At 43.7% G+C, this 57,671-nt stretch carries 54 protein-coding genes and 2 tRNA genes (2 of these 56 running past the window's edge); 8 read left to right on the plus strand and 48 right to left on the minus strand.

All coding sequences use genetic code 11. From position 1 onward, the window contains the following. On the minus strand, nt 1–1,400 hold the 5' portion of the coding sequence (rpoB, locus tag WC773_01450) for a DNA-directed RNA polymerase subunit beta (GenBank protein MFA6082067.1). It extends 1,993 nt beyond the left edge of the window; 1,400 of the gene's 3,393 nt are visible here — the first part of the coding sequence; its start codon is at nt 1,398–1,400; its stop codon lies off the left edge, out of view. Between the two features lie 611 nt (nt 1,401–2,011). On the opposite strand from rpoB, the gene WC773_01455 reads away from it, so the two are divergent. After that, nucleotides 2,012–2,302, plus strand: coding sequence for a hypothetical protein (locus WC773_01455; GenBank protein MFA6082068.1), 291 nt, complete (start codon nt 2,012–2,014; stop codon nt 2,300–2,302). A gap of 277 nt (nt 2,303–2,579) precedes the next feature. Next, nucleotides 2,580–2,768: a hypothetical protein gene (locus WC773_01460; GenBank protein MFA6082069.1), complete on the plus strand. Its 189-nt coding sequence runs from the start codon at nt 2,580–2,582 to the stop codon at nt 2,766–2,768. A gap of 391 nt (nt 2,769–3,159) precedes the next feature. Here WC773_01460 and WC773_01465 read toward each other — a convergent pair whose 3' ends face one another. The 39 genes from WC773_01465 to WC773_01655 form a co-directional block, all read right to left on the minus strand. Next, nucleotides 3,160–3,915, minus strand: coding sequence for a PD-(D/E)XK nuclease family protein (locus WC773_01465; protein ID MFA6082070.1), 756 nt, complete (start codon nt 3,913–3,915; stop codon nt 3,160–3,162). Between the two features lie 3 nt (nt 3,916–3,918). Continuing rightward, nucleotides 3,919–6,735, minus strand: a complete 2,817-nt coding sequence (locus WC773_01470) for a hypothetical protein (protein MFA6082071.1) — start codon at nt 6,733–6,735, stop codon at nt 3,919–3,921. Continuing rightward, nucleotides 6,728–9,571, minus strand: a complete 2,844-nt coding sequence (locus WC773_01475) for a DEAD/DEAH box helicase family protein (GenBank protein ID MFA6082072.1) — start codon at nt 9,569–9,571, stop codon at nt 6,728–6,730. The genes WC773_01470 and WC773_01475 overlap by 8 nt, the downstream gene beginning before the upstream one ends. Nucleotides 9,572–9,574: 3 nt before the next feature. Further along, nucleotides 9,575–11,347, minus strand: coding sequence for a site-specific DNA-methyltransferase (locus WC773_01480; protein ID MFA6082073.1), 1,773 nt, complete (start codon nt 11,345–11,347; stop codon nt 9,575–9,577). 4 nt (nt 11,348–11,351) lie between these two features. After that, nucleotides 11,352–14,291 (minus strand): SNF2-related protein, encoded by a 2,940-nt coding sequence (locus WC773_01485; protein MFA6082074.1) that lies wholly within the window; start codon nt 14,289–14,291, stop codon nt 11,352–11,354. Between the two features lie 53 nt (nt 14,292–14,344). Beyond that, nucleotides 14,345–14,602 (minus strand): hypothetical protein, encoded by a 258-nt coding sequence (locus WC773_01490; protein ID MFA6082075.1) that lies wholly within the window; start codon nt 14,600–14,602, stop codon nt 14,345–14,347. Nucleotides 14,603–14,874: 272 nt separating this feature from the next. Then, nucleotides 14,875–15,543, minus strand: coding sequence for a Fic family protein (locus WC773_01495; GenBank protein MFA6082076.1), 669 nt, complete (start codon nt 15,541–15,543; stop codon nt 14,875–14,877). Between the two features lie 8 nt (nt 15,544–15,551). Further along, the gene (locus WC773_01500; protein ID MFA6082077.1) at nt 15,552–15,746 is read right to left on the minus strand and encodes a hypothetical protein; all 195 of its coding nucleotides are present in this window, start codon (nt 15,744–15,746) and stop codon (nt 15,552–15,554) included. A 132-nt stretch (nt 15,747–15,878) separates the two neighbouring features. After that, entirely contained in the window at nt 15,879–16,475 is a 597-nt protein-coding gene (locus WC773_01505) for an alpha/beta hydrolase (protein MFA6082078.1), read from the minus strand. A gap of 1 nt (nt 16,476) precedes the next feature. Then, a complete protein-coding gene (locus tag WC773_01510) occupies nt 16,477–17,001 on the minus strand; it encodes a GNAT family protein (GenBank protein MFA6082079.1) in 525 nt (174 codons plus the stop codon). Nucleotides 17,002–17,003: 2 nt separating this feature from the next. Further along, entirely contained in the window at nt 17,004–17,837 is an 834-nt protein-coding gene (locus tag WC773_01515) for a Bro-N domain-containing protein (protein ID MFA6082080.1), read from the minus strand. A 326-nt stretch (nt 17,838–18,163) separates the two neighbouring features. Continuing rightward, on the minus strand, nt 18,164–18,646 hold the full coding sequence (locus tag WC773_01520) for a hypothetical protein (GenBank protein ID MFA6082081.1): 483 nt from the start codon (nt 18,644–18,646) through the stop codon (nt 18,164–18,166). 362 nt (nt 18,647–19,008) lie between these two features. Beyond that, complete coding sequence (locus tag WC773_01525; protein ID MFA6082082.1) at nt 19,009–19,521, minus strand: hypothetical protein; 513 nt, start codon at nt 19,519–19,521, stop codon at nt 19,009–19,011. 133 nt (nt 19,522–19,654) lie between these two features. Then, the gene (locus tag WC773_01530) at nt 19,655–20,011 is read right to left on the minus strand and encodes a hypothetical protein (GenBank protein ID MFA6082083.1); all 357 of its coding nucleotides are present in this window, start codon (nt 20,009–20,011) and stop codon (nt 19,655–19,657) included. Between the two features lie 745 nt (nt 20,012–20,756). Then, a complete protein-coding gene (locus tag WC773_01535) occupies nt 20,757–21,281 on the minus strand; it encodes an NYN domain-containing protein (GenBank protein MFA6082084.1) in 525 nt (174 codons plus the stop codon). Further along, nucleotides 21,278–22,324, minus strand: a complete 1,047-nt coding sequence (gene obgE / locus WC773_01540; protein ID MFA6082085.1) for a GTPase ObgE — start codon at nt 22,322–22,324, stop codon at nt 21,278–21,280. Before obgE ends, WC773_01535 begins: the two co-directional genes overlap by 4 nt. Beyond that, nucleotides 22,324–23,418, minus strand: a complete 1,095-nt coding sequence (locus tag WC773_01545; protein MFA6082086.1) for a CHAP domain-containing protein — start codon at nt 23,416–23,418, stop codon at nt 22,324–22,326. Before WC773_01545 ends, obgE begins: the two co-directional genes overlap by 1 nt. 142 nt (nt 23,419–23,560) lie before the next feature. Next, a complete protein-coding gene (locus tag WC773_01550) occupies nt 23,561–23,926 on the minus strand; it encodes a type II toxin-antitoxin system death-on-curing family toxin (protein ID MFA6082087.1) in 366 nt (121 codons plus the stop codon). A 61-nt stretch (nt 23,927–23,987) separates the two neighbouring features. Beyond that, nucleotides 23,988–24,128 (minus strand): hypothetical protein, encoded by a 141-nt coding sequence (locus WC773_01555; protein ID MFA6082088.1) that lies wholly within the window; start codon nt 24,126–24,128, stop codon nt 23,988–23,990. 255 nt (nt 24,129–24,383) lie between these two features. Beyond that, complete coding sequence (infB, locus tag WC773_01560) at nt 24,384–26,129, minus strand: translation initiation factor IF-2 (protein ID MFA6082089.1); 1,746 nt, start codon at nt 26,127–26,129, stop codon at nt 24,384–24,386. Between the two features lie 42 nt (nt 26,130–26,171). After that, complete coding sequence (gyrA, locus tag WC773_01565) at nt 26,172–28,970, minus strand: DNA gyrase subunit A (protein MFA6082090.1); 2,799 nt, start codon at nt 28,968–28,970, stop codon at nt 26,172–26,174. Between the two features lie 10 nt (nt 28,971–28,980). After that, nucleotides 28,981–30,960, minus strand: a complete 1,980-nt coding sequence (gyrB, locus tag WC773_01570) for a DNA topoisomerase (ATP-hydrolyzing) subunit B (protein MFA6082091.1) — start codon at nt 30,958–30,960, stop codon at nt 28,981–28,983. Between the two features lie 1,146 nt (nt 30,961–32,106). Then, nucleotides 32,107–34,260: a DUF4012 domain-containing protein gene (locus WC773_01575; GenBank protein MFA6082092.1), complete on the minus strand. Its 2,154-nt coding sequence runs from the start codon at nt 34,258–34,260 to the stop codon at nt 32,107–32,109. A 45-nt stretch (nt 34,261–34,305) separates the two neighbouring features. Then, nucleotides 34,306–34,932, minus strand: coding sequence for a hypothetical protein (locus WC773_01580; protein MFA6082093.1), 627 nt, complete (start codon nt 34,930–34,932; stop codon nt 34,306–34,308). A 572-nt stretch (nt 34,933–35,504) separates the two neighbouring features. Further along, a complete protein-coding gene (locus WC773_01585; GenBank protein ID MFA6082094.1) occupies nt 35,505–35,828 on the minus strand; it encodes a hypothetical protein in 324 nt (107 codons plus the stop codon). 244 nt (nt 35,829–36,072) lie between these two features. After that, nucleotides 36,073–37,167 carry a glycosyltransferase gene (locus WC773_01590; protein ID MFA6082095.1) on the minus strand — a complete coding sequence of 365 codons (1,095 nt, stop codon included), beginning with the start codon at nt 37,165–37,167 and terminating at the stop codon, nt 36,073–36,075. A 172-nt stretch (nt 37,168–37,339) separates the two neighbouring features. Continuing rightward, a complete protein-coding gene (locus WC773_01595) occupies nt 37,340–38,797 on the minus strand; it encodes a sugar transferase (protein MFA6082096.1) in 1,458 nt (485 codons plus the stop codon). Between the two features lie 244 nt (nt 38,798–39,041). Further along, nucleotides 39,042–39,182, minus strand: coding sequence for a DUF5679 domain-containing protein (locus tag WC773_01600; protein MFA6082097.1), 141 nt, complete (start codon nt 39,180–39,182; stop codon nt 39,042–39,044). A 223-nt stretch (nt 39,183–39,405) separates the two neighbouring features. Then, nucleotides 39,406–39,654 carry a ferredoxin gene (locus WC773_01605; protein MFA6082098.1) on the minus strand — a complete coding sequence of 83 codons (249 nt, stop codon included), beginning with the start codon at nt 39,652–39,654 and terminating at the stop codon, nt 39,406–39,408. A 33-nt stretch (nt 39,655–39,687) separates the two neighbouring features. Further along, a complete protein-coding gene (locus WC773_01610) occupies nt 39,688–40,821 on the minus strand; it encodes a cysteine desulfurase family protein (GenBank protein MFA6082099.1) in 1,134 nt (377 codons plus the stop codon). Nucleotides 40,822–40,947: 126 nt separating this feature from the next. Beyond that, the gene (locus WC773_01615; GenBank protein MFA6082100.1) at nt 40,948–41,385 is read right to left on the minus strand and encodes a hypothetical protein; all 438 of its coding nucleotides are present in this window, start codon (nt 41,383–41,385) and stop codon (nt 40,948–40,950) included. Between the two features lie 131 nt (nt 41,386–41,516). After that, complete coding sequence (locus tag WC773_01620) at nt 41,517–43,571, minus strand: Ig and FN3 domain-containing protein (protein MFA6082101.1); 2,055 nt, start codon at nt 43,569–43,571, stop codon at nt 41,517–41,519. 43 nt (nt 43,572–43,614) lie between these two features. Continuing rightward, nucleotides 43,615–43,887, minus strand: coding sequence for a metal-sulfur cluster assembly factor (locus tag WC773_01625; protein MFA6082102.1), 273 nt, complete (start codon nt 43,885–43,887; stop codon nt 43,615–43,617). Nucleotides 43,888–43,932: 45 nt separating this feature from the next. After that, a complete protein-coding gene (locus WC773_01630; GenBank protein MFA6082103.1) occupies nt 43,933–44,346 on the minus strand; it encodes an iron-sulfur cluster assembly scaffold protein in 414 nt (137 codons plus the stop codon). Beyond that, entirely contained in the window at nt 44,336–45,526 is a 1,191-nt protein-coding gene (locus WC773_01635) for a cysteine desulfurase (GenBank protein MFA6082104.1), read from the minus strand. Before WC773_01635 ends, WC773_01630 begins: the two co-directional genes overlap by 11 nt. 67 nt (nt 45,527–45,593) lie before the next feature. Then, nucleotides 45,594–46,295, minus strand: coding sequence for a SufD family Fe-S cluster assembly protein (locus tag WC773_01640; protein ID MFA6082105.1), 702 nt, complete (start codon nt 46,293–46,295; stop codon nt 45,594–45,596). Next, the gene (sufB, locus tag WC773_01645) at nt 46,288–47,643 is read right to left on the minus strand and encodes a Fe-S cluster assembly protein SufB (GenBank protein MFA6082106.1); all 1,356 of its coding nucleotides are present in this window, start codon (nt 47,641–47,643) and stop codon (nt 46,288–46,290) included. Before sufB ends, WC773_01640 begins: the two co-directional genes overlap by 8 nt. A gap of 65 nt (nt 47,644–47,708) precedes the next feature. Beyond that, complete coding sequence (sufC, locus tag WC773_01650; GenBank protein ID MFA6082107.1) at nt 47,709–48,437, minus strand: Fe-S cluster assembly ATPase SufC; 729 nt, start codon at nt 48,435–48,437, stop codon at nt 47,709–47,711. A gap of 24 nt (nt 48,438–48,461) precedes the next feature. Beyond that, entirely contained in the window at nt 48,462–48,839 is a 378-nt protein-coding gene (locus tag WC773_01655) for an Rrf2 family transcriptional regulator (GenBank protein MFA6082108.1), read from the minus strand. Between the two features lie 176 nt (nt 48,840–49,015). Here WC773_01655 and WC773_01660 point away from each other — a divergent pair, with 176 nt between their 5' ends. The 5 genes from WC773_01660 (at nt 49,016) to WC773_01680 (ending at nt 51,699) form a co-directional block, all read left to right on the plus strand. After that, the gene (locus WC773_01660; GenBank protein ID MFA6082109.1) at nt 49,016–49,438 is read left to right on the plus strand and encodes a DUF5655 domain-containing protein; all 423 of its coding nucleotides are present in this window, start codon (nt 49,016–49,018) and stop codon (nt 49,436–49,438) included. Beyond that, nucleotides 49,431–50,402, plus strand: coding sequence for a hypothetical protein (locus WC773_01665; protein ID MFA6082110.1), 972 nt, complete (start codon nt 49,431–49,433; stop codon nt 50,400–50,402). The genes WC773_01660 and WC773_01665 overlap by 8 nt, the downstream gene beginning before the upstream one ends. Then, nucleotides 50,399–50,743, plus strand: a complete 345-nt coding sequence (locus WC773_01670; protein ID MFA6082111.1) for a hypothetical protein — start codon at nt 50,399–50,401, stop codon at nt 50,741–50,743. Before WC773_01665 ends, WC773_01670 begins: the two co-directional genes overlap by 4 nt. Beyond that, a complete protein-coding gene (locus tag WC773_01675) occupies nt 50,740–50,982 on the plus strand; it encodes a hypothetical protein (GenBank protein MFA6082112.1) in 243 nt (80 codons plus the stop codon). The genes WC773_01670 and WC773_01675 overlap by 4 nt, the downstream gene beginning before the upstream one ends. A gap of 81 nt (nt 50,983–51,063) precedes the next feature. Further along, entirely contained in the window at nt 51,064–51,699 is a 636-nt protein-coding gene (locus tag WC773_01680; GenBank protein MFA6082113.1) for a thioredoxin domain-containing protein, read from the plus strand. Between the two features lie 31 nt (nt 51,700–51,730). On the opposite strand, the gene tsaB is transcribed toward WC773_01680, so the two are convergent. The 7 genes from tsaB to WC773_01715 form a co-directional block, all read right to left on the minus strand. Then, nucleotides 51,731–52,105: a tRNA (adenosine(37)-N6)-threonylcarbamoyltransferase complex dimerization subunit type 1 TsaB gene (gene tsaB / locus WC773_01685; protein ID MFA6082114.1), complete on the minus strand. Its 375-nt coding sequence runs from the start codon at nt 52,103–52,105 to the stop codon at nt 51,731–51,733. 55 nt (nt 52,106–52,160) lie between these two features. Then, entirely contained in the window at nt 52,161–52,670 is a 510-nt protein-coding gene (gene tsaE / locus WC773_01690; protein ID MFA6082115.1) for a tRNA (adenosine(37)-N6)-threonylcarbamoyltransferase complex ATPase subunit type 1 TsaE, read from the minus strand. Continuing rightward, nucleotides 52,639–54,303: a hypothetical protein gene (locus WC773_01695; protein ID MFA6082116.1), complete on the minus strand. Its 1,665-nt coding sequence runs from the start codon at nt 54,301–54,303 to the stop codon at nt 52,639–52,641. The genes tsaE and WC773_01695 overlap by 32 nt, the downstream gene beginning before the upstream one ends. Before the next feature lie 180 nt (nt 54,304–54,483). Further along, nucleotides 54,484–55,506, minus strand: coding sequence for a tRNA preQ1(34) S-adenosylmethionine ribosyltransferase-isomerase QueA (queA, locus tag WC773_01700; protein MFA6082117.1), 1,023 nt, complete (start codon nt 55,504–55,506; stop codon nt 54,484–54,486). Further along, nucleotides 55,503–56,216 (minus strand): hypothetical protein, encoded by a 714-nt coding sequence (locus WC773_01705; protein ID MFA6082118.1) that lies wholly within the window; start codon nt 56,214–56,216, stop codon nt 55,503–55,505. Before WC773_01705 ends, queA begins: the two co-directional genes overlap by 4 nt. 91 nt (nt 56,217–56,307) lie before the next feature. Beyond that, nucleotides 56,308–56,383, minus strand: a tRNA-Met gene (locus tag WC773_01710). Nucleotides 56,384–56,397: 14 nt separating this feature from the next. Continuing rightward, nucleotides 56,398–56,472, minus strand: a tRNA-Met gene (locus WC773_01715). Between the two features lie 273 nt (nt 56,473–56,745). Between WC773_01715 and WC773_01720 the strand changes: the two genes are divergently transcribed. Beyond that, nucleotides 56,746–57,042 (plus strand): hypothetical protein, encoded by a 297-nt coding sequence (locus tag WC773_01720; GenBank protein MFA6082119.1) that lies wholly within the window; start codon nt 56,746–56,748, stop codon nt 57,040–57,042. 577 nt (nt 57,043–57,619) lie between these two features. On the opposite strand, the gene lepA is transcribed toward WC773_01720, so the two are convergent. After that, on the minus strand, nt 57,620–57,671 hold the final stretch of the coding sequence (gene lepA / locus WC773_01725) for a translation elongation factor 4 (protein MFA6082120.1). The gene runs 1,748 nt beyond the window's last position; 52 of the gene's 1,800 nt are visible here — the last part of the coding sequence; its start codon lies off the right edge, out of view; the stop codon is at nt 57,620–57,622.

The raw sequence follows: 57,671 nt of genomic DNA on the forward strand, positions 1-57,671 counted from the left end.
TAAGGTGATTCGATAAAACCGTAATCATTCACCCGTCCGTAAGAAGCCAAATAGCCCACCAACCCAATGTTCGGGCCTTCTGGGGTTTCAATTGGGCAAATGCGGCCGTAATGAGTAGGATGAACGTCTCGAACTTCGAAACCGGCGCGCTCACGAGAAAGTCCACCCGGACCGGTAGCGGAAAGCGTGCGCTTGTTACCAAGCTCGGCTAGCGGGTTAGTCTGGCTCATAAACTGTGATAACTGAGATGAGGCAAAGAACTCTTGCAACACCGCCATAATTGGGCGCGAGTTAACCAACTGCGCCGGCGTAACGGTGGCAATGTCTGAGACGCTCATGCGATCTTTAACAATACGTTCCATACGCAACAAACCAACGCGAATTTTAGCCTGCACCAATTCACCCACGGCGCGAACGCGGCGGTTGGCTAAGTGATCGATATCATCTTTCTTAGCAGTTGGATCGTTATTTAATCTAATTACTTCTTTAACGATGGCGATAAAATCATCCATCCGCAAAATTCGATTCTCAACTACGTCTTTAACCTGCAAATTCAAACGAATGTTCATGCGATAACGGCCAACGCGCCCAAGATCGTAGCGTTTGTTATTAAAGAACAACATATTCAAGAACGAACGTGCGCCTTCTGGGTTAGCCAAGTCTCCCGGGCGAATCTTTTTATAAACTTCTACCACGGCCTGATCTTCGCTTTTAGTCACGTCTTTTTCAAGTGTGGCGTTAATGTACTGGTGATCTGGATTAGTATCTACATCTTTAAACAAATCACGAATAGCATCGTCGTTAGCGTAACCAAAAGCACGCAAGAACGTAGTGACATTAATGCGGCGTTTGCGATCAATTTTAACCGTAATCACGTCTTTAGCGTTAGTTTCAACTTCTAACCATGCGCCGCGGTTAGGAATAATTTTAGCGCCAAATAAGTTGCGGCCGGGCACTTCATCGTTAGCAAAAAGTACGCCATATGAGCGTACAATCTGGGTAACAACCACACGCTCAATACCGTTAATAATAAAGGTGCCGCGTTTGGTCATCAACGGGAAATCACCCAAAAAGACATCGCTCTCTTTAATTTCACCGGTTTCTTTGTTCAACAAGCTAGCGCGAGCCTTAAATGGGGCTTTGTAAGTTAAGTTTTTGTCGCGCGCCATTTCTTCGGTAATGCGCGATTTGTCTAGGGTTGGAGAGCTAAAAGTAAGCGACAAGCTTTTGCCGGTAAAATCTTCTATTGGATTAATCTCGTCTAAAAGCTCTTGAACACCTTGCTCAAACAACCATTTATATGAGTTCGTCTGAATTTCGATAAGGTTTGGTAACTTGGTGGGGTTTGGATTACCGGATAAATAGATTCTTTCTGGCTTAGTGCTTGCACTTTTACTCATCACATTTCTCCCTTTGTTATCGAAACTATATTATTTATATATATTAGATTTGGGTGATAATACGCATCACAGTTTGTCATTTCGACTCCCTCCGGGCGTAGTCTACGGGCAGAGCCTCGAGCGTTGTCTCGAGGGTGGAGAAATCTTCATAAAGAGTTCTCCTCGGTTCCGTTCTCTGTCCTCTGTCATCTGTTTTCCGAATTTACACAAAACGGCCGGTTCTGCTTGGATAGCAGAAACAGCCTGCTTAATGTCAGGACTTAAGCCGAAATTATTACCATGAGGCTCCGACGTTTGGCTAATCTATATTTAGGCTATCAAAAGTTTGATAGCTTGTCAACCCCCTGGCAACGAGGGGTTGCCAAAATTTTAAATTTTAAATTTTAAATTTGAAATTGGTCGAATTTTTGTTTTTAGATAGTCTTTCACCCGGATTGTCATTCCGGGCTCGACCCGGAATCTATATAAATAGAACATCCATACGCAGTTCAAATTATAAATTTCAAAATGTAAATTCACCCACCCGCCTTGCTCTTTACTCTTATATATGTTATTATATTGGCATACTGAGCGCCATTGCTCAGAATTCGGTTCACAATAAGGAGTCCGTGATGCGACACGCTCAAGGCGGGAAAATCCGAGGCAAGCACACGAGCATCATCGACGAGGCCGAGTCGCTGATTAAGGCGGTGGACGGCCTGGCGTGCGTTACTGGAGTGAGTCTTGGATTCATCCAGCACACCAAAGGGCGCCCAGTCCCGAAGAACCTCAAGTTCCTTGACGTGGATGCCGGGCTGCAACTCACCGTTCGCGCCCCAAAGACGGTTCAGACGCTGATTGTCTATACCAGCGACCGAACCGGCACGGCAAAAGCGCTTTGCGAGGCCTTCTACAAGAAGTGACCTCGCGCCCATCACCATCCACCAGGCCGGCAGTCCACCACGGACTCCCGGCCTAATTCTTTGCTTATTTATCTTGTCATTCCGGTCCGCCGGCTGGCGGATAATCCGGAATCTACATAAAAAGAATCATTCCAAATGTTTTAAAATTAAAAATTAAAAATTTAAAATTTTGCTTATGTCTATCCCCCATCACAATATCGAGTCCAACATTCGTCTTGACATGATTATATTATTGTAGTATATCTAAATTATCCTGCAAGTCGAAAGGGTTAGTCCGATGCCAGAGAGAGACACGCAGTCCCGCAGTGGCAGTATCGAAGTGACAGTGGGCTCCGGCCGCGATGGCGGCACCGGCCAGTCGACGACCGACATGCTGATCATCGATCACGACAGCCGCGACGGTAGCCACGACCACGTGGTCATCAGCGAGTCCGGCGAGACGCTGCACGACACCACCCGCAAGTAGGAAGTGCACGGAGGGCTAACGCTCACACCGACACTTCCTGGGCAGATACCTCTATCGGAGGCGTCTGCCTGTAATCATAGAACAGGGCCTCACCAAAGGCCGGCAGTCCACCACGGACTCCCGGCCTAATTCTTTGCCAATTTTTGTTTTCCCCTGTCATTCCGGATTTAATCCGGAATCTATTCCTATGGTGTCATTCCCGCGAAGGTGGGAATCCAGCCTATAAAAAACCGTCTTTCTTCTGGATCCCCGAATAAAATGTCGGGGATGACAATTTAGTCAAAACCGTGCTCAAAAGAGAACCGTCCCCTATCCTTTGTCATTCCGGGCTCGACCTGGAATCTATATAGATAAAACTTCCATACACAGTAAAAATTAAAAAATTTAAAATTTAAAATTCCACGGTCTTAACCGCCTCGGTGTAACCACAATAATCACAACTTGGATTGGCTTCTGGAATACTATCACTATTCAAACACTCATGTGCTTTAAGCAACGTGCCATCTATCCAACTGTCACTGCCCTTATACGCAATTAGCGTAATATCAAACTCTAACTTGGCGTCAAACGCGCTTTTGTCTGTGCGCCCGTTGCAATACACAAAATAGCCGGTATCAGAAACCTTGTAACCATTTTGCCTCAAGAGCCACTGATACACCTCCATCTGCCGCTTATACCCGTCTTGCCACTCTTTATTAAGCTCGGTTATTTCCTCGGCTTTAGAGGTAGATTTATAATCCACCACAATATATTCACCTTGTGAGTTCTGCCACAAATCGTCAATTGCACCAAAGACTAAAAAGTTGGTTTTGGGATGCAAAAACTGCACGCCGGTAAAGTTATGCCGCCATTTTTCTAAATCTTCATGCGCCACCGGCACCGCATCTACTCCGTATTTCTGAATCAGCGGATGTTTGCTACCTTTAGCACGGTAGATATCGAATTCGAGTTTTAACAGGTGGTCAACGGCGGAGTTTAGGGCAAATGGGAATCCGGGTGGTCTGCCAACCCCTAGCCGGCGGTCTAGGTAGAAACACCGCGGGCATTCGGTAAATAGGTCAATTTTGCTGCGGGATAACTTAAACGGCTCTGACGAATTAGGATCGTACAAGCCTTTTACTCGTTGTGGGGTGTAATATTCGTACATGATTTATAATTCTTTCTTAAAATCTAATTTCCTGGCTCTCTGCCGCAACGCCTCTTTACCACCCTCGAGCACATCAATTATCCTGTCTCTGATTTCTATATTTTCAATAGAACCGGTTAGGTAATCAAAGTTATATTTTCCCGCGCTATGTCTTGAATTACTTGATACCAACACCTCTTCTGAATCAGCACAAACAACCAAACTTCCGTTATGAGAAACAATAATAATTTGCCTATCCTCCTTTTCGGACTTTATAAAGTTGACAAGGTCAGTCGCTACGCCACCAACGTCTAAGTCATCTTCAGGCTGATCTATTAATATAGGATACTTTTCGTCATCAAATCTAAATACCAACTCGAGCAAGGCAATTGCTTTTTGCCCTCCTGTCATATCCTTAAAAGCCGTGTCATTCTCCTTGGTTTTTACCGAGTTAAGATAATCAATCTCGTATCGGTTCTTTATTAATTGGGAAATTACCTGTGAAACATCAGATGCGTCAACCTTGATTTTAATCTTGTTATTCACGAGATTAACTATTACTTTCCTAAGAGTATCATTACTTAACTGAGCAGTACTCTCACCAAAGAATTGAGTAATATCTGGTTCCTGCTTTAAGCTTGCGTCTGTGTCACGGGTGTTAATGTTTCGCTCCACGAACCTCTTTAGATCTTCGCTATTATATTCTGTGACAATATCAATATTCAGGAATGTAAATAGGTCATCAAACCGCACGGTTTCAAATACTGTTTTACGCTGATAATCATACTCTTTGTATATGTTGATTAAGGAATCGATTGCCTCTTTTTGCTGTACGTCTGATTGTTGAAGAATCTTTGTAAGTTCATCAATTTTTTTAATCGTATCCTGAAGTCCTGCTAGCTCCTTAGTCAATGTCTCGAGGGCCGTATTTAGTTTGATTTTCTCATTGAGTGTACTAACGATCGCGCTATTCTCCTTGATAACTGTTTCGCAACTGTTAATTTCAGTTTTAATACTATCAATCTCTGCTTTTATTAGAACACTCAAACTTTCTTTTCCTTTTCTGACCAATTCATCGCGAATTAATTTCTGTCTCTCGAGTGAGAGTCTGCTAAATTCCTGGTTTGATACATAGACTCCTGCGCCCGTCTTATCAAGAGTCTCAAGGATTGTTTTGTCCTGAGACAGCAGCAGAAGGAATTTCTGATTATCAGCAATGAGGCTCTTAGCATCCGAGTATTCTTTAATTTCCTCATCAGATATAGATGTGCTACCTGAGACCTTATATTTTTTAATTTCAACATTTTTATTTGCAATTTCTTTTTCAATCTCAATTTTCGATCCTTGTTTTCTTATAAGAAGTGCGGTTTCGTTATTAGTAGATTTGGCTGATAGCAAGCTTTCAATTAATGCCTCTGCTTTAACTTTGTTATTTGAAGTTAACTCTTCGTAAACTTGAATCGCATTCGCAAACAATGAATGCTTTTTAAGTAATCGGGTTAAGAACTGATCCCTTTCTGCCGCTTTATCCCCATCGTCATACGCTAAGGAACTCAAATAATTTTGGGGTATATAAAAAACGCTTTTTGGGCTGTCATTGCTACCATGATCTTCCTGCCCATCAACCCATATAACTTTCACCGAATCTAATGGATACAGATTGGCGGGCTTATCTTTTTCAGTAAATTGTGCTGGATCGACATTATGCGCGATATTTCTTAGCAACGTAGACTTCCCGCTACCGCGAACACCGATGATTGAGTTAAGATCCTGGTTAAACACAACAGTTTTGTCCTGTTGATCAGCGTTCTTGTATGTAGCTCTATCAATTATTATCCGCCCTGACTTACTATCGCCAGGATTTCTTTCCTGGATTCGTACTCTATCCTTTGGTTCCCATAAAACCTGTTTTAAACCTTCAAAACTTGTATCCGCTTTTATCCAGCAAAATAGATTATTATCTGGATTAAATAATTTTGCTTCCGTATGGGCATCGCATCCGTGAACGCAAGGTTTTAATGATCCGCATTTACTAATAACTGTTTCCCTGTCATCGGTTTTTTCTCCCAGAAAGTATCGTCTATCTTCAGGATTGCCGGAAAAGATTGCATTAGAAATAGTATAAATAGATTTTCTTACAGCATCGAGTTGGCTTGCAGCATCATTTTCAAATAGATCGTAATGTTTTTGTAAACCCGAAGCACCATCTACACAGGAATTACTAACTACAATAATTACCTTCTCGCGGAAGTTGGCGTTAGCTTCATAAAGGGCATGTAATTGGCTGTGATCGACGACAAACGAATCTATCCCTTTTTTGTAAGCGGCTACATCACTTAAGTTTGAATCGATAAATTTTCCCAACCCTATAAACCCAGCTTGATTCATTTTGAACTTTCGGCCAGGCTCAGCAGCATACTCTATAGAATTAAATAGATCGTTGTCTATATTTGCAACAAAATCAGGATTAAGTATACAGTGTATATTCACGAGCCGCCCATGATCTGTAGAGGGCATCATTCGCAACTCGATGTTTGGTATAATAAATATTTCTTTGATCTTCACTTTTTCCTCTGGTAAGAATACAGGCTCGCCAGATTCGTTTGTTTCATGGAAACTGTCAATATTATCGACGAACTCTTTAACCTTTTTGTAGTTATCAATATTAAAATAGTCAGTAATTCCAATTACGACGATTTCTTTTGATAACGCTTCCCTTAATAGAGTCGTGCAAAACTGGCCGAAGGATTGACTTGTAAACCTATCATTTTTAGCAGTATCTTTTGTATGAACATGTAGATCCCACCTTGCCCATATTGAACCGCGAGGATTGTTACGCATTAGTAATCCTTAATAGTCCGGGCACTGTTGAGTGAACCGTTATCCTATCAGTCGGGACAATAATGTATCTCCATGGTTTTATAATGCCATTAGATCCAATATTTCTCGAAACCAGATCACAATACTTCTCAGCTGTCTTCTTTTTCTCTTGAACATTATGGGCCAGTATTTCACTTTCTGGTTTCACTTCAACCATTACAATTTCATGCTCCAATTCGACTACAAAATCTGGTTCATATCTATGTTGCGATTCACCGTTTTCGTCACGCCAGTATAAGCCTTCAAACTGATTGGGTGCCGGTCGAAGCCAATCTATGACAGATCCATCCCTTTCTAGAAGATACGCTAAGCGAACTTCGTCCGAGGAATCAAATCGATATTTAGAATGACAGGCTTTTTGAAACTTGCCATAAAGCAGTTTGGCGTTAAATGTATCCACCTGCGAATCAAGAAAAACAACCTTTTCATCAAAAGATTCGGAAATATTGTACTGTTCCAGATATGGTTTTGGTTCTCGTATATCCGATTCAAGATATCCTTCAGACTTTAGCTCCTTATGTTCTAAAATCTGCTTATAGATATCCTCGGCGATTGAACGTGCGTTACTTTCAATTATTAAGGCCAAATTATCCTCGTCGATTGCCTTTTTACGGTAATATACCACTGCTTGTTCCGCCAACTTGAGAAGTAATGGTTTTTGAGCTGGGTCATCATAATCAACCAACGGAAAGTCCAATAGTGCAGCGATTATCGTGCTTTGTGGGGATTGCCTATAATGCGCTCCAAAACTACTGATTCTCGTCACCTCGCTCACCCTGCGACCAGGGACTTCTTCTCCGAATAGGTTTTCCTCATGCTCATTCTGTAGTTGCTCTTCAAGAATAGCCCGTTCGTTGGTATAGGTACGCAACATTCCAAAACTTGTATCTAAGTCAAAATGTTCAATGGATAGCTCTCCAAAATGTGGAGTGAGAATTAGGCGCGGAATGGGTATATTTCTTTTTTCCATTGTTGCGGCAGATTCTTTTGCAATCTTAGAAAGTTCATCTTTTACCTCATCGCTGAAAGAACCAAACAGAGTATCGGGGCCAAATGAGATCTCTGTGGGCGCACCAGATTCCTGACCGTAATAATTAGAAAATGTGAGGCTCTTGATCGTCTCTCTAGTCAACCCGCCAACAATTTCATCTTTCTTAGCCTCGGCGAATCTTTCTCTGACAGATTCATCCATACTTTCACTTTGAGGGAAGCTAGCAACAATCGCTTCAACCTTCTCGTCTACTGCCCGCATCACCAAATTATTTTGGGTTATCTCCCTCATTAGAACATCAAGAATCACCGGTTGGACTTCGGCTAATACTTTAACCTCTTTTGCCTCGCGTTCAGATATCTGCTCTACCTGTCCTTGAATAAGTGGTGAATCTTTAGCAAGCGCAACTACTTTAGAATACTGTTCATGGGCAACAAGCACTAATCTATCCACCAAAGGAACGCCGGTTCGTTCTCCGTAAGGCAATCGCAAACCGCGCCCAATGGTTTGCTCAGTTAGAATTGCAGCGGCTGATTCACGTAGGGGCGCGATGGTATAGACGTTTGTAACATCCCAGCCCTCTTTAAGCATGTTGACATGAATCACAATCTCAATCGGATTGTCGGGATGCTCAAGAGAGATTAGTTTCTCAATATTTTCATCAGCCTCATCCCCGCGAAGTCTTGTATGTATTTCAATTACTTTTCCGGCAAACTCTCCGGCACGGAAGTTCTCACTTTCAATCAGGTTTCTTAGCTCTCCTGCATGCGTTGTGTCTTTAGCCACAACCAGCATAACTGGCTTTACAACCGATCTATTGTTTTCTAGCGCATATTCTTTTAAGGCATTCTTAGCTCGTTCGTGAAAAAAGGCGGCTAGTTGTAATTTACGGGCATCAGTATCAATCGAATCCGGATCAAATTGGCTGAAATCCACATCAGCTTCAGTACCGATCCACGGATCCTTAACTAGTTTACCTCGAATGGCATCACCAAGATTATATGAATACAAAACATTTTTCATTCTGGTCTGAGTTGCATTTCTGCCTGTGCCTTGAGTGCCCAAATAAGGCGTTGCAGTCATCTCCAAGCCAAATAGAGGATCGAGTATATCAAGTGCCCCAAGCGCGGCATCAGCGTGGTAATGATGGGCTTCATCAAGCATGACCACTAAATCGTCGTGTTCCTTAAGGTAATCAAAATACGACTCGCCAGCTGTTTCCCAAGCTTTCGTTATACCTCGTTCATTGGTCATGTCTCTCTGGGCAAACTGCTGAACATTAAAGATATTTATCTCAATCTGGTTGCCAAAAAGAGTGTACCCGCGCTGTTTTGTATAGTTATCAACTGTAATTACCTTGGCTGTGTTGATATTTATCTCTTGGATACCTTTGAAAACATACTTTGGGTTATTTGCTTTACTAAAATCATCAAATAGCTTTCGGTAGATAGTTAGGTTGGGGGCAACTATCAAAAAGTGCTGGATGTTATAAACCAAGTATAAATACGCTACAAAAGCACCCATTAATCTGGTTTTACCCACTCCAGTGGCCAGAGCGAAAGTGTAAGCGGGGAATTTTCGCTCAAATTCCTCAAACCCGCGCGCTTCAGGGACAGTGCTAAAATATTCTCTGCTTGTTTCCAATATTTCAGCAGTATCGCCTCGATTCGTTTTCTTCATGCGGGCTAACACCCTTTGCCCAGCTTCTGATTGTAAGTAATTAGCAAATATCTCTAAACTTTTGAGCTGCGGATCGCGCAGGCTCATTGCATTGTTGATATATACAAGTGCTTCTTGTGGAGTCATGGCCTAGTCGCTTTCCTCATCATTTTCTAATTCTTCCATAGCTGTTTCCTTAATTGGCAGTAAGTATTCTTTCTTGCCAAAATGACAGGCTTTCAGCACTGATTGTGGAATCTTCTTGATCGTAATTCGACTATCAATTTTTTCCGCGCCGGGCTCAAACTTCTTGGGACAAATAATCAATGATTCGCCATCGGAAAGATGGCCCACAATCTGTTGAACCATTCCGCATGTTAAGAGTTGGGTTGTGACATAAAGGTAGTTCTTACCTTGGCCCATACCGTGTTTCCAATATTCAGTTTGGCTTGGCTGATAAGTGAAATTCATCAGCTTGCACATGGCTTTAATAAGCTTTGTATCGTTGTAATAATCGTCAATTATTGGGTTACCAAACTCATCTTTGATGATAAAACTTGGGGCTAACTCATAGAATTTGTATGCACCTCCACCTTGCCATTCTAAGGTTTTACTGATACCACCTTGATCTAGACCGCTAATGACCTTATCTAATCTTACCTTGCAGTGTGTGAATGCATGATCGCCCATTTCAATTCCAAGATATCTACGTCTCATTTTATGTGCGACAGCGCATGTTGTACCAGAGCCCAGGAAAGAATCTAGTACGATATCATCCTCATTTGTAGACATTCGTATTATTCTCTGTAGCAGTGATTCCGGCTTTTTACCGTTTGGGAAAAGTACCCCGCCTTCTTTTGTAACATTAATCCAGCTAAAACCATCCCAGTAGGTACCAATTTTTTCCTTTTTGTATATCTTTCCTTTTAAAAGTGTTGCGGTATCTTTGAGCCAAATCACAAGAACTTTTTGTTTTCCCATAAAAATAATATCTATTTTATTATCTTTATTTCTTCCGGACTTGGGGCTATAAGAAGCAATGAACATATTATTTTCACTATCCGTAGCATCCCAAACTCTGGTTCTGATCGATGTTTGAGCATTTGTTGTGGTAATTATTTTGTCAAAATATTTTATATACACTTCATTCTCAGAAATGCCTTCAAGCTGAGCTATTTGTTTTACGCTTTTTATGTCGTAACTTTTAACTTCGGATATTACTATATCATCGCCGCTTCCGTCCTTAATGATTTTATACGGAACGACATTATCAATCTTATAAAGTACGGAGGTGTATTTAAAACTTTTTTCGTCATCTTTCATTCGAGCAATATAACTCATCAGCTCTGTTTCCTTATAAACAGGTTCAAACGGCAAAAAAGAATTTGTTTCTTTGCAATATACTAATATATATTCAATGTTCTTCTTTAGCCTTATATCTTCACCGCCCCCACTGGCACCGGCACTAACTTTTGAATTCACCGAGATAGTATTGATAAAGTTATTTCTTCCAAAAACTTCATCCATTAATACCCTAAGATACGGTTGCTCAACATCATCAATTTGAATAAAAATAATTCCATCTTCTTTAAGAAGCATCCTCAATAATTCTAGCCTTGGTTTCATCAAGGATAGCCAAGTACTATGCTCTACGCTGTCATCGTAGTACTCAAATGCGTTACCGGTGTTATATGGCGGATCAATATATATACATTTTATTTTACCCTCATATTCAGGGAGTAGAGCTTTTAGTGCGAGAAGATTATCCCCGTGAATAATCATATTCTCGGTATTTGGATCATTGGCACAATTTGAAAGCTCAGGGTTTTCTTCTAAGATTCTTGGCTCGATGTTAGCAATATCGTACTCGGGATTATTTTTCCCAATCCAGGTTAGTTCTAGTTTTTGTTTGTTGTTTGTCATAGCTTTATATTACCTTAAACCGGATGGAAAATAAGGGCGTGAGCGTTGTTTTCTGCTTAAGTTGAGCTTCTACTCTTTCAAGAAGCCCCTCTTTTTTGGTTTCAACCTCATCCTGTGATTGATAAAGTTTCATGCGCATATTGTTCCGTTTCTTTTCAGTGTCTTTAATCTCGCGTTGAAGTTTAACTTTTTCTGCTAGATTTAAGACCTTTTTCGCATTTGTCTTCATTGTTTTTATATCAATATCGAGTCGCTTCAGCTCTATTTCTAAACTTTTTTTCATATCCTCTGCCCATTTATCGAGCTTGTCTACTTCATCTTCAAAGAACTCACCATTACGTTCGGCAATATCAATAGTGAGACCATTTACCTTTTCCTGTTCCAATTGTTGTACTTCTGCATTTACTGTTACTACATTATTCTGGGCAACCTCTGCCTTCAAGGAAAATAGCTTTTTCGCCACATCTTCATCAATTTGAGTCCCATCATCCGTTAGAGCAGTTAATATGAGATTATCTTCGGTTTCAAATGAGCCAATGGTGAGCTCTGATACTTGCAGATAACCAGAAGTGCCTACCAGCTCACTTACTGGGGTAATAATCTGTCCGTGGTTTGAATAATCGAATACGAGTTCGGCGCTGGGTAGATTAATTGCTTTGACTTCACGCAAAATATGCTCGGCCAGTGGATGGCCTGGGCGATAGATATGCGCGTCATCAATATTTTTGCCAATTTTATATGGGCCTTCTTCAATGTCTTCACCGGGGAATGGATTATTTTTTAGTGTAAAAGAGTATTCGCCATCAGCATATATTGCTCTGTTTCCTAAATAGTGCTGTGAAACATCCCAGAGCCACTTTTCATATGTTTCTAGAAAAGCCTTGCTCTCTCGTAAATTGATTTTTAGTTTTTCATGAACATCAGCATCGAAGTTCTCCAGAAGCTTTTCTTTAGCGCCACGCATACCTTCTTGAATCGACTCGTCCATTTCTGTCTGCAGGGCATCAAAAGCAGTGTTTATCTCTACCTCTGTACGGCAAGACTGATATATTGCAGCGATTCGTTTTTCAAAATCTACACCAGATTCAATACTTCCAAGTACTTCATCACTTGCCCCAAATACCCCTTTAAAAAGTTTGAATTTTTGATCAAGAAGTTCGTAAACGCGCTGATCGGCAGCGTTCTTGCGGTTTACAAAATTTACCACAACCACATCGTGCTTTTGGCCATAACGATGACAGCGACCGATTCTTTGCTCAATTCTTTGCGGGTTCCACGGGAGATCATAATTAATAACTAGTGAACAGAATTGTAGGTTAATGCCTTCAGCTGCAGCTTCCGTCGCAATCATTATTTCCGCATCAGATTTGAAATAGTCTACCAGAGCTGCACGTAGGTCTGCGGTCTTTGACCCTGTAATTTTGTCACTATCAGCGTTTTTCTTAAGCCATTCAGCGTAAATATCTTTGGATTTCTGATCATTATTAGAGCCGTTAAATAGCAGTATTTTATCTTTGTAGCCGATATCTGATAGTAAATCCCATAGATATTTTTGAGTGATAGTAGATTCAGTAAAGATTACCGCTTTTTTCTGGGCTCCAAGCGTTGCGGTCATTTCAAAACCTTTTTCTAATGCAATAAGCAGGGATTCTCCTTTGGAATTTTTGAAAATTGCTTTGGCCAAATCTCTAAACTTTTCCAAATCCTTTTTTTCTGTTTTGATATGAGGAATATCTTCAAGCGTGTATTTCTTCTTAGCTTTTCCTTTACCCTCAGGCTCATCTTCCTCATCATCAATCCACTCGTCTGCTGTATCCGCAAGCGCCTCATAATTTTCAGCAAGATCGAACGGGAGTTCATCATTTATAGTCTTGGACTCTTCTCGGATCTCTTCCTCCAATTTTTCAAGTTTATAAACCAGGCCATTCAAGGTGCTGGCAATTGCAAAAGAAGATGAGGCGAGAAGCTTACGCAAAATTAGCGTCATAAGTTGACGTTGGCTGTATGGGAGCGCGTATAGCTTTGGCCGCTGTAAATATTCTGACATACCATCATATAGCTCAATCTCTTGATCGGTAGGCACGTAATCTTGGGTGATTGGCTTGCGATCACGAAAATTTATGTATTCCAAAACCTGACGTCGTAAGGTGCGGATACAGATTGGTCTCAATCTGGCGCGCAAATCAGCGAACATTTCCTGCTTTGGCTCTACTAAACCTAACTCCCCATCGTAAATATCTTGTTCACGGGATACTTTAGCGTAGTTTGCTTTGAAGCTTTCTAGATCACCGAAGATATGGTCATCAATAATACTGGTAAGGCCGTATAGCTCTAATAATGAGTTTTGGAGTGGAGTCGCCGTAAGTAATAATTTGGGATATTCCTGAATTGCGTCCTTAATTTCTCTTGCAATTTTGTTGCTTGTTTTATAGACATTGCGCAGTCGGTGTGCCTCATCGATTACTACCAAGTCGAAAGTTGTCTGGCGGATATACGCTGATTTACCTTTGGCAAAATGGTATGAGCAAATAACAATCGCGTCTTCTTGGCTGAAGGGATTAAGATTGCCGGCTTTTATGATTTGATTAAATGATTTAGTCTCCAGAATTAGTGAGGGTAGAAAGAATTTTTCTTGGAGCTCACTGTTCCACTGCTTTCTAAGGCTTGATGGAACTATTAAAAGTATTTTTCTTTTTCGTTCAGCCCACTTTTGAGATAAAACCAAACCAGCTTCAATGGTTTTCCCCAAACCAACCTCGTCTGCAAGAATTGCTCCTTTTGATAAGGGTGATTTAAAGGCGAACAGAGCGGCCTCTATCTGGTGAGGGTTTAGATCAACCTGTGCGTTTGAAAGCGTAGAAGATAGTTTTTCAAGACTATTTGACGGGCTGCGCTTGGTCAGCTCGTAAGCAAAGTATTTTGCATGATAATCGGTTAATTTCATTTCAAGCTTAATATACTCTTTTTGTTCGTGAATGTTAAATCAGCTTATTCTGGTTAACTACGTCGGTTGTCATAAAATCCAGACGGAGATGGCGACGCCGAGATCTGTATTCCTGATGTAGAAGCGATGCGAGCACCACCATAGTGATGCGTTGAGTATTGCGCAATCTCAACATGTTCAAAATACCCAATTATTTTGCAATTTGAGCTATAGCACCATTTACATATTAACTCCCCAGCTGATGTGCCAGCACTGAATATTATGATGGCCGCGCCGCATGTAAAACACCAAACAATTGGATTAATTTTCATTTTTTTCCTTTCCTTTTAATCTGTCTGACATTTCATTATAAGTGAGTCCGCGGACTATATCCACTTTTTTGCGCTATGTCAATATGCTCTGGCTCGTGGAAGAAAAGTCAAATCAAAAATCTTTTATATAGGTTCCGGATACTCCTCGCGGCCTTGCGGCCGGAGTCGTTAGTTCCTAACGGAACAATCAAGTCCGGAATGACACGAGTAGCGTCTGGAATAATAATTAAATCGATTTTAGGTCTTCAACAATTTCGGGGAAAGTTGGTTGGTCAAAGTGCTTTCGGTTTCTTATGTGTCGCAGGGTAGTATTTCATTGGGACACCATTGTATCGCTCGTTTAATCCCTCGTATATTAATTTCTTTAACGGCTCATAATCAGAATTGTTGTCAATTTGAGCTAAAGCTTTACGATACGCATTCTTATTTTCTTTTTCAATCTTAACCGATATCCCAACAAGCCCATATCTTTCAAGAATTAAGTTAGCAGCTAGCCTAGCAGTTCTCCCGTTTCCCTCAAAAAATGGGTGGATGAATGTAATTTTATGATGAATCCAAGCGGCAACTGTGACTACTTTGTCAATGCATTCTACCAATTCATTACTAATCTCATCAAACCCGATTATTAGTCCTTTGCATTCTGGACCAATGTTATTAATTTTACTAATAAGTTCTGCATCGGCTTGTTTCATAAGACCTGGTATTTTTGTTGGATGCGGTGGTAGATGTTTTGAACCTGAGATTTTGACCTCTTCGGTTCTGAATTGCCCCGCAATTTCAGGCCAGATATTTTTCCATATCTCTTTATGAATAGCGTTTACGGTTTCAAGATTTATTTTCTTGTCAGACCTGGCATATTTTCGCACAAAACCGGCTGCATGAATTACTCCAGCAGCGGCTTTTCGCTCCAGATCCTCTTCATCTTTTGGTCTGGATTGCATAAGTTGCCTTATCTTACTTTAGTGGCAAGTTTATCGAATTCTTTTCGGTCAATTTTACTGCCTTCTAAAGTGCTAGAATAGTACGCATGTTCAATATCCCACGATTTCTCGAGGTCGTTTTTTTGAGACGAGGTCATCTTCTTGATGGTTTCTCGTGCAATTTTAATATTTGATATAAGCAGTGATGCTTGTTTTGCGGTCATTTATCCTCCGATTAATGATCTGACTAAGTATATTCCAATTTTACGCATTTTTCAATGTATCTTTACATAATTATCTGTTTTAATTCTAATACAATGACGTAAATAAGCAACAAATATCCCTAACTGTCATGACTATAATGCTCGAATATCCTCAACAATTTCGGGGAAGGTGGGTTGGTCAAAGTGCTTTCGGTCATCAAAAACCCTAAGCGTTGCTTGTAGCAACTCCTTAACGTAATCTTTGCAATTTGAAAATGGCACAACTTTGTCATCTTTACTTTGATAAATAAATATCGTTTTAACCTGTTTGGCCAGGCCGTCTAGCGATTTGATTATATTAAAATCGACTAGCGGGTGTTTGGTTGGCGTGTTGTAAGGCGCGGCGACCAAGTAAACCGCCTTAATTTTTCTTGAGCTAACATTTTCTGATAGATATTTAGCGGTGAATATTCCACCCAGTGAGTGCCCAATTATAATTACGTTGTCATCTAGTAATGGAATAATTTTTTCGAACATAATTTTCCATTCGGCGTATCGCGCATTTCGAGCGTTGGGCATTTTTGGAATTAAAACTTGGTAGTTGCCACCTAGTGCATCTGCCAAATTGTCCTTCCAGCTTTTTGCCACCATTTTTTCAAGTGTGACCTCTCTGTTTTTTAGGTTTTGAATATATTCCTCGTGCGTTTCAAACGCATTCCCACCATTTATCACTAATATTTGCTGTGTCATTTTACTTCCTTTCAGATGGATTTATTAATCCCATTTGGATTTCGTCTTGATATTTTTGATCATAAAACACTTGTTCCTTAAGCACGCCTTCTACCTCAAACCCAAGCGATTTGTACAGATTGATCGCTGGGAGGTTGTAGCTGTACACCGCTAGGAATATTTTGTGTAGTTTGAGCTTTTCAAAACCGTATTTGATGATGTATTCGCAGGCTTTTCTGCCAATACCAAGCCCTCTGTATTCATCTTCACCAATCATGATGAATAGTTCGGCGTGTTTATCTACCGGATTTTGGCCGGTTAATCCAACTAGACCAACCGGAATGCCGTTGGCCTTGACGGTGAAGCGTTTGTCATATTTATTTTTTTGATAGCGGTTGAACCATCTTACGTTGTCTTTGTGGGTTACGCCGTTTCTAATTTGCCACCCTAAGTTGGCTTTGACTTTGGGATTTTGTATCCATTTGGTTCGTAGTTTGATGTCTTCTAGCTTTAGCGGGCTAAAAGTTATTTTTAATTGCTCTGGCATTTTTATTCCTTATCTTTAATTTCTTTCTTCTTTGGCAAATAGTTCTCGTTAGTAATTACTTTTTTACCGGTTTCTTGTTCTAGCTCAATTCTAGCATTTTTGGCGATACCACCGCCTTTTATACCAGCAATTTTATTTGGCTCAAATCCAGTGGCTTTATCTGTTTCGGCTATCTTACGGGTAGATAGCTCTGCCAGCGCGGTGAAAATTAGCTCGGCTTCAGACATATGATCACGCAGATTTTGTTTTGAAAGTCCTTTAATTTGTTTGTGTTTACCAACAGTTAGCCCGCTCCATTCTTGATGAATCACATTTGTTAGAATAGCAAATTCGCTTTGCTCTTCTATTCCATTATTTTTCCAGTAATCGGTTAGTTTATTTCTAGTTTCTTGCCCCATCATCCTTTGTTGAATCCATTTTTCACTCCGACCGAATCGTTGCCAGTTTTCTCTAGCGCGATTTATCGCTTTTTCCGGATCTTGAATTTCTTGGATTCTCTCGTAGCCAACTTTAGACAACCAGAGCTTAAACGGTTCTGCTTTAGGTGATGGGATCGACTGAATAATACGCAGAATAGCCTGGGTTGTGGCGCAATCCGTCAAGTATTTTTTTCCATCTGACGATTCTAGTTTCAGTTGTCGACAAAGTGTCGACAACTCTACACCATCCTCTGAATTTACACGGATTTTCATTTTGAACCAATAGTCTCGCGCATTAACACTGTTAGTTAGCGTCTCGACTACGTCAACCACTGAGAAATACCATACCGATTCCTTACTATCCCAGACTCGTCTAATTTTCTTGCCTTCGAATAACGCTATTTCAAGATCGGTCATTTTGTCTCCAGTCTATATATTATACACATCTATTATAATATCATTTGCGTAAAACTACCATACAAATACCGAATCGTCCGACAGACGTCCCCGACATTATATTCGGGGATCCAGAAATAGACTTTTTCATAGACTGCCCCGAAGCGCGTTCGGGGTGGCTGGCGCCAGATTCTAGACGAAGTCTACCCCGTGCTGTGCCACGGGGCGGGAATGACACGAGGAGTGCCCGGGATAACATAAATTGATAAAGAAAAGGCCCCGGGCACGGATGTGCTGGGGCCTTCTTGGGGCGGGTAGGTTACGTGGACATCTCCGTCTACGACGGCCTAGTGCGTCTCCAACGCCGACGCGGGGTCGGTCTGGCCGCCCAGGTTGCCTGTGCCAGGCGCGCCTCCAGCGAAACCAAGCTGATCGGTTGCGACTGGCGGGTCGTCGGGCTCGGGTTCGCCGGTAGGGACCTCGTGGGTCAGACCGAAGATCTCCTCGAGCGTGTCGCCGGTTCCAGGCTCTTTGGGCTTGGGTTCGGGCTCGCCGGTCTCGGGCTCGGCCTTCTTGACGACCTCGTAGCCGAGTGTTCCCAGCGTGAAGGCCAGTGCGTCAATGCCCGACTTGATGCACTCGGGAACCACGCGCTCGGTGGTCCCATCCGCATTGACGATCAGACTGACGCTGCAGCCGGCGCCCTGCATCACCCACAGCCCGATCTGCTTGACCACTTCCTCGGCGGCCTTCGCGTTGCCGAAGTCGCCAACCGGATACTGCGTCTCGGTCACGTCGCCGCACGCCACCTCGGGAATAACGGCGTACACCACACCCCCTACTGCGACGGCCCGAACGACCTGGCGTACGTCAGCCACCAACCTTGGTGCGATCAAGTACGGCATGTGCTTCCTCCCTGTGGAGTAACTCACAGATGTTTGTGAGCCAAGCCTGCTATTGGCTTGGGTTAGACAAGAAATACTTCTTTTCTAACCTAAACCTTAAGTAAAACTATTATTATATTGTTCAGTTTCTAAACTGGATGTATTTTAGTAATTATTTATAGTTTTGTCAATACTTATTTATATTTTATGTGATGGGGTCGATGGTTTTTGCATATTCCAAAGCACGGTAGTAATGAAAACGGCCGGGGCGCGGATGCGCCCCGACCGATTGTCAGGCTTGGTGCCGGCTACATGCCGGCGGAGGCCTCAGCGTGTGAGTTGCCTCTGACGTTCACCTGCATCGTGAACGTCACAACGGTACCGCTGGTGTAGATATACACGTCAGCGGTACTTCCATCCAGGTACGAGTGTACCGCCGGGGTGGTGTACCCCGCGGCTAGCGCAACCCCAGCGCCCATGCATCCAGACGACGCGAATCCGTCATCGGCCTGGATGTTGCCCGAGCACCGACCACTTGCCGTGACATGGAGCGGCATTGGCGTGCCGGTGCCAATCCAGTACCACGTGGTGGTCGATCGGGCCGTGGCCACAGCAGACGACAAGTTTGGGAAGTACCCCTCTGCGTAGAGGGTGTTCCCGCTGACCCAGACGTCAGCGAACTCCTTCGACTGGCTGGTGATGACCAGCCCGCTCGGGACGCATGTCCAGAAACCGGTTGGCAGACCACCGCCAGACGCCTTAGCCGACGGGACAACAATCTGCCCCGTTGCCATCAGAAGTGCTACAACCAGTGGATACATCTACGTCCTCCGTAGGGTTTTTGTACTGCATCCAGGCGTACACGGCATATATTAGCATAAGTTTTTAATTTTGTCAACATTTTTGCAACAAAAAGGGCCGAGGCGCAGATGCGCCCCGGCCATTCGGGCTATGTTAGCTCGCGGTCAGAGTGAACAGGGATGTGCCCTCGGTGAAGTAGGCGGCGTCCGCAATATCCAACATCAGTAGCTGATCGCCACCACCCCTCACAACCACCACCCCCTCGTTCTGTCCTTTGGCTTGATTGGCTACAACGCGGGTTCCGGGCAGAATCACCTTGGCGTCTGCCGGAATAACGACGCCGGTGACGTAGCACCTGACAAACCAAAGGAATTCCAGTAGCCCACCGGGGATGACGCGTTTTGGGATGTGATTCCCATGCACTGCCACCGGAACGCCGAGGTTAACGGGCACGTCGTCCGTGGTGATGAAATGCGTGGACAGATCTGGCACAACTGAGGCGCAAGGCAACGATTCACCAGCTGTCGTAGCTGGCTCCCAGTTGATCCATGACTTGATGTTCGCCTGCGTCGGAGCAAGCCGCTGATCAGCCAGTGCCTGCTCGAACGGCTCGCACAGTCCAATACCCGAACCATTTTCAAGCATCCGCCGGACAAGTCTGGAATACGCGTCCGACCGTAGCAATAGGTCCACGTACACCCCCATCGACACCATCAATACCACCGTACTGGGTAGTTTGACAGCACCATCATCGGATATGCTCAGCTGATTGGGATCCAGCTGATATTGCACGCCCCCGTTATTGCCAAGCACCCGCAGTAACGCGCTGATATCGAACTGGTGCGGGACCCGATGGGTGACGCATCGCACATCACAATCCGGCCGGCGCGTCACATAGCCGGCTGGCGTGTCGCTTAGCCTTATCGCTGGCACCTTGGTTCCTCCGTTGCGCTATCTAAGCGCGGTGTGAATGTACTGCCGCGTACATTAAATCACTTTTTGTCATAAAAGTCCACTAAAATAAAGTAACGGTTCACAACAATATGAGTGTTCTCGTTCGAGGAGTTCGGAAAACGACGAGAACTATCTACAAATTAGTTCTCGCTACGCTCGAACAAGAAAGTCTGTTTGATAACTGTGCACTTTTATAAAATATAATCTGACAAGGGGTTGACAGAATTAAATCATATCTGTTATTATTAGTGCATCACGAGAGAGAAACGAACTGGCAACTACGTGTTGCCTGTAACGCCTCTCATTTTTTGTATTCTAATTTCGCTTTTTCGTTCTCGATAAAGGTTTTGTACGATTGAAATTTCTTTAGTAATGATGATTCCGATTTGCGGTTTGGGATAACTACCCTAAGCAATTTATTTTGATCAATTAGATATTCGTACAGACATCTAAAATCACCATCACTAGAGACAATGACCGCTTTGTCATAATTTGGATATTGCAGCACCGCCGAGTGCAACACTAATTCGGCATCTATATTGCCTTTGGTTTTGCCTAATCTATCGGTGGTGGTGGGCTTGAACACTAATTCGTAGCCAAACGATCTAAGTTGGCTGTATAGTTGCTCGTTGTCTTCAATGTATCCAATGAATAGAAATGCTTTTGAGACCCGGAATTTATTAGAAAGATAAACGCGGAATTTGCGGAAATCCAGATGCCAACCGGTGTAAATCTTTCTACCGCGCTGGTTAATGACGTCTTTGCCCGTGCCTAAGTTTAGATTTTGACTGTCAATGAAGGCGTAGACGATTTGATGATTTTTCATATTTTGATTGCTTTGATTATTTGACGTTTGAGTTCGGTAAGACCTAAGCCGGTGGCGCAAGAGATAAACATAGCGTTTGGCATCTCTTTGGCCAGTTTCTTTTGATCTTTTTCCGGAATTGCATCAATTTTGTTGATGGCCACAATGCGTGGCTTTTTAAGTAAAGTGGAGTTGAATTGCTTGGCCTCGTTTTCGAGAGTTTTTAGGTTTGCTTTAACGTCTGCGTCTGTACCATCTAGAATAAATAATAATAATTTTGTGCGGTTGATGTGACGCAGAAATTCAACTCCAAGACCCTTGCCGCTGGCCGCGCCTTCAATAATTCCGGGGATATCGGCGATAACCAGGTGATTTCCATCAATATCTGCCACCCCAAGATTTGGCTCTAGGGTGGTAAACGGATAGTTGGCAATTTTTGGCCGGGCGTTGGTGGTTACCGATAAAAAGGTAGATTTTCCAGCGTTTGGCAAGCCAACCAGACCAACATCGGCAATTAGTTGCAGCTCTAGGTCTAGATTAAATTGCTGGCCCAACATACCGGTTTTAGCCCAGTGCGGAGCTTGTTTTATACTGGTAGCAAAGTGCGCGTTACCCCAACCGCCACGGCCGCCTTTAGCGATGATTTCGGTTTGACCTTCGGTTAGGATTTCGTATTTTTTAGGAGCGTCATTCACGTGCAGGCGGGATTCTATGTCTTTTATATCTGGATTCCGGATCAAGTCCGGAATGACAGGTCGTGATGCTTCGTCAACAACTGAGATGATTGTGCCGAGGGGAACATGAATAATGCAGTCTTCGCCGTTTTTACCGTGCATCTTTTTACCCATTCCGCCTTGACCGTTCTGTGCCTCGTACATCTTTTTTGATCTAAAATCGCTTAGCGTGTGTAGATCTCGTTTGCCCACAATAACCACGTCTCCCCCATTACCCCCATCACCCCCATCCGGGCCTCCGTTGGGAATATATTTCTCACGCCGAAAAGAGACGGCTCCATCGCCGCCATTACCAGATTGAACGCTAATTTCACATTGATCGATAAACATTAGTAAATAAATCCTTTTAATGGAATTGAATTGATACTGACAGTGCGCGAGCTAATAATGCCAAAGCCTTTGTAGTTTTCCTCACTCACCGTTACTGTACTACCATTTACGCTTTCTACAATAGCCACGTGACCCCAACCACTTTCACCGGTAACCATAATTGCACCGGCTTTGGGGGTTCGGCCGGTGGCGTAACCATCGGCTCTGGCACCCGATAACCACTGCCCCGCGTTGCCCCAGCGGCCAACTGCGCGTCGTGACGCTACGTAGGAGGTACAATATCCACCCGGATAACCACGGTATGATTTATAATCACGTGTACCAACTCGGGTTACACTGGTGGTTTTCTTTTTGGTACTAGAGCTGGAATTACCGGATGCAACCTGTTTTTTGGCGTTGTTGATATCGTTTAGAATAGCAACCCAGTTGGTTGGCCCGCCATCGATGTCTTCAGCTGGGACCGTAATCACATCACCCGGAGATAATTTGGGTAAACCATTTTTCTTTAACTTGGCTTCATCTATGCCGTTTGCGGCAAACAACGAAGCGGTGTGAAGGTTGTTTTTGCCCGCAATGCCAGACCAGGTATCGCCTTGCTGCACGGTGTAGTTAATAGCAAAACCACCGTATTGGCTTTGGTTGTCCGCACTCATGGCCAAAATGGACGCTTGGGCAATGTAATCTTGCTCTTGAATTCCCGCCAATGAGTGTGCTACCTCCGTTGGATCAACGTTTAGCGTTGGGGTGAACTGACCAACATCGGTAATAATAGCGGCGGTAACATCGGGCGAGGTAGGTAAGAATTGATACAAATTGGTTTCAGATGTGGCCGATGAATGGATAAAGTTAGATCCAATAAGCGCGGCGGCCATTAGTGATATGTTGGCTTTGCGATTAAAAACACGTAGCGAATCTAGGTTTATCTTAGATCGATTAATTTGAAACTTGGGCACACGCACAGACGCGATGCCGTAATGATACTTAATTTGATAGCGAAAACTGCTGACAGTACTCCGAATTCGTCGTCGCTTTGTGTCGGCAATGATCTGCAATTTAATGTAGATTTTTTTGAACCAAGCAGTGGCGTTTTTCATTCTGTGTACATTTATGTTAAAGGAAAAATGCATCTATGTCAAACTGACAAACCGGTGTTTGTCATCCCCGCCCCGCTAAGCGGGGCATTGGGACGCTAAGCGTCCCGACGTTCTATTCGGGGATCCAGAAATGAAGGTGGAACTAATTGCTCACAAAATCTGATAAATGGTCAGAAATAGTCAGCGTAATATGCGACAAAACATGGTCATGATCAGTGGGGTTTGATTCAGACACCAAATACGCTAATTCGTATAGATCGGCTGCACTTATGATTAGCCACTTGTCATTGTTGGCCAAAAACACTAGCAATGCCATCACAGCAATTCTTTTGTTACCGTTTTGGAACGGATGGTTTTTGATTAGTGAATAAAACAAAATCGATGCTTGATCCACTAGATTTGGATACAACAGCTTACCACCGAATGATTGTGACGGTTGTCCGAGCGCGGATTCTAACAATGAAACGTCCCGAGTTGAATAATCGGGAATCGGTTGATTGAAAGTCATTAGATCTCTAGCGAGATTAAAACACAAGTATTCGAAATCTTGCGAGTTTATCCAAGCCGTTTCAGACGGCGGCGAGTTTTTTGAATGTTGATTCATACTCTTTTAGACCACGCTTAACCGCTCGATCAATAGTTTTGGCCTTTTTAGGGTTAACTTTTTGATAAGCTTTGACGTCAATGCTTGAAAAAACAACTTTGTTCATAATAGATATATTCTAATGCAATTAACGATCGGTGTCAAACTGACAGGGGATAGAAAATTGATGATGGAGGATAGATTGATCTCGTTCGAGCGAATGCGAGAACTATCCGCTGTCATTCCGGGCTCGACCCGGAATCTATGTAATTCTTTTATAGACTGGATTCCCGCCTTCGCGGGAATGACATTGTAAAAACCCCTAATCAGCTAATAACCCTCCGGGCGTAGCCCTACGGGCGGAGCCTAATAACCTAATAACCTACAGCGTCCGTGTATGGACCTCGGTTACAAAGCTAATTAGTTCGTCTTTGAGCTCAATTTTAAGATCGCCAGGTATCTGCACGCCCGCCTCTTGCCCACTTAACATCTCTTTAACTTCTTCTTTACCCCGGCGTAGTCCTAACACTTTACCTTCACCAATTTGCTCTTTTTTACGCATCACTCTAAATTGCTCACCCATTTTAAGAATGCCATCTTCTACCAATACCCCAATTACTTGAGATTTGGTGTTTCCCTTAAATACGGCGATTACTTTGCAATGCGCGTGATCTATCACCACTTCTTCTGGCGGTAGCAATTTGCTTAAAGCGGTTTTGGCATCTTCAACTAAATCGTAAATGACATCGTATGAAGAAATGTTAACTTTTTCTTTGTCGGCTAATTGACGCATTGAGGCCGAAACCGGCACTCTAAACGCCACCACAATCGATTTGGAAGCACGGCTTTTGGTGATGTCTGATTCAGAGACCGGCCCAACACCTAAGCCAACCAGATTTATTTTGACTTCACTGTTTCCTAGATCTTCTAGCACCGTTTTTACCGCTTCTAGCGAGCCCTGCACATCTGCTTTGACCAAAATTGGCAGCTCTTTGCTCTCCATTTGCTCTTCGGTAACAGATTGATCTAACCCGGATTTGTTAATAGTGTGAACCCGGCCCAGGTTTATAGATGCCGCAAAACGCAATGCGTTGTCTTTAGCCTGTTTTTCGGTATCTACCACTACCATTTGATCACCAAAGTTTGGCAACTGACGCAATCCAGAGATAACCACCGGCTGGCTGGGTAGCGCGTTATCTATTGCCTCGCCATTAAAATCTTGCAACGTTCTAATTTTGCCATAAGTTTTACCCACGGTAATGACATCGCTGTTCTTTAATTGCCCGTTTTGTACTAAAACGGTGGCCATTGGGCCTTTGCCAATCTGCATATGAGATTCAACCACCACCCCGCTGGCGCCACCTTCAAACGACGCTTGGTAGTGTTTCATTTCCGCCACCAGCAAAATCATTTCCAATAATTGGTCAATGCCCATGTTGGTTTTAGCCGAAATTGGCACTACAACCGTTTGGCCACCCCAATCTTCTGGCACTAACTCTAACTCGGCTAATTGCTGTTTAATGCGGTCTGGGTTTGCGCCAGGCTGATCCATTTTAGTGATGGCCACAATAATTGGCACATTGGCTAATTTGGCATGGTCTATTGCTTCGATAGTTTGCGGCTTAACGCCATCGTCTGCGGCAATTACCAAAACCACAATATCGGTAATATTGGCTCCGTGCTGGCGCATGGCGGTAAATGCGGCGTGTCCCGGTGTATCCAAAAAGGTAATTACTTTTTTGTTATGCGTTACTTGGTAGGCCGCAATATGCTGAGTAATGCCACCGGATTCGGAGGCAACTACGTTGGATTTTCTGATTGTGTCTAAAAGCGTGGTTTTGCCATGATCAACATGTCCCATAATGGTAACCACCGGAGGGCGTTCTTTTAGACTTTGCTCATCATTTATAACCGCTTCGGTGTTTAATTTTGATGCCAGTTCGGCGGTAAAACCAAATTCTTCAGAGATAATGGCCGCGGTCTCAAAATCCAAATTCTCGTTAATGGTGGCCATAATGCCGTTTTTCATTAGCATCCCAATGATTTTGGTTACCGGCACATCTAACTTATCGGCTAAATCTTTAACCGGAACAATATTGGGTAAAACTATTGGTTTTTGATCAGACATGGTCTCCTGAATTTAAAATTTAAAATTAAAAATTAAAAATTGTTATTTATTATCTTGTTGGTAATCGTGGATTTTAATTTGTGGCTTTGGTGTTTCGACTTTAATTTTGACTGCCGGCTTTGATTCTTTAATCGGCTTAACGGATTTTGTCACTAGTTTTGATTTAGTCACAGGTTTTTGCGACTTGGTAACCGGTTTAGACTTTTTTGCCGCCGGTTTTGATTTAGCAACAGATTTTTTTGGTGCCGGTTTGGCTTTTGCCTTGGTTGGTTTTTTTGCCAAGGCTTTTTTAGTAGTAGCAGCAGATTTCTTTACCGGGTTTGATTTCTTAACCGGAGATTTGGCGGCTTTAGTTTCTATGGCATCACCGGGCTCATCGTAAATAATTGTAACCGAAGCCACTTTGTCGTCATTTGGCAATTTCATCATCGTTACGCCCTGCGTGTCTCTACCCAATCTCTTAATCGTATTCAATTTGGTGCGCAACACTTGGCCGCGCTGACTAATCATTAATACATCGCCATTATTTGAATTTAACACATACATGCCAATAATATGGCCGGTTCTGTCGGTGCAATTTGCCGCTCGCATCCCAATACCGCCTCGCTGTTGTAGCGTAAAGTGAGACAAAGCAGTGCGTTTGCCAAAGCCATTTTCCAGCACAATTAACAAATCCGGATCTGCATTTACGGTGTTAGAGACTACGTCCATGGCCATCACGCTATCATTGGCGCGCAACTTCATTCCACGCACTCCGGCAGCTGATCGCCCCATTACTCGCACATCGGTCTCATCAAAGTAAATGGCTTGGCCGTTACTGGAAACTTCTATCACCTTGTCCGAACCGGTAGTGGTGCGCACCCAACGTAGCTCATCTGACTTATCTAGATTGATGGCAATTAAACCGGTTTTGCGCACATTGGCGTAGTCGGCAATTTTGGATTTTTTAACCGTGCCCTTAACTGTGGCAAACAGGAAATACTGATAAGATTTCTTTTGCTCGGCGTTCAAGGTAAGCACCGAGGTAACTTTTTCGGTGGATGAAATTTGGATGATGTTTACTAGCGCTTGACCTTTAGCTTGGCGCGAAGACGAAGGAATTTCGTACACTTTGGTCTGAAAAATGCGCCCTTTGTTGGTAAAGAAGAGCAAATCATCGTGCGTAGAGGCAATAATCAGCCGATCAACCTGATCTTCATCTTTGGTGGTCATGCCAATTACCCCTTTTCCACCGCGAATCTGGCTTTGATAGGTAGAGGTAGGCACGCGCTTAATGTAGTTGTCTCGGGTAATGGAAACCACCACTTGCTCGTCTGGAATAAGGTCGGTGGCCACAAATTTGTCTAGCGCATGTGGCACGATAGTGGTTTTGCGGGGATCACCGTATTTTTCTTTAATTTCAGCTAGCTCGGCTTTAATGATGGAGCGAATTTTTTCCGGATGCGCCAATAAATCTTCTAATCTGGCAATTTCTTTCTTCACTGCTTCATATTCATCTTCGATTTTTTGACGTTCCAATGCCGCTAGTTGCGCCAAGCGCATTTCCAAAATGGCATCGGTTTGTAATTCGGACAATTTGAATTTTGCCATCAACTGCACTTTGGCGTCGGCACGATCTTTAGACGCGCGAATGGTGTTAATTACCTCGTCCAAATGATCTAGGGCAATCTTTAAGCCCTCTAAAATATGTAAACGATCTTTGGCTTTGCCCAACTCAAACTCGGTGCGACGGGTTAGCACTTCGACGCGGTGGACAATAAAGAACTCGAGCATTTCTTTGAGGGTCATGGTGCGCGGCTCTAAATTCGGTGTTAGCGCCAGCATGTTCACGTGAAATGCTACTTGCATTTGGGTTAGCTCATACAGTTGGTTCAAAATCTTTTTGGGATAGCCCGAAGTCTTTAATTCAACCACAATGCGCATACCGGTGCGGTCTGATTCATCACGTAAATCTGAAATGCCCTCTATTCGCTTTTCTTTGACTAAATCGGCAATTTTGCTTACCAAAGTGGATTTGTTTACTTGATATGGAATCTGGCTGATGATAATGCGATTTTGACCACGTTTGTCTTCTTCAATTTCGGCAACAGCGCGAATGATAATGCGCCCGCGACCGGTGGAAAATGCGGTTTTAATGTCATCTAGGTTATAAATAATGCCGCCGGTAGGAAAATCTGGACCTTTTATAAACTGCATTAATTCATCAATAGTGGCGTCGCCATTATCTATGAGGTGGATAATACCATCACACAGCTCGGTTAAGTTGTGAGGTGGAATGTTGGTGGCCATACCAACCGCAATACCAACCGAACCGTTAAGTAACAACTGTGGTATTTTAGCCGGTAATACTTTTGGCTCCTGCAAACGACCATCGTAGTTTGGCACCCAATTAACAGTATTTTTGTCAATGTCTTGTAACATTTCGGCGGTAATTTTGGCCATGCGACATTCGGTATAACGCATTGCCGCCGCGCCATCACCATCTACTGAGCCAAAGTTACCTTGACCATCTACCATGGTGTAACGCATCGAAAAATCTTGTGCCATACGCACCACAGTATCGTAAATTGCCAAATCGCCGTGCGGGTGAAAATCTTTCATCACCTGTCCCACCACAGCGGCGGATTTCTGATATCGGGCCGAGGCGGTTAAATTGAGCTTGTGCATGGCGTAAATAACACGGCGATGCACCGGTTTCATGCCGTCGCGAACATCTGGTAAAGCGCGCGCAACAATAACCGACATGGCGTAATCTAGATAGCTTTTCTGCACCTCGTCTTCGACGTGCTGAATTTGTATCCGGCCGATGTTTGAATTTTCAATTTCTGTTTCTTCTGGCATTTCGTTTTCCTTATACGTCTAGGGTAGCTGAGTGGGCGTGGGTTTGGATAAATCGCTTGCGCGGCGGTACTTCATCACCCATTAACATACTAAACAGCTCGTCGGCCTTCATGGCGTCAAATACACTTACTTGTAACAGAATACGGTTGGCGGGATCCATGGTGGTGTCCCATAGTTGCTCGGCGTTCATTTCACCCAAACCTTTGTAGCGCTGTACGATGTATCTGGATGATTTGACTACCGGCGTTTCCGCTTCTTCGCTTAAATCATCTTCCGGCACTACTGAATCGTCTTTAATGTTTAGCTTTTTGAACAGCGCCGCTTTTTCCTCGTCGTTATAGGCGTAATGTTTGTCTTTGCCTTTGGTTACAGCGTAAAGTGGCGGCTGAGCGATATAAACGTAGCCAGCATCAATAATTTCGCGAAAATATCGGAAGAAGAAAGTTAGGAGAAGCGTGCGGATGTGAGCTCCATCTACATCGGCATCTGTCATGATGACAATACGATGATAGCGCACCTTATTGATATCAAACATATCGCCAATGCCGGCCCCAATGGCCACAATTAACGCCTTGATTTCATCTGATGCTAACATGCGGTCTAATCTGGCACGCTCGACGTTTAGAATTTTTCCTTTAAGTGGCAAAATGGCTTGAAAACGACGGTCTCGTCCCATTTTGGCCGAACCACCAGCCGAGTCTCCCTCAACAATAAATATTTCTGATTTGGCGGCTGATTTTTCGGAACAGTCAGCCAATTTACCCGGCAAGGTCATGCCTTCTAGCGCGCCTTTACGAATAACGGTGTCGCGTGCCGCTCTTGCCGCCAAACGCGCCCGTGCCGACAAGGAACATTTTTCGATAATACCCTTGGCTTCGTTTGGATGTTCTTCCATATAATAACCAAGCAGTTCAGTAGTGATGTTTTCTACCACCGCCCGAACATCGGCATTACCCAATTTGGATTTGGTCTGGCCTTCAAATTGCGGCTCTGGTAATTTTACTGATACAACGGCCACCAAGCCCTCGCGCACATCTTCACCGGTCAACGCGCCATCTGCATCTTTTAATAAACCACTTTTCTTGGCGTAATCGTTAATTACCCGAGTTAACGCCGACCGAAAACCGGTTAAGTGTGTGCCACCCTCTACGGTGTGAATGTTGTTGGCAAAGGTGTAAACGTGCTCATTAAAATCATCGCTATAAGTCAGCGCCACCTCTACCATCAAATTGCCGGACTCTTTTTCACCATAAAACGGCGGATCAATAATTGACTGCTTGTTTTGGTTCAAATGACGCACGTAACTGGCAATTCCACCTTCAAAATAAAACGAATACGTCTGCACTTCTTCGGTGCGCTGATCTCGAATGTTTAGTTTGATGCCTTTGGTTAGATACGCTTGCTGGCGTAAGTGATTTACAATAGTTGTCCAGTCAAACTCAATAACTTCAAAAATTTCGGCATCTGGCTTAAAGGTGATGGTAGTACCGGTGCCGGTTGAGGTACCGGACGCCGCGACATCGGCTACCGGTTTGCCACGATGATATTCTTGAGCGTAGATTTTGCCATCCCGAAATACTTCGGCTTTGACCCATTCGGACAAAGCATTAACTACGCTTACACCAACGCCGTGCAATCCACCTGAAACTTTATATCCGCCATCACCAAATTTACCACCGGCGTGCAGAGTGGTTAAAACGGTTTCCAGCGCCGATTTGTGAGTGGTTGGATGAATATCTACCGGAATACCGCGCCCGTTATCTGCTACCGAGACGCTGTTATCGGGATTCATAATGATATCAATTTGATCGCAGAACCCGGCCATCGCTTCGTCGATGGAGTTATCTACCACTTCCCAAATTAGGTGATGCAAGCCTTCAATGCCGGTGCCACCAATGTACATACCCGGACGTTTGCGTACAGGGTCTAAACCCTCTAAAACGGTAATGTTTTTGGCGTCATAGGTATGACCGGTCGCTTCGTTACTCATCAAGTCCTTTTATGTGTTTACTAATTCATTTTACACTAGATTAGAGCCAAATTCAACTTAAACATCTCTTGTCATTCCGGGCTCGACCCGGAATCTATATAAATGAATCACCCGCGCCGGCCATAAGGCTAGCGCGGGTAACTTGACAGTGATCACGCGACGATTTCGCGCTCGAGGACCTGCATTCCGTTGACGCGTCTACAGGGGTTGCACTTCAAGGCAAAGATCAACCCGCACGACGTACACTGGATTGGCCAGACATGCCCACCATATCGAACGGCGTCTCGGGCATCGATCGTGAAGTCACCATGCTCGCAGCAGTAACCATCAGTGGACGAGTCAAGAATAATACGCTTGTCCTTCACGCCAGACTGGTGCACAACGATCTCTCTCAAAGCCATCACCCCCTTCAATGCGAAGAGTAAGTCTCTCTTGTTCACTACGAACAGCTTTTGGCTAACTAGGCGCTGGTGGACATCGCAGAGGTCGAATTCGGCTCAGCGTCCCGCCGGCTTCTGCCGCACTTCTTGCAATACGCGGCCGGGGTGAAGTGATTGGTGCCGTCGAACCGACACGTCCACGAGGTGGCGTCAACAAAAACGCCTGACCGCCTCGCAACAGAGGTTTCGACCAACCTAGCCGACTCGATTCCAACAAGGTATGGTGTGCCCAATCCCGTACTCCTGGAGATTTGATAGCGATATTATAACAGATTATTTGATTTATTAAAAGGGCAACCCTGCAAATCTATCTGACTTACAGGGCTAAACGACATCCAGGTTGTCCCAATCTACAAAGCGCACCATAGCGCTTCTAAGCACAAAGCCACACCAACCGCACCGAATCTTGCTCCCTCCTCGTTTCTTGCGGACATGACCGCAATGGCAACATACGTGCTGCAAATCTTCTGGTTGGATGAAATCCTCAACCAGAACGACGTCAACGCACAGTTCGTCCATAATCCGACCTCCAATAGGCGTTGTCATTTCGACCCTGCGAGCGTTGTCGAGCTGTTGGCTTCCTGCCCTCTTAGGGCGTAAGCCCGGAGGGAGAAATCTCAAAATGAATTTTGAAGAGATTCTTTCTCAGATTTCTCCACCGTGGTCGAGTTGCGACTCTCCCCGAGTCGAAATGACAGTTTTTACACTATTTTAGCACCATCGCCGTTTGCCAATTGGTTTTGGTGTAAAGTTCAAAGTTAGTCTGAATGTTTTGGAAAGTTAGACCATTAGCATTTACCAAATTCAGTTTTAATTTATCGCCAATGGTACCGGGCTGTTTTACATAGCTGAACTGCGCCGTATTTACTCCATTTTTATCTTTCACTATCGGCATTTCGTATTCAAATTTGGTTACAGTGGTGGCTTTGACCGCCGTGGTTACCCACAAGCCAAACGTCTGATAATTATCAAATTTCTGGGTGGTCGTGCCCTCGTTCGGCGCCACTCCTTCAACCCCGTTTGTTTCACTCTTAACAAGCGTAGCGTTATCCGGCACCACTAACCGCAAATAGTTGTGATTATCGGTATCGGGCCACACGCCATTGCCGGTGTGGGTTCGAGTGATTTCAACTGAGTGCAAAATAGTATTGTGGCTGGTTGGTTTAATGGTTACCGCCACGGTCTGATTAATATTAAGACTACTCTTTAACCCGCCTAAATTGGCGTTATTTACCATCAGAAAATCATCATTTTTTGGCAGTGGATTTATGAGCGATAATTGAGCTTTTGTATCTTTATTAGTGATAAAAAGAGGATCAAATAACAAATGTTTCTCCATTGCCGCATCGTAAAATACTTGGGCAATTTTACCCGGATCAGTAGACATTTGTTTAAACATGGATTGCAGCAAAATTGGCACCATATCTGCTAATATCGATTTTGGCTCGTTGGCCTGTTTGTTGGCGCTATTTTGCCAGTAGTCTTTTTCCACCGCTTGCGTGGTTACCGCGTTAAAGTTGTCTTTGTTCACCGTAATGTTATCTTTTGGAATAGTAACCGAACCCACCACGTCTAGCATTGACGAAATTAAGCTAGTGTCTATGGCCAGCACGCCATCAACATTAATGCCGGTTTCTTGGTTGTAAAACCACGCCACTTGCTTGGCAGCGGTGTCAAAATCTACCGACCAGTTGGAATCACGCATCAACCAGTCTTTAGTCATCAATCCAATTTGCGCCGGCGGATCGATGTGATACATTTTGGCATAAGTGTTATCTAATTTGTAAATGTTGGTTTCGACCGCAAAACTGTTGATATTGCCGTTTTTGATCGACATAGTGGCAAAAGAGCCCAAAAATCCGCCGCTCGGACGCAATTCGGAGTTGTTTTGAAATAGCACCAGATATTTTTTAGTATTATCTTTGCCCAACAGCAACGGCAGTTCGGTTAGTAAGTTATTTAATGATTTGGCTTGATGCAACAACGTTGGCAGCTGTTCTACCAACTGTAAACGCGTTTTTTCCAGTGTTGGTTCAGTGGATGGAGTTTTGGCATACAAATCTACCTGAGACTGAGCATCGGTTAGCAACTCGACAATTTTTTGCGATTGCTGAATATTGTTATTATTTGACTCCATTATGCCACTTAACACCACACTAACTTTAGACATTGGATTACTTTCGGTACTGGCATTAGTTTCATTATTGATCTTGGCCGCGTTACTGATGTTTTCGGCTATCGTCATCAAAATTGACCCGGACCGTGTAATATCGGTCGCCGCAACCAGTAACCCCGAGGCAGTGTAAATTTGATCATGCTGAGCGAATAATGAGGTAATTTCTGAGCCCTGGCCGGCTTCAAATATCACCAATTTTGCTTGCTCAAATTGACTGGTGGCACGATCAAAATGCACTCCAGCTTCTTTGAATTGTTGCTGTTTTACCAACTCTTCGGCTAATTTTAGCTCGGCAATGCCAGATTTAGCTCTGTCTGAAATGTTGGCCTGAGCGCTGCCAACCAAAGCCGAAACCGGCAAAATGTTCATAAATAAGATAGATAGCGCAACCAAAAATGACGTAAATGCGTATATTTTACGAGTGGCAATTTGACGTTTTTTGCTTTTTAATCGAGTTGAATGCCTGGCGATGTTTTCCGGATAACCCCTGAATTTAACCAATGATGGTTGTTTTTCGTTGTACCACTCTAACCGATCTTGAGAATGGTCTGGAGCAGCGTTTTTAACCGACAATACATCGTGACGTTGGCTAGCGGCAAAAACGCGATGCACCGGAATCTCCACGGGGGCAGCTACCACCGTGCGACGTATCGGTTTAATATCACTTAGACGCTTCCCCTCCATTAGTGCCTATCCTTTTACCCAATTGGTCAAATTAGTTAAATGGGATTAATTGGAATCTTTTTTAAGATAAGTACCCAGCATTGCCAGGAAGGTGGTTAAAACCAATCCAATCACAACCGCTAAGGTAATATCTAGTGCCCAAAACGGCTGCACTTTAACACTCACCGGGCCGGAAGCACGTAAAACATACTTTTCGTCAGTTTTGGCGGCATTAGTCTCGTCGGTTAAGCCTTGCAAAACCGTGTTGGCAGAGTTGAGCAACTTTTCGGATTGAACCGAATCGGTTGATCGCAGGGTGATGTCCACAGTGGCTGGCTGAAACTGTTTAACCGTAAATAATTTGCCTAATTGAGTTGATGAGCGTAAATCTGGCAAATCAACATCGGCGTTGGCATAAATACTCTTAACAACGCTTGGTGAAATCATCCAGTTACCAACAGTTTGTGCAAACAAACCACCAGCTTGCTGAGCGTAATATCCATCATACAGATAGTATGGGGTGGTTTTTTGATCAATGATTGAAACACGGTCAATGGTTAGAGTTAACGAGGTGTCGTATCTGGTTTTTCCGGTAGCAATGAATAGCGCGGTTATAAGCACCACAAGCAGTGTACCAAAGATGATTAATTTCTTGGCGCGACCAAATATTTTGATGTAATCTATTAGTTCCATTTTTATCCTTTCGTAAGTTAAATACTCTATTTCATTTATACCATCATCGCGCCACAATAGCAAAAGGAAACCGCCCGGGTGGCGAACCACCAAGGCGGACAGGCACCGGTCTAGTAGACCCGGGAGAACAACGGCTCGATAACTGCGACATACTCGCCAATAGGCAAAGCTCGAGGCATTACGGATCCCTTCAGCAACTGGGCAATGTTGTACACGATGCCCTCGATTTCCTCGCGGCCAAACTCCGACGCAACGTCTGAGGGTTCGACAACCAGAGTAAGTCGCACATCTTTTCGACCAAATACCGGTTCTACCCTCTCGACGGCAAATGTCCGACAGGAAACATCCGCAATGTACCTCAATAACTCATCCGACGGAGTCCATTGATGCTCTCCGTCATCGTACCCAGACACTAATACTCGCATCAATGTCTCCCATGAACCATGATGGCATTAAGATACTATTTTAGAACATCTTTGTCCAGATCAAGTCAGAATAACAATTAATAAAGGAAACCGCCCGGGTGGCGAACCACCAAGGCGGAGTGAACCAGGAAGAACGTTGCCGAAGTCCTAGGAGAATGTCGCTGAGAACATCTTTGCGGTGGTTGCCACATCGATGGTGGTATAGGGCGAGAATTGCTTGGTGTAGTCTTGCACCAGCTCTCCAACACGCTTGATCTGCAGATCGACGTTTTGAAGACTACCCAGCTCATCCCACATGTCCGGATTAATGATCCCGAACACATTTACGCTACCACCTGCTGGTGTCTCGCCGTAGCAGATACCGCCTATCACCACTGAATCGACCAGCGAACACGTGCGCAAAATGGTCTGCACAAGATCACCGACGCCGTCTTGGCGTTCGCTGGGAATTCCATCAATGACTACGATCATAGTAGCCCTCCGGCACAGCATGATGGCATTAAGATACTATTTTAGAACATCTTTGTCCAGTTTTGTTTATGTGAATTTAATAATTATTATATTTGTCATCCCCGCCCCGCTAAGCGGGGCAAAGGAACGCTTAGCGTCCCGACGTCCGTAATCCGTTTGCAGACGATGGCCTCCGGCTCTACGAGCCGATAGGCTCGGAGAGAGGACACTATTCGGGGATCCAGTAAAAAATCCATTGTTACCCTTAGTTATGCGAGACCAAAGCTAAGATCTTTTCTTTGAATTTGTCTTCCGAGAACTGCATAGCGCGAAGATGGCAATCCTCTGGCTTAAACTTAGACGAATCAAACGTTTTTAGCTGATCTGCCAGGTTTTCCGCGTCGAGTGAGTCAATTAGAATACCGGTGTGTGGCGTGACGATTTCTGCCGCTCCACCAGCGTTTCGGGCGATTACCGGACATCCGGCCGCCAGCGCTTCTACCATAGTAATGCCAAAATCCTCGGTTTGCGGGGCTAAAAACGCCTTAGCTTGGTACAACCAGTCGTCACGAACTTGATCTGAAACCCGTCCTAAGAATTTGACCGTTGGCCCGGCTAATTCCTGAAGTCGCTCGCTGTCGTTACCATCACCGATAATCACCAATTTAGTTTGACTCAAATTGGCTGCTTTTATTGCTAAATCAACGTCTTTATGCGGTTCGAGGCGCGAAACGATCACAAAAGCGTCTTTAGTGTCACGTTTTTTGATATCAAATCGATCAACGTCTACCGGCGGATTTATTACGGTGCTCGGTTTATGATAAAACTTGGTAATGCGATCTTGGGTGGTTTTTGAGTTTGCAATAATCACATCTGGCCGCGATGAAGCAATCACATCCCATCGACGCAGGCGATGCAGCATAAGCGGCACCAACCCTTTTAACGCGCCGGCAAATCGCCCGCGTTCAATATGGCTTTTGATATCAAACCATAAAAATCGGGTGGGGGTGTGCATGTAGCAAATATGTTTCGTATTGGGCTGAGTAATTACGCCTTTGATGAAGCTAGATGAATCTGAAATTACCACGTCAAATTCAGATAGATCAAAACTTTCCACCGCTCGCGGCATTTCGGCGCGATAGTAGTTAATAAGTTTCTGAATTGCGGGGCGTTTTTGCAGATATGAGGTGCGAATATCCCAATCTTTATACACGCCGTGAGTACTTTTTTCGTCGTACAGTAATGTAAACACCGGCGCACTTGGAAAAAGCTGATGCAGACTGATCAACACCTTTTCCGCCCCACCATTCTTGATGAGGTAGTCGTGAGCTAGAGCGATTTTAGGATTATTGGTGTTCATTTAGTTTATATCCAATTGTATTACCTGTCATTTCGACCCCTCGAGCGTTGTCGAGAGGTTGGAGAAATCTCGAAAAAAAACTGGGAGGGATTCTTTCTTAAGATTTCTCCACCGTGGTCGTGTTGACACACTTCCCGAGTCGAAATGACAGATACTGACATTTACCTAGCAATCAACACCCGCTTCTATCTTTAAATATGATCATCCATGGGGTTTTGATGATGATGGCAATATCCGCCCACAAGCTCCAATGCTCGATGTAATAAGTGTCTAAACGCACTTCTTCTTCAAAAGACAAATCGGAGCTACCGGAAATTTGCGCCATACCGGTCATCCCCGGTTTTATAGCTAGCACTTTACGGTGATGTTTCTGGTAATTGGCAATTTCTTTTGCCAAGTGCGGACGCGGCCCAACTAGGCTCATTTTGCCAAACAGCACATTCACTAGCTGAGGAATTTCATCTATTCTACTGGCCCGTAAAAATCGACCGAGTGGTGTTACTCTAGGATCATGTTTCATCTTAAACAACGGACCATCGCCACGCTCATTAGACTGTTGGCGTAGTTTATCCTCTAGTTTCTCGGCGTTTTTCACCATCGATCTAAATTTATACATCTTAAACGGTTTACCGCGTGAAATGCGATCATGCGAGAAAAATATTGGCCCCAAATCTTGAAGCTTAACCAAAATTGCCGTAACCAAAATTACCGGCGATAAAATGATTAACAACAGCAAAGAGCCTACAATGTCCATTGCGCGCTTGAAAATCTTGCCCCAACCATCAAGAGGTGTGCGGCGCAGCGCTAACAGTGGTACCCCACCAATGTTTTCGGCTTGAACGTTACTAGATAGCACCTCAAATAAGTTTGGAGCAAAAATAAAATCAAGCCTAAGCTCGTTGGTTCGGTCTATTACATCAATCATTAATTCATCATCCAAATCTGGATCGGCTTGAATGATGATATCGGGCTTAAGTTTAGCTATGGCATCATCAATATCTGCCAGCGTGCCAACGCATTTCATTTCAATATGATGATCGGTGTTGCTGACGGTTTTAAGTACGCCAATCACTTTTAAACCGCGGCTTTTTTCACGCGATGTAGTGTCGATAATTGTCTTTGCCACTTTGGTATTGCCAATTAGCAAAACTCGTTTTTGCCCAATCCCTTCTTCTAAAAGCAAATTGAGTAAGAAACGATAAACCAGCCGAACGCCAAATGTAACGATGATTGAGGCGATCCAAAAATAAACAATGGTCAAAAGAGAGATGTTATTTGACCAAGTGAACCAGTTTTCGTAGCGGTTTTCGATAAAAGGCGTACGTCCAAACAGCACCACCATCAGCATAATCATAATGGTGGTAGAGGTAGCTGAAACTACTCGAATTAGTTGTTGGCCGCTCTTACGAGTTTCAGAAAGGATATACAAACGGTGAAAGGCGTAAAAAAAGATCAGTATCGGCAGATACCAAATTAGAAAATGATAATTATTTATTTGCACCCGAGTTTGATCAAGCGGCAAAATGTCTAAAGTAGTACGCAGATTTTTGGCTACCAAGATGCTTAAAAAAACAGCCACAAAATCGAGCACAGGCAAGAGAGCGGTAAACCATAATTCAAGTTTTTTCATATAAAGATATATTACCACTTTTAGCGCTAGAGATAAAGGATGCTCACGTTATGTCATTTCGACCCTAGGAGATTGTCAAATCGACTATGTCGGAGAAATCTGAGAAAGAATCCCTTCAATTTTTTAAGGAGATTTCTCCAACCGTTCGTGGAAGCTCACGGGGTCGAAATGACAAAGTAGAAGTAACACCCAGAAAATCCACGGACGAGCCGTGGATTTTCTATTTAATAATTAGATTTAATTATTATGCTTTGCCAATTTTAAACATTTTGGTGCCACATGTTCCGCAAGTTCCGGTTGAAGCTGGTTTGCCATTTTTCATGGTAATTTGAGTTGCACCTTGCATTTCTCTTTTGGCTTTGCACTTAACGCAATATCCTTCCACGTAAATCACCTCCTCTCGAAGTCATTTATGCTTACTTAAGCTCATAGTAGATTGAGCGTACCACGCTTGTCAAGAGGGAGAATGCGCTAGCCTGTGGATAAGAGAGGTTTTTAACCTCAAAATTCTAAATTCTAAGCACTAGATTCTAAACAAATTCAAATGTTTTGAATTTAGTGCTTCTGATTTGTTTCGAATTTCGGATATAGTGCTTCGTGCTTACCAGTTATGGCCATAACTGGTTGCCGTCTTTATCTTTAACGATAATGGCGTCGGTAGGACAACTTTGTGCCGCTTGAATGATAGTGTCTAGATCTTCGCCGTTTGCATCAATAATGATTGCTTTTTGCTCATCATCTAGTTCAAAAACCGCACCGGCGATAGTGACGCAACTGGCTGCACCAATACAAGCTTCGCGATCAATTTCGACCGTTACACCATCGGTTCTAGAAATTGGTTTGTTATTATTACTCATGTGGAAATTATATCATATTTTCTTAAATGCCAATCAATCCAATTTGAGAATAGATTTAATTGACTCGGCAACTTTCTTGATCTCGTCTGACGTGTTAAACCGCCCCAAGCTAAACCGAATGCACGTAAAAGCATCTTGATAAGATATACCCATCGCCAGCAAAACATGCGATGGATCGGTGGACGTGGCGCTACACGCCGAGCCGGCCGAAACGCAAATCCTACGTTGGTCTAGAGCATGAATTAGGTTTTGGGCATCGACGTCAGCAAATTTGATATTTAGAATATGAGGCACGTGGTTGCTTTCTGAGCCCACAACTAAAGTATTCGGCATTTTTAGCAGCTGGTCTTTTAATTGGTCATGTAAACCGGAAATGCACTTAGACTCAGTTTGACAGTTTGCCTGGGCAATTTCGAGCGCCTTGGCCAATCCCACAATGCCGGCGACGTTTTCGGTGCCACCTCTGCGATGGTTTTCTTGCCCGCCACCGGTCATTACCGGACTAAAATCAACCTCATTCTTTACATAAAGCAATCCAACCCCTTTGGGACCGTAAATTTTTGATCCGTTTAGCGTAAGCAAGTCCACGCCTAGTTTCTTGACATCAAGATTTAGATAACCAGCCGCTTGACAAGCATCGGTATGAAAAATAGCGCCGGATTGATGCGATATCGTAGCGAGATCAGTAATCGGCTGCACCGACCCAACTTCGTTATTGGCATACATTACCGAGACAAATTTAGTCTTATCGCTTATCGTGTTCACTAACGTAGACACTTCCACTATTCCCTCGGCTGTTGCCGGCAAGTATTTGACCGTAAATCCGCGTTTAAGTAAATTTTCGGCAGTCGACAGAACAGCCGGATGTTCAATTTGTGACACGATCAGCTCGCTACGTTTCGATTCGTCCGACATTACTCCTACCAGCGCTAAATAATCGCTTTCGGTACCTCCGGAGGTAAAAATGATCTCATCTGGCGAGCAATTAAGTATTTTGGCGCATTTATCGCGTGCTGATTCCACCGCCTCGCGAGCTTCGGATCCAAGTTGGTGCATACTCGAAGCGTTGCCATACTGATTTGTCAGATACGGCATCATTTCGGCTAAAACACGGTCGTCGATCTTAGTTGTCGCCGCGTTATCTAAATAAATTATTGGATTTTTCATATTTAAATTAAAACACAAATAACCACAATTTGCAATCAAAGCTACAAAAAAGAACTAGGGCGTTTCTTGCAAGAAACGCCCTACGTTGGCACAGAGCCATCAGTCACAACCACTACGCGATCATCCCTAGGCGCAGTTTGTCGAAACAGACAACCAGCCGTGCATCTGGCCGGCTAGTTGACGGAAGAACTTCCGACATCTTTCGACGTCTACCCGCTGCGCTGTCCCGTTGGCGAGAGTATTCAGAGTCTCCTGAAACTGGATGAACAGGCGCGCGAAATCGTCGGGGGTATTCACCCCAAAGTCGTCCGGATGGGCGTTAACTACTCCCAGCGCACACCCACAGGCATCAAGCATCTCCACGGTTGGCGCGAACTTGGCGCCGGGATCAACGAACATCGAGTGCGCTTGCACGACATTCACAATCATCGCTCGCGCTTGGTTTACCGCCCCCTGCTGATCGGGAGATACTTGGCCGCTATTGAGGTATTGACCCAATGCACCAGAGGCCTTTGACGACATGAAGCCGTAGCGAAACGCTGTCGAACGGTCAAGGCTCATCATTGCGCTAGCCATCTTGGACCCCCAGTCGTAGCAACGTCGTCCCACACGCCCAGTGCGGCACGACTCTACCTTTGTAATGGTACTCCCCTTGACATCATATTAGTTCATAGACAATCATTGTCAAGCATTTATTACGGCAATCGGGTTAGCCGGCGGCGGATTAGCCAACCAACGACTGAGATTATGATTAACGTAGCTCCACCACCGATTGACAAGTTGGTCGGGGTAAGTAGTTTCTGGGCTTGAGTTTTAGTTTCAGTTGGAACTACAACAGGAGCTTCTTTAAATGACGCGGTAACAGCCGTGGATGGGTTTGAAGTGTTATTGTGATTATCTGTAGCTTGTAGAGTAAACTGGTAGTCTGTGGCTAGTTTGAGTTTAGCATGATCTGCCAGTGTTAAATTGTAGCTAGTAACGGATTTCTCTAACTTTACCGTCTCTATGTTTGCACCCGACGCATCGTTAATATTCAAAATATATCCAGATAAATCGGCATCGATATCTGCAGTCCAAGATAGTTTAATGATAGATTTTGAGTAACTGGTAACAGCTAGGTTAACCGGAATACCCGGAGCTAGGTTATCTACTGAAGCAAAACTAACCGTATTAGAGCTTTTTGATTCAGAGGTACCTTTGTATGCTCTAACAAAGTAATAAAATGTAGTACCAACATCTGCTTTAGTATCGATATACTGTAATACTGTTTTTTCAGTTTTAGCTACGTTTACAAAATCTTTGGTTTGATCTGTAGTACTACGGTAAACCATATAACCGTTAATAGTAGATGAGGTAGATGCCTTCCACTTTAGAGTAGTATTTCCGCCTTGATCTCCGGGGAAATCTTCTGCAGTTAAACTAGATGGTACATTAATAAATGATACCGGAGTAGCTGGAGCAGCACCGGTACCAGCAGATACCCCAACTTGAGGTGCTGGGGTGTTGGCTACTACAACTTGAGGCGCGGCAGTTGCGCTTGTACCCGTGTTACTAGTACCGGTATTACCGGTGTTATTATTTCCGGTATTGCTACTGGCGGCTGTACTTGGAGTTGGAGTAGGGGTTGGGGTAGAATCACTGCCAACCACCGCATTCACCGTTAGAGTTGCTTCGTTGGAGGTAGCATTGCCGTAAGCGTTAGTAACTACGCATTTATATTTACTACCACTATCCGAGGTAGATAAAACACCGGTAGTATATGACGAGCTAGTTGCCCCCGAAACGTTGGCACTATTTTTTTGCCACTGATATGACAACGGCGCCGTGCCCGACGCAGAAACTGAAAATGTAGCGGTTTGCCCAGCGGTTACAGTTACACTAGATGGATGAGATGAAATAGATGGCGCGGTACCTTGCGCAGGAGCATTAACTGAAAAAGCTACATAGACGTCTGAATACGCTACTCTGGAGTTATTAGACGTTCTCTCCAATCTCCCACGCAATATATGTGAGCCGTTAGCCACACCGGTGATTTGGTATGATCCATTTAATGTGGAATCGGTATATTCGGTACCGCTATCTATACTATAATGAGCATGATATGTTGGAGCCATTTTAGTGGAAGTATAGCTTATTGTGACCGTACTAGAGGTTAGAGTCTGGCCACTGGTTGGAGAAGTGATGGTAAAAGGCGTCACCTGATACATACTAACCGCACCACTGTTTACCGCCAATTCTTCCGGGACTTCAAACAAAACACTACCACTACTAGCGTTCACGACTTTTGCTTTAGCGGTTCCATTTGCCCCATACGCAGTCAGCTCAGTAATTAACTTTGCTGTAACATGAACGCTCCCGTGATATTTGTCAACGTAATCAAAAGCATTACTAGTAGCCACGCAATGATCATATTGACTGCCGCTAATGGTAACTTTACTAAAAACAATTGACTCCACGCTTGCCATAGCATTGGCTACGATACTCAAATTTCGATCCAATATGTCAATTCTTACGTCTCCCGAAAAAGATGTGGGAGTAGCCGGATCGGCATAAGTATGCTGAGAAACCACTACGTCGTATGCAGTGGAAATATTATTGCCGTCTGTGGTGCCATCGTTGCTACAATATGTGTAAGTATCAGCCATCACCTTGGTACTTTTTGATAAAATCATCCCGGCAATCGATAAAACTAAAACAAATCCTAAAAGCACCAGCGATGTCATAGATCGTGAAAAATATTTTTTATGCATTTGTACCACCTACTAAAATAAGTGTACATCAACCCCCAAAATTTTACCAAATCCCCAGCAGATCTTTGACCTCTTGACTGGCCATTATTGAAGGATCCCAAATTGGGTCAAAAACCACCACTACTTCCACGTTAGAATAGTTATTTTTGTTTAGTTGATCTTTCACTTCTTGAATTAGGCTAGATGCGTACGGGCAAAACGGCGTGGTAAGGGTCATGGTGATTTTAACGTGGCGATCTGTCACTTCGGCACCATAAATTAGTCCCAAATCTACAATGTTGATGTTTAGTTCGGGATCAACAACTTTTGAAAGCATCGTATTAATTTTAGGATCTATTTTCATCCTCGTCATCCCTGCCAATCAAGCCAATTTATCCAATTTTGATATACAATCTGACAACCCCTGCCAAGGCAACCAAGCGCACCCATGGCGATTTGGGAACTGAGCTACGCCACTTAAACTAATCAAACTGTCTGGCGGATTAGACCCCTTTAAGACTTGGTCGACATCAGAAATTAGCTTTTGAGTTTCGTTTCGACTTTTGCCATTAACCTCACGACACATTAGCGATGCCGAAGCTTGGCAAATTAGACATCCGTCAACTTGGCATGACACCTTTAATTTACCCAAAGCGACCTTAGCCTGAAGCTTAATTTTATCACCGCAGCTAAGGTGCGACCGCTCAATTTCAACATCCGGATTTTTTATTCGATCCGCGCCGGTTGGAAACTGGGCTAAATCTAGTAATTCTTGTTGATAGATATCATTTGACATACAATTTATCCACCGCAGTTTTAACCGCAGCGATTAATTTATCCACATCAGACGAATCATTATATATCCCAAAACTGGCTCTAACCGTACCCGGCAAACGCAGATGATCTGACAACGGCATGGCACAATGCTTTCCCGAACGCACTGTGATTTTGTTCTCATCCAAAACATGAGCTAAATCGTGAGGATGTACGTTCTTAATATTAAATGAGACAAGCGACAACTGGTTTTTGCCGTACACTTCCACTGCTGGAATTTCGGCCAGATTTGATATTAATTGATCTACCAAATCACGATCATGTTGTTGAATTTTATTCAAACCGATTTTATTGATGAACCGAATTGCTTCACCTAAACCAACCACCCCGGCAACATCCACTGTGCCCGCTTCAAATCGATGTGGCAATTTTGTTAGCTCAAACCAATCAAACGTTACTTCAGAAATCATCCCACCGCCATAAATCAACGGAGACATTTGCTCAAGTAGTTCTACGCGACCGTACAAGACGCCAATACCGGTTGGCCCATACATTTTATGCGCGCTGAACGCATAAAAATCGGCATCAAGTTTGGTCACGTCAACCGGCATATGCCCAACCGCTTGCGCGCCGTCAACCACCACTTTTGCACCAAATTGGTGCGACATTTTAACGATTTGTTCAACTGGATTTTGGTGACCCAAAACATTTGAAACATGCCCCACAGCCACAATTTTGACTTTTTTAGATAGCTTTTTGGCTAAATCGTCCAAATCTATTTGACCGAATTGGTTAAGCTCGATTGCTACCAGCTCAGCGCCAGTTTGCTTTGCGATCACTTGCCAGGGCATCAAGTTAGCATGATGCACACCGCGGCTAACCAAAATAATATCACCTAGTTTTAATATATTTCTAGCAAAGCCAAACGCCACCAAATTTAGTGATTCGGTACAATTTTTGCTAAAAATAATCGATTTTGCGTCCCCTGCACCAATAAAATCTGCTACAATTTGACGATTATCAGCTAAAATTTGACTGGCAAGATTCCCAGCCGTAGAGACTCCGCGACCGGTATTGGCATTATTTTTTTGATAATATGCGTCCATTTTCGCTAAAACCGACTTGGGCTTCTGCGATGTGGCTGCCGAATCTAAATAAGCGCTAGATGGATTAGATTTGAAATAGGGGAATTGTTTTTTCATTTTGGTCACTTTCTTAAAATAGTTCTCACTCCGTTCGAACAAAAAATGATATTTCTTGTTCGAGGATCTAGGCGTCCGAGAACTGTGTTTGACTAACTTGATTAATAATTTTACTCACTCTGTTTCTACTTCTATTGTTGGCAAACATCTCGGCGGCGGAATACAATCCACCTAAAATTAACTCGCGCCTAGCTTGGTCCAGCGTTAGCCCCCGACATAATAAATAATTTATTTGATCTTGATTTAGCGGCCCGGTGGTAGCACCGTGCGTGCATTTTACATCATTGGTCAAAATCTGTAAAAACGGTTTTGACGCGGCCTTTGCCCCTGGCGATAGCAGTAAATTGCTATTTTTTTGGTATGCTACGCTTTGTTGCCCATTCGCTGTTATTTCGATTAGACCATCAAATTCGGAAGCGCTTTGATCTGACAACACCGACCGATATTCCAAATTTGATGTAGTAAGCGGGCTTTGGTGAATCTGGCGTGTTTTAATAGATAGCACGTCTCCATTTTGTCCAATCCCGATAATTCGCACATCGGCCGTGGCATTTTGACCCGCCATCACCACTTCAAGATTGATTGAGCAATTAGTGATAATCCACAACTTGAAACCGGCGCTTTCTTCGACAACAAAAGACATATCGACCGACTCTGGCTGGCTCGAAAATCGCGATTCGATAACCGAAATCTGTTGCGACTTTTTAACCACCGCCTGATTCAGCATTGCACTTTTTCGCTTTCCATTTATATAACAACGGTTATCCAACTGAGCCCTCCATTTCCAAATCGATTAACCGGTTTAACTCAATGGCGTATTCAAACGGCAATTCTTTGGTAAACTGGCTAATAAATCCGTTGACGATCAGAGACGCGGCCGCACTTTCTGACAATCCTCGACTAGTTAGATAGAAAAGTTGAGCGTCACCAATCTTGCTCACCGACGCTTCGTGCTCCACAAACGCCGTTGGTTCGGCAACCTTGATGGTGGGGTACGTATCTGATCGTGATCGATCGTCTAACAGCAATGCATCGCATCGAACTCGGTTCTTAACTCCGCTATACCCCCTACCAACGTTTACCGTCCCGCGAAAGCTGGTCCGGCCGCCATCTTTTGAAATCGATTTGGAAATTATTGTTGATGAGGTGTTGTTTGCCAAATGGATTGCCTTGGCGCCGGCATCTTGGTACTGATCTTTGCCTGCATACGCAATGGACAAAATATCACCTTTTGCCCCGTTACCTAACAAATACACGCTCGGATATTTCATCGTTAACCGCGAGCCCAAATTGCCATCCACCCACTCTACAAACGCATTTTCATACACAAATGCCCGTTTTGTCACCAAGTTGTAGATGTTTTTGGACCAATTCTGCACTGTGGTATAGCGAATATGTGAACCGGGCAACGCGATTAGTTCCACCACCGCGGCGTGAAGCGAATACGTGGAATATACCGGCGCGGTGCACCCTTCTATATAATGAACATCACTTCCTTCATCTGCGATGATTAACGTGCGCTCAAACTGGCCAAAGCTTTCCGCGTTAATGCGAAAATATGCCTGCAACGGCAAGCGCACTTTGGTATTTTTAGGCACGTAGATAAAACTGCCTCCCGACCACACCGCCGAATTTAGGGCGGAAAATTTGTTGTCATTTGCCGGAACAACAGACGCAAAATATTTTTTGACGATTTCGGGATATTCTCTTAAACCCGTGTCCATATCGCAAAAGATCACTCCCTGGTCATCTAACTCTTTTTTGATGTGATGATAAACCACTTCGGATTCAAATTGCGCCGATACGCCGGCCAGAAATTGGCGTTCCGCTTGCGGAATACCAATTTTATCAAATGTTTGCTTGATATCGTCTGGAACATCGTCCCAACTGTTTTGCGGCTTGTCAGATGTGGACAAATAATAGGTGATTTGGTCAAAATTAATCTCGTCAATTAGTTTACTTTGTGCCCAAATTGGGAGTTTTTTGGCTAAAAATTGAGTGTAAGATTTAAGCCGAAAATCTAGCATCCATTTTGGCTCATTTTTGCGACGCGAAATAGCCTTAACCGTTTCGGCGGTAAGTCCTTTTGGTGTTTGGTATTTAACTGCGCTTTTCATGGTTCCCTTGTCATTCCGGGTCAATTGGCTTAATTGGATTGATTGGACTAATTGGAAAATTTAAATTATTTATTAATTTCACTAAACCCAGTGCTATTTACCTTCTGCGATAAATCCGCACCACCGATTCTGACAATCGCTCCGTCTTGCATTACCAACACCCGATCAACTTTGACTAAATCTAGCAAGCGTTGGTAGTGGGTAATTATAATAATTGCTCGATCAGGTGCACGGTATTGGTTAATAACGTCGGCAACCAGATGAAGTGCATCTACGTCTAACCCGGAGTCAATTTCGTCTAAGATCAATAATTTTGGCTGCAATACCAATGCTTGCGCCAATTCCAACCGCTTTTTCTCGCCTCCAGACATCCCGTCGTTTACCGCACGATTAGCGTAGCTTTGATCTAAACCAACCGAGTTAAGCGCCGAAATTAAATTTGACCGAAAACTGGCGGCAGTTACTTTAAGATGAGGATGATTTTTAACCGCGGCCCGCAGCATTGAAGCCACGGTTAGCCCCGGAATTTCTATGGGATGTTGCGATGCCACATATATCCCCAGTGCAGATCGTTTGTCTGCACTTAATTTGGTGAGGTCTTTATGATTAAAAATAATTCGCCCAGCAGAACAGTCGTAATTTGGCGAGCCCATAATGGAAGATACCAGCGTGCTTTTGCCTGAACCGTTTGGCCCCATTATCGCCACCACTTCGCCTGCTTCAATTTCAAGCGACAGATTCTCAATAATTTTTTTATCACTGGCGTTTACAGATAAATTATTTATTTTTAGCATTATTCAACTTTCCAATTCATCCAATCAATCCAATTTATCCAATTTGATTGAATGTAATTTTTCAATAATTTCCGCGTTTATTTTTCTCACTTGAGGAGATGTCTGACACCCTTTATTTTGACAACTGGCGCAATCGGTCAACGCAATCGGCCCATCAACGGCGGTGATTATTTGGGCAAAACTGATGGTTTTTGGATCAACTGCCACCCAATATCCCCCTCCCACACCTTCTTTACTCGAAATCAATCCAGCCTGACGCAATTTGTTAGCTAATTGTCGCAATATTGATAACGGCAAGTTCGCTTCCCCTGCCACCACATTTAAGCTAATTGGATGGCTAGAATTTGATAATTTAGACATCAGCACCAGCGCATAATCTTGTTTTTTGGAGAGTTTCAACATATCTAATACCTATTTGTATCTAGTTTTACAGATGTAATAGACGCTTGTCAAATTGGTCTGATTGGATTAATTGGAGCAATTGGATTGATTGGATTTGAATTTGTTTCGTATTTCGAATTTTGTGCTTAGTGCTTTGTTGACTTGCGCCAACTCGATCCTTAATTCATACTGATATTATGTGGCAGTGCAAACATTGTAGAGAACGCTTTGTGGAAAAGCCCGAACATCACCTGTGCGTAACCGACGAGTTAAGCGGGTATTTCCGAGGGCGGCGCACCTTACTGCAACCGCTATTTCAAAATATGCTCGCTAAGCTAAATCGCTTTAACGGCATTACGGTGCAACCGTTTGATCAGCTTATTGCGATAAAATCCAGCCAGCCGTTTGCATATGTACATATTGGTGATGGTAGCATCGACGTTTTCGTAGATCTTCCACAAGACAAGCCGATATCACCCAACCTTAAATCAGCAAATCGGTTGCAGGTGGGAAAAACCAGCCATTATTTTACAATTAAATCTGTTGCCGATTTAACCCCAGACATAATGCACGCCTTAATGTGGGCAAAGGAAAAAGTGGATTATCAGCAAAATGAATAACTATCTACTCGATTATTTTAAGAATTACAAAAAATCGCCGGAGTTTAAGCGGCTGCATAGCCAACTGCGTACTCAGCAAGCGCAAGTTCAGCAGACTTTTCACCATACCCACAAACATGCCAAAAAATTATTACGTAAACATCGCATTGTGCTTGGACATTTACGCCACGGTAGCACCAAGGCTTTTGCCGGCGCTGCGCTGGCCAGTAGTTTGTTTGTTGCGCCTATTCATACTCAGACCATACATACAGACAAGGCACAAGCCAAAATCCCCGAGGTGTCTCAAACATCATTGGTTCCCGGCCCAACTAATCCAAATGTTCACCAAATGACCCAAGATGAATTTAAGGATGCTCTACAGCGCATTATTGGCACTTCGTTAGCACGAGAGGGCAAACTTACAGACAGTCAGCTTAGCCAAATTGAAACGTTAATCCAACAACAATTTAATCTAGAAATCAGTAATAAAACCGCCTCCGGGTTTGAACTGAAAGATCATTATGGATATATGGGTGCCGAGCAGCATCTACCAACCAAACCGGGTGACACTGCCTCGAATCACGTTAACTCGCGAGACCCGCTTGCCATTTTAACCGGAATTACCCCAGGGCGCGGAGCATGGGGATACGCACCCGCCGGTCCCGAAGAACTTAATTACTTTGTGGCACAAACATGGCTTTCAGATCAGTTTGGCACCGCCGCATCCAAAAACCTGGCTGGGCAACGCTATCTGGTTATTCAGGCTCCGAACGCCCGCAATGGCAACCGAGTTAGCGTTCAAGTTACAGACATCAGAGACGCCGGCCCCGGAATTAGCACTCGAAAAGTATTTGGCGGCTCCCCAGAAGTAATGGATGCACTTGGTAGCGCCATTTCTGGCGGTCCACGCAACGATCAAGTCATTGCCCTGCCAATTTTAACCGACGTTCCTTCAAATCAATTAGGACCAAGGAGTTTCAAATGAGCCAACTATTTTACGCCCATCTGGTACCATTAGATGAAGCGTTACATCTTTTAGATCAGTATGAGCTTGAAAGTGATGAACGCGATCAACTAGAAGAAATGGTTTACGCCATTTTTGACCACAACATTATGAATTTGATCATGCAAAAGGTGCCTAAAGAACATCATGATAATTTGGTAGAGATGATTGCTGTTTCCCCCTTTGATCTTGCCATCATTGATTATCTGAAAACTCACGCTCCCGACATTGAAACTGATATAATGGATGTGGGCAAACAAGTTCATTATCAGTTAATCCCGGTTTTAGCGAAGCCGGCGAACAAAGATGGAGGTAAAAAGTGATATTAGTTGATGAGTTTGACTGCTCGGAGTGCGGAAAATCAATTGATATTGGCGAACCATTCGTTGCCTCTGCCACCTACCCAGCGCGATCAGCATTTCAGTCCGATGCAGTTGGTTTAGGTTACCTATCTAATAACGGCGAGGTGTTGTGCGGTAATTGTGCTAAAAAAAGGTTTGGAGAGGAAGATTTGGCAAAATTCAAAGGCACTACATTCCATTTCCCAAAACACAAAAAATAATTAACTTCAGATTGTCATTTCGACTCGGGGAGAGTGTCAACTCGACCACAGTGGAGAAACCTCAAGAAAGAATCCATTCCAGTGAAACACATAAATAATAGCTATTTTGTGGTAATTACTTTATTTGTTCTCGCCGTTGCGGCCGTAATTGCCATAGTCCTAACGTCAGATCATCAGCAGTCTGCCGAAGCCACTATTTGGCGAGTTGATGCCCCGACAAAAGGCAAAACAAGCGCCAAAGTTAAGATGGTGGAATTTGGCGATTTTGCTTGCGTCGCCTGCGCCGATTTCAGGGCGATAAAAAACGCCCTGCTAGAACAATATCCAAACGACCTACAATATCAATTTCGCTTTTTCCCCACCGCTAATCATCCCAATTCGTACTCGGCGGCGGTAACCGCCGAAATTGCCAACCAGCACGACCAATTTTGGGTAATGTCTGACCTCTTATACGAAAACCATGCAAACTGGCAAGATTCAACCAACTTTCGCAGCATTTTTGCCAACTTTGCAGTGTTAGTGGGAATTGATCAGAGTACATTTACCAGTGATTTTGACAAACTAAAAACAGCTGACGATGTGGTAGATAAAGACGTGGCAGACGGCAATGCACTGTCGATTACCGAAACGCCGGCTATTTTTCTAAATGACACCCGTTACGGCGGCACCTTAACTCAGACCGATTTGGCCAAAGCAATAGATTCTCTATTAAAATAGTCTTTTTCTAACTCCAATTGGATAAATTGGACTAATTGGAATGATTGGATTCTTTTATTGTGACCGATGGTTCGGAACTATAAACCGGCGCCACCGGGCTTGAAAAATGTCCATGATTTACGTTAGCTGATGTTGAAACCGGAATATCCAGTGCAAACGCCAGCGAATTTGCCGTAGCCACACCTATTCGGGTACCGGTGAAAGACCCGGGGCCGGGATTAACCACAATTGCATTTAGATTAGACAGTACAATTTTATTTTGTTTTAACAATTGATCAATTTTTGGCAACAGCTCCGACCCTAAATTACGCCCGGATTCCCACGCAATTTGGTCAACTACTTGCTTGTCGATTATGATTTCGAGTTTAGTTGTTTCAGTTGTAGTGTCTATTGATAATATTTTCATTCTTTTCCTTTGTCATCCCGGGCTCGACCCGGGATCCAGACTATAAAAGACTTTATTATATAGATTCCGTGTCAAGCACGGAATGACATGCTCGTGTTATTGTTTCAAACAATCTTAAGCTTTCTTCATCCTCACCATGATTCTCGATTAAAACCTGTCGTTTTTGACCAATCCGGCTTAGTGTAAGATGAATATGACCAAAAGATTCGATTACTGGCTGTTTTTCCGGCCATTCAACAATCGAAATCACATCTTTTGACCCAAGCAACTCGTCTAAACCAATCGATTTTACATCGTCTATTTTTCCGGTACGATACAAATCTATATGCGCTAAAATATTTTGATCTGCTAACTGGTACTCGTTTATCATTACAAATGTTGGGCTTGATACGCTTGACTGAACGCCCAATTCTTTTGCAATCGATTGCGTTAGCGTGGTTTTGCCCGCACCAAGCTCTCCGGTCAAAAAAATCACCTCACCACCAATACAACTCCGTCCTATCAATTGGCCCAGTTTATCTGTATCAGCTAAATTATTTAGTTTTAGATAAAAAGAAGATTTTATAAATCACCACCTCGGTTACTATCAGACCTAAATAATACCACGTTTGATCTGATTTGTCACTGGATTGCGTATCTGTTTGTTGATACGTGGTCGCCGTTATAAACTCGGTTGGTGCAATAACTGATGTCGAATTAACGACCGACGCGTACACAGTTGTCGTTTTTACCACTGCCGGTTCAATCATCTGCCAATCAGTCGCGGCAATTACCCAGTCTCCGCTACTTTTTTGATATCTAAGCCCAAAAATCGCAATTTTATCTTTAATTTTAGGGAGATTTGACGGATAATTTAACCATTCCGCTTCAACAATCGTCCCATCTACCAACTTAATTTTCCAGCCCGATTTTGCCACACTGGTCAAAACCCCACTCACCCCAATCCAAGCGGAATCGACGTTGGCCGACCCGTTAAGCACTTCGATGCTGTACGCCCCATGCATCAAAATACTGTTGCCCTTACTGTTTACCGTGCCGTAAATTACCACATTCGATCCCCGCACCATCCCAGGCGGCGGCCGACCAACGGTCCAATCTAAAATATACGGTTTATCTAACATAATTAACGCCTTGTCTTCGGCAATTACGCCCGGCTCAGCCAGTAGATATCCTCGCCAGATTCCTTTTTCTCTTGGCGCAAGCTCAGCATAATCATTTGGCTTGATTGAGTGTAATGAGGGCATGACGATTTTAAAATGATATTCGCTAGTAATTCCCACTACATCGGTTGCGATAATCACCCCGGAATATCTAACCGATGGGACAAGCGAGCTAATAGTGTTGGTATGGCTTTTGGTTAAAGATTTATAATTTTTAGTGATTGCTTTAAGATCGCTTTGCATTGGTGTCAGAACAATTTGCGTGGTTGTTTTTTCATCGGTATGCCAATGCAATTTTATTTGATCAACCTGAATTTCGACATTTAGTTGATCGATTGCCGGCGGAGTATGATCGATTATAATTTTTCCTACAACTTGAGGCGATCCTGAAACGTCGATTGATGAAGTGGCAATACCAGAGATAATGTATTCTCCATCTGGAGCATTTATCGGAATAAGTTGAGCGATATCCCAACCTTGATCCAAAACCAAAGCAGTTTGATTATATAAATTACTGTCGCTTTTGGCTGATAGAGTAACCGACGCCGCATTTGACGAGCCAAAAAAGTGAGACTGGTTAGCACTAAACTCGCTGTAAATTGTAAATGCTGGCGGATCAACCATTGTTATTACAATGTCGTTGATTTGGGTTGATACAATTTCTGCACCACCATTTGATAATAATCGATATGACAAATCGTTTTTCACAAAATCTGGCACTGAGGTAAAAATAGTATTTGATGTAAGACACAAATAGTAAGTTTTACCATCCGAGATAAACTGAACGTATTTATCAGACGCGGCCACTAAAGCAGAAGGCGCGGCCAAAAGTGGTTGAACAGCCCCATCCCCAAGACGCACAAAAATCGCCTCGTATCCCAGGCGATTATCGTTCCAAACCAATTTGTCCCCGGCCCACAGTGGATTTGACTGAATATCGGCGGTGTTAAGCGTCCAAAACGCCAACGTGGAACGAGAAAAGAAAATCCAAACCAGCCCCACTGCCACAAAAATAATCCCCCGTGAGAGATTTCTCATATTATAATTGTAGAGCTATTCAATTTTTCAGACAAGTGCCTGAGTCGCCATGAATTTTAAATTTTAAAGGCAAAATTTTAAATGAATAAGTACCGAATGATTAAATTTTATAAAAGTTCCTTATTTAGTCATTTAAAATTAGCAACCATTCATTTGAAATTGAAAATTGAAAATTGAAAATTAAATTATAAGCATGCAATCGCCAAAAGAGAGAAAACGATAATTTGATTTTTGGGCGTGATCGTATAAATCAAATAACTTAGTTCGCCCCGTAAGCGCCGAAACCAACATCAGCAGCGTAGATTTTGGCTGATGAAAGTTAGTCAATAAGCAATCGACCACTTTGAACCGATAGCCCGGGGTAATAAACAAATTTGTCTCCCCAAAATACGGCTGATTTCCGGCTGATTCAAGCGCCCTGGCCACAGTGGTCCCAACTGCCACCACCCTGCCCCCATTGGCTTTTGTCTGATGTATGAGGTCAATTACCGCCTGAGACACCTCTACCGCCTCTGAGTGCATTACGTGATCGTTCGTATTTTCCACCCTCACCGGCAAAAACGTGCCCAGCCCAACATGCAAAATCACTTCCGCGGTTTTAACTCCGCCTTGCTTCAGCTTCTCCAATAACTCCGGTGAAAAGTGCAAACTGGCGGTAGGTGCGGCCACGCTACCCAATATTTTGGCGGTAATGGGTTGATATAACTCGTCTTCAAAACCGGCTAGTTGCGGGTTGTGAATGTAAGGTGGCAGAGGCAGGTGACCAAATTCTTCGCAAAACAGGATGAAATCGGGGGATGATAAATTGGTTTGAATAATAAACCGCCCCATCCCATCGGTTAATTTATTAATTATTTCACAATGAACATCATCAAATCTTATCTTTTCTCCAATCTCGATGTTTTTCCCCCTAAGTAAACACTCAAATTGTCCATCTTTACTCAGTGATTTTAAAATTAACGCTTCGATTTCTTTGCCGTCACTCTGGCGAACTCCCATCAACCGCGCGTGCCTCACTTTCGAGACGTTAAAGACAAGCAAATCTCCTGAGCGAATAAACGAGGGCAAATCTGCCACCGTTCTATCTAAAATTCGATCTGCTTCTCTGCTATACACCAGCATTTTTGCTCGCTCACGCGGTCGCACCGGTGCTTGAGCAATTTTATTCTCGGGCAAATTATAATCAAACAGGTCAACTTTCATCTCAAATACACTACCTGACCTTCTATTAGTTCAATTGGATCTGACGTTGCATTATTTTTCTTGGATACCTGACGCTCAACTCTTTCCGGAATATATTTTATCGGTTTTTGGCTGATTTGGTCAAACCACGACTGATCCGTTTCGTCTCTGCCTTTAACCATTGTCATTTCGACCCGTGGAGCTGGCTCGAGCGACCGCGTTGGAGAAATCTGAGAAAGAATCCTTACAGGTCTTTCTGCGGGTTCGTTCCATTCTCGATTGAGACTGACACTGGAATCAAAGCGCATTAACGGAAAGGTAATCACATTCCCAGCCATCATCAAATGCATCACACCAAGATTTACACGTTGATGTAGTTTGGAAGGATACCTAATTGTCATCTTTTCGATCTGTAATTTATCAACCGCAAATCGAACTATCTGCCATTTTCTGACTAAATTAATCTCAAATTTGTCCTGATCAAAAATTAGCAATGAATTTAGCCAACGCCAATAATATTGCATAAGATTATAGAGGTCGAGACACACGAAAGCTAGCGCGATCACAAAAATTATCCCGGCCAAATTCGGGTTTGAAACCAACAGATTGTTCACAACTAGTAATATCAATACAATCGATGCAATTTTTATAATTGATCTTAGCACGGCCGTTACCAATCCAAGCCAATGTGGATGTAAAGTAATTGTGTTTGAACTAATATTTTTATTCATGACAATTCAATATATCACACTCGGAATAACAAAAAAACGCCTTCCGCGCTGTTTAAAAATTTAAAATTTAAAATTTAAAATTTTGGAGATGTGGTAGCGGTGGGTAGAATTGAACTACCGACCTCGGCCTTATGAAGACCTTGCTCTAACCGCTGAGCTACACCGCCATAAGTATTAAATTTGGTGGCGGGGGTAGGATTCGAACCTACGACCTTGAGGTTATGAGCCTCACGAGCTGCCGCTGCTCCACCCCGCTACATTATTTATATGTTACCATATTTTTATTTTTTTAGCAATCTATTTTTCTCGTCATTCCCGCGAAGGCGGGAATCCAGCCTATAATAAAATTCATATTTTTCTGGATCCCCGAATATAATGTCGGGACGCTTAGCGCCCCTAAGTCCCGCTTAGCGGGACGGGGATGACAAAGGGCATAACGTCGTTGACTCTATTTGAAGTAAGTGGTACAACTAACTTTGGAAACTTAATCGCTTCACGGGGGTGAGTGATGGAGATTGCGCTGGTTGAGGTGTACCCACCCGATAACTGTCTTGGTCGGGTGGCAGCGTTCAGAATAGATCAAGAATCGGATACGTTGGAGGGAATCCAACTGGCTCAAGACTATACTCGCGAACATGGCACAGATAAGGATCGCGGCCGTGGCCTGCAAGGCCCGCAGAACGGATTCGTGGTGATGGTCGCCAGAGACGAATATGGGCTTTGGGTGCGCATTAACACCGGGGAGATTGACCCGGACAATGTCTCGCAACTCAAAGCGCATGTTTGCAAGGACTTCTCTTATGCTTTGAACGGCACTAGCCCGTAGGCCAACCGCCTGCGGGTTGAACTTTGCCATAAAAAATGGTATAACTAACACAACGCTAGCACGACGGAGGGAAACAATTGAGGATCACGGAGGTTGTGCTGTACCCGACGATGCCTTGCCGTCGCCTGGCATCGTTGAAGTTTGGCCCGTTATCCGATCTGACCGAAGCTGTCTGCCTGGCGCAGATCTTCACCAGAAGGCATGGCAATGGCGACTTCCTGCCAGATGGACAGATAGGCGTCCAGAACGGGTTCCAGATTCTGCCGTACGAGTCAATAAATCGTGCCTGCTCAGTGGTCATATACTCAACAAATGACACCTGTAGGAAACAGTGCAAGGCACTTATCAGCGGCCTTCGAACATCAGGCATTGTCAAAACGCCAACCGTCCGCAACGAGATCGAGATCAACAACCCACCATACTGGGCTTAAACCGCCCAACTCACGCCCGTGGAGCCATCCGGCTCTGCGGGTTGCCTTTTTTGAGACCAGTTAGGGGGCTTAGGGAATTTTAGGGAAGTTAGGGGTACCATCGGCCCTCCCAATGCCCCTAATCACCCCACCCCCCCTAACCACCTTCAGTTCTTCAATAATTTTAGAAACACTTCGGTAGGAATATCTACCTTACCG

The sequence above is a fragment of the Patescibacteria group bacterium genome (assembly GCA_041660565.1).
Classification (GTDB): Bacteria; Patescibacteriota; UBA1384; order CAJBMM01; family CAJBMM01; genus JBAZWC01.

Coding starts and splice junctions, on each gene's coding strand:
- WC773_01455 (MFA6082068.1), top strand. CDS start 2,012: ATGCGACACGCTCAAGGCGGGAAAATCCGAGGCAAGCACACGAGCATC.
- WC773_01620 (MFA6082101.1), bottom strand. CDS start 43,571: ATGCATAAAAAATATTTTTCACGATCTATGACATCGCTGGTGCTTTTA.
- WC773_01635 (MFA6082104.1), bottom strand. CDS start 45,526: ATGAAAAAACAATTCCCCTATTTCAAATCTAATCCATCTAGCGCTTAT.
- WC773_01695 (MFA6082116.1), bottom strand. CDS start 54,303: ATGAGAAATCTCTCACGGGGGATTATTTTTGTGGCAGTGGGGCTGGTT.
- gyrA (MFA6082090.1), bottom strand. CDS start 28,970: ATGCCAGAAGAAACAGAAATTGAAAATTCAAACATCGGCCGGATACAA.
- WC773_01655 (MFA6082108.1), bottom strand. CDS start 48,839: ATGTTGAAACTCTCCAAAAAACAAGATTATGCGCTGGTGCTGATGTCT.
- WC773_01575 (MFA6082092.1), bottom strand. CDS start 34,260: ATGGAGGGGAAGCGTCTAAGTGATATTAAACCGATACGTCGCACGGTG.
- WC773_01580 (MFA6082093.1), bottom strand. CDS start 34,932: ATGGAACTAATAGATTACATCAAAATATTTGGTCGCGCCAAGAAATTA.
- WC773_01585 (MFA6082094.1), bottom strand. CDS start 35,828: ATGATCGTAGTCATTGATGGAATTCCCAGCGAACGCCAAGACGGCGTC.
- WC773_01500 (MFA6082077.1), bottom strand. CDS start 15,746: ATGACCGCAAAACAAGCATCACTGCTTATATCAAATATTAAAATTGCA.
- WC773_01505 (MFA6082078.1), bottom strand. CDS start 16,475: ATGACACAGCAAATATTAGTGATAAATGGTGGGAATGCGTTTGAAACG.
- WC773_01470 (MFA6082071.1), bottom strand. CDS start 6,735: ATGCGTAACAATCCTCGCGGTTCAATATGGGCAAGGTGGGATCTACAT.
- WC773_01610 (MFA6082099.1), bottom strand. CDS start 40,821: ATGAAAAATCCAATAATTTATTTAGATAACGCGGCGACAACTAAGATC.
- WC773_01705 (MFA6082118.1), bottom strand. CDS start 56,216: ATGAATAAAAATATTAGTTCAAACACAATTACTTTACATCCACATTGG.
- WC773_01670 (MFA6082111.1), top strand. CDS start 50,399: ATGAGCCAACTATTTTACGCCCATCTGGTACCATTAGATGAAGCGTTA.
- WC773_01595 (MFA6082096.1), bottom strand. CDS start 38,797: ATGAAAAAACTTGAATTATGGTTTACCGCTCTCTTGCCTGTGCTCGAT.
- sufC (MFA6082107.1), bottom strand. CDS start 48,437: ATGCTAAAAATAAATAATTTATCTGTAAACGCCAGTGATAAAAAAATT.
- WC773_01510 (MFA6082079.1), bottom strand. CDS start 17,001: ATGCCAGAGCAATTAAAAATAACTTTTAGCCCGCTAAAGCTAGAAGAC.
- obgE (MFA6082085.1), bottom strand. CDS start 22,324: ATGTTTATCGATCAATGTGAAATTAGCGTTCAATCTGGTAATGGCGGC.
- WC773_01545 (MFA6082086.1), bottom strand. CDS start 23,418: ATGAAAAACGCCACTGCTTGGTTCAAAAAAATCTACATTAAATTGCAG.
- WC773_01630 (MFA6082103.1), bottom strand. CDS start 44,346: ATGTCAAATGATATCTATCAACAAGAATTACTAGATTTAGCCCAGTTT.
- infB (MFA6082089.1), bottom strand. CDS start 26,129: ATGTCTGATCAAAAACCAATAGTTTTACCCAATATTGTTCCGGTTAAA.
- WC773_01590 (MFA6082095.1), bottom strand. CDS start 37,167: ATGAACACCAATAATCCTAAAATCGCTCTAGCTCACGACTACCTCATC.
- WC773_01515 (MFA6082080.1), bottom strand. CDS start 17,837: ATGACCGATCTTGAAATAGCGTTATTCGAAGGCAAGAAAATTAGACGA.
- tsaB (MFA6082114.1), bottom strand. CDS start 52,105: ATGAAAATATTATCAATAGACACTACAACTGAAACAACTAAACTCGAA.
- WC773_01665 (MFA6082110.1), top strand. CDS start 49,431: ATGAATAACTATCTACTCGATTATTTTAAGAATTACAAAAAATCGCCG.
- WC773_01460 (MFA6082069.1), top strand. CDS start 2,580: ATGCCAGAGAGAGACACGCAGTCCCGCAGTGGCAGTATCGAAGTGACA.
- WC773_01660 (MFA6082109.1), top strand. CDS start 49,016: ATGTGGCAGTGCAAACATTGTAGAGAACGCTTTGTGGAAAAGCCCGAA.
- queA (MFA6082117.1), bottom strand. CDS start 55,506: ATGAAAGTTGACCTGTTTGATTATAATTTGCCCGAGAATAAAATTGCT.
- WC773_01495 (MFA6082076.1), bottom strand. CDS start 15,543: ATGCAATCCAGACCAAAAGATGAAGAGGATCTGGAGCGAAAAGCCGCT.
- WC773_01490 (MFA6082075.1), bottom strand. CDS start 14,602: ATGAAAATTAATCCAATTGTTTGGTGTTTTACATGCGGCGCGGCCATC.
- WC773_01485 (MFA6082074.1), bottom strand. CDS start 14,291: ATGAAATTAACCGATTATCATGCAAAATACTTTGCTTACGAGCTGACC.
- WC773_01465 (MFA6082070.1), bottom strand. CDS start 3,915: ATGTACGAATATTACACCCCACAACGAGTAAAAGGCTTGTACGATCCT.
- sufB (MFA6082106.1), bottom strand. CDS start 47,643: ATGAAAAGCGCAGTTAAATACCAAACACCAAAAGGACTTACCGCCGAA.
- WC773_01535 (MFA6082084.1), bottom strand. CDS start 21,281: ATGAAAAATCATCAAATCGTCTACGCCTTCATTGACAGTCAAAATCTA.
- WC773_01605 (MFA6082098.1), bottom strand. CDS start 39,654: ATGAGTAATAATAACAAACCAATTTCTAGAACCGATGGTGTAACGGTC.
- WC773_01625 (MFA6082102.1), bottom strand. CDS start 43,887: ATGCTTTCAAAAGTTGTTGATCCCGAACTAAACATCAACATTGTAGAT.
- WC773_01550 (MFA6082087.1), bottom strand. CDS start 23,926: ATGACTTTCAATCAACCGATTCCCGATTATTCAACTCGGGACGTTTCA.
- gyrB (MFA6082091.1), bottom strand. CDS start 30,960: ATGAGTAACGAAGCGACCGGTCATACCTATGACGCCAAAAACATTACC.
- WC773_01615 (MFA6082100.1), bottom strand. CDS start 41,385: ATGATGAGCCTTGACCGTTCGACAGCGTTTCGCTACGGCTTCATGTCG.
- WC773_01480 (MFA6082073.1), bottom strand. CDS start 11,347: ATGACAAACAACAAACAAAAACTAGAACTAACCTGGATTGGGAAAAAT.
- WC773_01475 (MFA6082072.1), bottom strand. CDS start 9,571: ATGACTCCACAAGAAGCACTTGTATATATCAACAATGCAATGAGCCTG.
- WC773_01555 (MFA6082088.1), bottom strand. CDS start 24,128: ATGAACAAAGTTGTTTTTTCAAGCATTGACGTCAAAGCTTATCAAAAA.
- WC773_01525 (MFA6082082.1), bottom strand. CDS start 19,521: ATGTATCCACTGGTTGTAGCACTTCTGATGGCAACGGGGCAGATTGTT.